Origin of the sequence: Micromonospora sp. NPDC085948 (assembly GCF_040686315.1) — a bacterium.
Taxonomy (GTDB): domain Bacteria; phylum Actinomycetota; class Actinomycetes; order Mycobacteriales; family Micromonosporaceae; genus Micromonospora.
Map to the genome: position 1 here is coordinate 837,806 of NZ_JBFBJW010000001.1, position 57,671 is coordinate 895,476.

Consider the following 57,671-nt stretch of genomic DNA (forward strand, 5'->3'; position numbering starts at 1 on the left):
CCTGCTTGCGGCGCTGGCGGCGTTGAACACGGATCTGGCCGACGCGACCGACCGGCTGACCGGCAGCAACAGCATCCGAAAGACGATCGAGGAGGTTCTCGGAGCCGGCGCGGCGCAGTTGCTGCAGATGACCGGCACCGCCCCGGCCGGCGACATCGGCTTCGCCGCCGATGACGGCTCCGTCTCGGCGATTCTGCGGGCTCTACAGCCCACGCTGGCCCTCGACGCCGCCGGCCCACTGCCGCTCACGGCGCACGGCTCCACCACAACTGGGGTGCTGGCCGCTGCCGAGGCGGTGGTGTCCGCGTCGGCACCTGGCGCGATTGTGCTCGCTGACGACTTCGGCGACGACCTCGACGCGGCGTCTGCGGAGTACCTGGCCTGCTTGCTGCGGCGCAAGGCCGGACAGGTGTGGCTGTCCACCCGCCGCCCCGACGTGGTCCGGGCGTTCACGCCTGAGGAGATGATCCGGCTAACCCGCAGCCACGGTCACCGTCAGGTCCATCAGTTGGCGCCCGGCACCGGCCGCAAGGAACGCTCGGCCCGCCGCCAACTGCACCTGCTCCTGCTGCCGGCGATGACAGCCCGAACCGTGGCGCTGCTGGAAGGCGCGCACGACTTAGACGGCTACACCGCCGTCGCCGACCGCCGGCTGCGCCGGAGTGACGTGGCACCGCCGGCCGCGTCCGGTGTGCGGATGGTCGCCCCGGCCAACGGCGACGGCGGCAAGGATGAATTGCCCAAGCTGGCCCGCCTCGCCAGTGAACTCGGCTTCCACGTGCGCGTGGTGCTCGACAACGACAAGCCCGGCGCCGACGCCGCCCTCATCGCCGAGCTCACCGGGGTGGTCGAGCAGGTGATCCAACTGCCCGAACGCACCTCGGTCGAACGGGCACTGACCCACGGCGTCGAACCGACCCGGCTGCGGACAGCGCTGCGCCAGCTCGCTGACGACCACGACTTGACCGGCATCAACGTTGACACGATCGACGACAAGGATCTCGAAGGCAAGATCATCAAGCAGTTGAAGGCGAAGGGTGGGCTGCACCAGCCGTACGTGGAGGCGCTGCCGCCAGGTCAGGCACCGCCACTAGCCAGAAAGGTCCTCAACACGCTGTGCAAGCCGGTCGGCGCGGTCGGACTGGTAGAGCTGGCGCTGCCGTGACCCATCAGCCTGACCCGACGCAGCGGCAGGTCGTCGACGCCGAAGATCCCGTCCTGCTGGTGTGCGGCGGTGCCGGCACCGGCAAGACCACAACGGCCGCGGCAGCTGTCCGAGCACACCTGCAACGCCTCGACGACCATCACGCCGCCACGGCCGTCCCGCGCCAGCGCACCCGCCGGCCGACGGCTCGGGCGCTGTTCCTGTCGTTCTCCCGCTCGTCGGTGGCACAAATACTCGACCGCACCGCTGAGGTCCTCGGCCCTTACCAGCCGCGAGTTGAGACCACCACCTTCCATGCCTTCGCCTGGCGGATGCTCGCCCGCTGGGGTGGGACGATCGGGCTAGCCGAACCGAGGATGCTCAGCGAGACCGAAGCCAAGCTGTTCCGCGTCCGCGACACGGTCCGCTACCGGGACATGCTGCCCCGCGCCCTTGAGCTGTGCGCCGTGCCGGCCGTCCGCGAACACCTTCAGGCCCGCTGGTCGATCATCGTCTGCGACGAGTTCCAGGACACCGACGACCGGCAGTTCGAACTGCTGACCACCATCCGCGGCGACGCCCGGCTGTTGCTGCTGGGCGACCCCAACCAGTGCATCTACAGCGAACTGCCCGACGCCGTCGGCGTCGGGCCGGAACGGCTCGACACTACCCTCGAGCTGCCCGGTGCCCGGCGCATCGACCTGCCCGACGTGTCCCACCGCGACCCCAGCAACATCCTGCCGGCCGCGGCAGCCGCGATCCGTCGCCGCGAGTTCGACCATGACGCCGTCACCGCCGCCCTGGACACCGGACGACTACACATCCGGGCGGGCCTGCCGACCGATCGGGAGGCGGAGGTCGTCGCCGGCGTCGTCGAGCAGCTGCGGGCCGAAGGGCACACCGTCGGGGTGTTCAGCCATCACGTCGACGCCACCACCGGCCTGTCCGACCAGCTCACCGGACTCGACATCGCCCACGAGGCCATCGGCCTGCCGGAATGCCTGAGCTCGGCCCTCGACGCGCAGCACGCGATGGTCCAGTTCGCAGGCGATGTCGCCTCCTGGACGCGGGTGCTGCAACGTCTCGCGGTCTTCGTGACCAGCTCGGTACGTGGCAAACAGGTTCCGGACCTGGCTCGGATACTCCTTGGCCAAGTCCCTGCGCCCGCGACCCTTGAGCGGCGTCTGAACAACCTCCGCCAACACCTGGACGGTGCCGGACCGTCCGCCGCTGTGGTCCTCGCCGCCGAGGCGCACGACACTCTTGGACTGCCCCGCAGCGGCCGTCACTGGCAACGCGCCGCTCAGCTGCTGCAGCCGCAAGTCGTACGTCACCTGCGTCGGCACGGCGACCCGGCCGAGGCGTTGGGAGCCCTCGACACCGCCATCGCCGCGTACCGCACCGACCTGCTCACTCACGTCACCGGTGAGCCGGCCGCACCGGTGCAGCTTATGGGGCTGTACCAGACGAAGGGACGCGAAGCCGACTCCACCGTCGTCGTCCTGCGCAGCAACGACTTCTACGGACCGGAGCGCCACGAGCCCTTCGAAACCGGCTCTCGCCTGCTGTACGTGGTGCTAACCCGCGCCCGCCACAAGACCATCGTTCTGCTCTTCGGTGACGACCCAAAGCCGCTCGTGGCACCACTGGTCAAGCTGGCCCGCTGAGCCGCGTCCGCGCCCAACCGATCGAGTGATGCCGGTCCGGGGACCAGACCGGCCCGACGAGTGGGCTGACCTCATTCGTAGCGCCCACCCGGACTGCACCGGATCAACAAGCCGGCTATGGGCCTGGCCTAGGTATCGGCTCGACCTGTCTGGCCGGTTCTTTATCCCCCGAGCGCCCTGGTATCCCTTGTCCGCGTTGGTCAGCGCGTCGATGATGCCATGGATGCGGGCGGCGGTGAGGTCGTGTGCCGAGCCGGGTAGCGCTGCTGAGGCCCACACGAGCCGACCGGCGGCGTCGGTGAGGACCTGGACGTTGACGCCATGGCGCTTGTGTTTGCCTGAGTAGTACGGCTTCTGGTCCGCCACGCGGTCGATCGGAATCAGCGTGCCGTCCAATCGCGTACGCCAGGCGGCGGATGCGCCTCATCGCGGTGGCCAGGTCCTCGGCGCCTGCGGCGAGCAGCATGATCGCCTCCCGGACGTAGCACCAGGCGGTGGCGACATCGACGGCGATCCCGGCGGCGAGCCGGGCGTAGGTGTCGCCGTTGCGCAGGTGCGCCAGGGCGAGCAGCGCCTGCCGGCCCGGGCCGAGGCGCCGCCACCGGGTTCGGTGCTGGGTGCGGTGCGCTCGGATGCGTTCGGCGAGGTGGTTCAGGGTGCGGCTGGACAGCGGGATCGTGGAGAGGTAAGACAGCGCAGGCGAGGCTCTCGGTCGGGGCATCTAATCTTGGTCGACTGCTGTCTTACCTGGCCCCTCACCCTCATCGATCTCCGAGCTCGCCGCACCCACCCTGAGCTGCAAGATCAGCTTGGAAAGGCTCCAAGGGCTGATCATTCCGACCCGGTGTGAGTCGCTGGGCGTGCGGTAGCCGCCGATCGGTGGTCGGCTTGCTCCTGTAGCGGCGACGGGGAGCTACGGATCAGATGGTTAGGGGTTCCAGCCCCTTTGGGCCGCCCCACACGATCAAAGCCGTGACGAGCGGAGACGCGGGCGGGTCACTGTCTGCACGTGGGCGATGCCACCCTGGTTCAAGCAGTCAAGCGCCAGGTCGTACACCTGCTGGTAAAAGTCTGCCGACTCCGCGTCTGCTCGTACCGTCACCTCGATGGGCGTGTACTGGGCGAGGGGAATGGTGCTGCCCGCGTACGAGAAGTTCATCCCGTCGGTGGTCCAGATCTGGAGCCGCTCGGTCTTGTTCCACTCGAACCGGACCCTGACCTCGTACTCACCGAGTCCCAGACGGTCGCTTGCCTCACGGATCAGGCCCATAAAGTCTGCGATCGCCACCTCGACGTCTCGCGACTCGACGACATGGTCATCGTTGTACTCCGTGCTCGAACGCCGGTGACCGCCGACCGCTGCCGCGAGGCTCACTGAGCCGTTGTCGTGGATGCTGATCCAGGCTTCCTTCCAGCGTTGGCTGTCGCCGTCGCTCATGGGTCTAGCCGTCCATCGGCGGAGCCCGGGGCGGGGGTTGTTCCGGTCGACGTTCTCAATCGGGTGCAGGCTGCCTCGCCCGACGTAGACGAGGGCGTTCTTGCTCGCCTCCTCGAACGCCATCCTGGCTGCCGTCTGATCTGGCCGGTTCGTGAGCGCCGACGGCAGTCGCGGGTGCGCTACTGCCACGATCCAGGCGGGGCTGTCGGGTGAGCGCATGGCGGCCGACTCGGCGTAGAGCTTGTCGAGCACCTCGGTGGATCGCCGGCGTTCGTCGAAGCGCGCTCGGTACATCGCCTCGATCTGACGCTCTTTCATCCAGACGGTGTCTGCGTCGTTGCGGATGGGTGCGCCGAAGTACTCCTTCTTGTAGATCAGATGCGGGCCGTCGACACTGGGTGGGATCACGACCACTACGCACTGGTTGCCCGGTTCGCCGAGCTGAAGTACCTCGAGCCCGAAGACCGGCGGGCTGATCGCCGTCACGGCGGCGCTGCGCAGGCCGCGCTCATAGACCTCAGTCAGCTCGCCGGTGTCCTTGCGTCCGGTGGCTGTCTTCTGTGCTTCGGTGACGCCGAAGACCAGTGTGCCGCCACCGCTGTTGGCCATGGCAGCAACGTCCTTGGGGAAGTCGGAGTTCGGGATCGCGCTGAGCGGCGGCAGCTCGGATTTCCAGTCCAGGTCGTCCGTTTCGCGGAGGCCCTGAGCGATGGCGCGGTCGATCATCTCGCCTGTGAGCGGACCGGACGGATCGCCGAGGTAGCGATGGAGCGATGTGAAGGTCATCGAGGTACACCTACCAATTGCGGCTGGTCAGGTAATCCGATTCCGGTGTGGTCACCAGCGACCTCTGCGACGTTTCGAACTTGTCGAGGATCTTCTTAAGCCTCTCGATGGTGTGCTCGGACTTGGACTGTCGGGCGTACGCGAGCACCAGCTCGCGGTCGTAGGCACCAGCTGCTGCGAGATCCTTGAGGAAGCTGAGGGTCACGAGCTCATCGGTGCCCTTGGTCCAGCCGTTGTATCCCTCGGACACGATGCCCTCCAACACCTTCGAGATCTCGGCGCTCAGACCCGCGTCCATGACCTCGCCAGTGACGACGTTGTACGCGCCACGAAGCCTCGCCCAAGCGTCAAACTCGCTAGGGATCCACTCGACGAGCACCACCACGCTCCGATCCAGGCGCTGGATCTTCTCCATAACCTTGTAGGTCGGGCACCAGGCAAGGACCACGCCGCCATCTTGTGGGTGGCCGCTCCGCTCGGTCACGATGTCGAGCTTGGCGAGTTCGGGGTGGTGAGTCGCCGAGTTCTTGTCGGGCGCTACGACCGTCAGATGGGCGCTGCGCTCGCGCGCTACAGCAAGGCCGAGCCGCTTGCCAGGCTGGATCGTGTCCGTTTCGGTGCCACGCGGCACGTAGATGTAGCGATGCCTGAGCACCTCTTCCAGCTGGCCCGACACAGCAGCTCCCTCCAGGTCGTTCTGCTCAGGGAGGCTAGACGGCACCTCCGACAGTTCCAGCACAGCCCCGAACAGGCCCGGAAACCGTCACCGACCAGCCGCCTTGGTCGTCCACCTCAACGGACTCGCCGTCAACGCCGCCCTCACTGAGCTCGTCGCCTGGCTCGCCGGTGCGCGCCCGCCCGCCGCCTGGCTCGACATCGACCTGCTCGGCACCACCAAGCGGCCCGGCATGCAGATCGGCCCGCGGCACACCGGCGATCGCGACCCTGGATGCGTCGACTGCGGCGGTTCAACCACATGAAGACCGCCGTCGCGAAGCTCAATGACACACCCACATCGTGACCCGGCACGACGCCATCATCGACGGACATCAAGGTGGCCGTCATCAGCCGCCTCACGTCGGCCAGGCAAGCGCGAAGCCGCCGGTCGAGCAAGACGGACATTGGAAGGAGGTGAGAGACATGGCGAAGAACACCGGACGCGGACACCGCGTCGGCGCGGTCAAGAAGCGTAGTGAGTTCAAGGTCGGCACGACCTGGTTCAAACACGACACCACCACCGGCCGCATCCTCAACGGCAGCGCGAAGCAGCACAAGGGCGTCTGCAACGAGAAGTGACAGGCCGCCGGCGGCGCTTCCGGGTGCCGTCGGCTGCCTATCCGCCGACGGCACCGCGCCGCCACCTGCACCGATCGACTCTCTCTACAGATCGGGGGACGGGGCGAGTCCGGCGATGAGCCCGAGCACGAGGCCCAGCACCAGTAACGAAGACCACTTCAGCTCGAGACCCGGTTATCCCAGGTGCAGCCGTTATGCCACGCCAGCGCAGCAGAACTTGTACTTGCGACCGCTGGCACATGCGCACGGCCGGTACGGTCCCTCCTGGTACGTCGAGGCGTTCCCGTCCACCGATGGCCCGCCGGGGACGAAGTCGACCAGCATCGAGCCGGAACTGACGACAACGTTCATGCCGGCCTCCGCCGGGATGCCCCAGTTCCGGTCACCCGGTTGGTCCGGCCCGGGGATGGCCGGCTGGTCACGGGCGGGCAGTTCGCGCGCTGCCCGGCGACCGTGCCGCGCCAGTGTCGTCCAAACGGTGGCGGAGGTCTGGTTCTGGCCGGCTTCGAGTTTCCGCTTGACCATTTCGATGATCGTGGTGGTGGCGACGGCAGCCGCGCCGCCGGTGGGAAACATCGTCTCCGCGACGATGCCGGCACCGAGGGCGAAGGCGTCTCCGCCGTACCGGACGCCGATGCGCGACAGCGCTCCCCGGTCGGCGTCCCGGCGGGCGGCGTCGACCAGTGGCCGCAACGTCGCATCCTCGCGGTCGCGCAGGTACGTCGTGCGTTCCCGCGGCGGGGCGGCGGGCAGCTCGCCGTACGTCTCGTAGAGCTGGCGGCGGAACTCGCCGAAGTTGTCGTCGTCGTGGACGGCGGCAACCACCTTCGCGTTCAGACCGTGGAAGATCGGGACGTCCGAGGCGATCAGCAACTGGGCCACCCGTGCTTCAGCGGGGGCGAGGCCGGCACCCACCCGATCGCACAGGAACTCCTCGAACGGGAATGGGGCACAGTACGTCGCACCGGTCTGCGACGCGAACATAAACTCCCGTGCGAAGTAACGCACGCCGTGCTTGATGGCGGCACGTAGCTGCGTCTCCCGGTCACCTCCGGCGAAGACGAACGTTCCTCGCAGGTTGTCCGCCGTCGCCACGTCAGCTGGGGTGAAGCGGCTCGTTACGGCGTAGGGATCGGTGATCTGCTCCATGATCGCGGCGATCAGATCGCGCACCTGCGCGTCCTCGCGTCGGTGCAGCGCAGCGGCCGGGACGATGCTGACGATGCCGCGCTCGACCAGCGGCTTGAGAGCGAGCAATCCCGGTACGGCATTGCCGAGGAAGGCGCGCGTCTCCGCGACGTTCGCCCGGCCGTCCTCGCTCAGGTATCCCGGCCGCCCGGCCATCGGACGCTCCAGGTAGTACTGGTCGGCCGAGAACCAGTCCGAGATCGGATCACGGACGACGACGTGCCGGGCGTAGAGCAGAGACGTCAGGATCAGATCGCTGGACTCGACGTAGAACGGGTTAGCCGACGGCCATCCGCCAAGGTAGGTGGCCTCACGCGCCGGTGCGGCGACGGCCGCGTCGCAGTAGCGGCGGACCTCCTCGCCGAACGCCATCAGCTCGGTGCCGGGTACCCGGGAGAAGTCCACGCGGCCGTCGCGGCCCGCGTAGTTCTCCACCACATCGATGATCGAGACCACGATGACGAACATACGTTTGATCACGGGGTTCAACCAATACCAGGTACGGCATCGCATACTCACGGGTGATCGCCAACCGGAACGGCGACGCGCACCGGCGACCACGAGCAGCGTCGAGAATCGGCGGCCGCGCCGACGCTGCTCTCCGGTGCCCTCGGGCGGCTCACGGCGTATGCCGCCACCATCTGGTCGGCCGTCACGGCGGGCACGGGCCGGGCGACGACGCCAGGCGAAGTCGCAGAAGGGTCGACCCGAGTAACTCGCAACGGCAGTTACCCAGCGCGATGGTGCTCCGATGGTGCTCGGATGTTCAGCACCTGACTGGTACGGAGCGAGAAGAATCAGCACGCCCCCAACCAGGCGCTCGTGCTCGGGACACGCTTCAACACGCGTCACATCCGCATGCCGCTGACCAGGCATAACTCTACGGCCCTCATCAGCACGAACAACCGCCAAACAACACCCACGACCGGACGAGTCACGGAAAGTAAGAGCATCTGATCCGTGCGGACTACGGATCAGAATGCTCGAGTCAGAGTTCCATCGCATGGTCAGGGGCAACGAGGCACTGTCCACCGTGGTCCTTCGCTCGCGGTTAGACCATGGCGAACGACGCCTTACTGATCTTTAGCAAGCGATCACAGCAAGGCCCCGCTGCGACCGGCAAACGCAGGCAGAAGACGGAAAGCCGCAGGTCATCACCCTTCGGCCACAAGCGAAGCCTCGGGTTAGGAAACCGATGCTCTATCCCCTGAGCTACGGGGGCGCGAGTGCTCAGTGTAACGACCTGCGGGTCGACCCGCGTTGGCAGGGAGTGACCCGCGTTGACCTGCGTTGACCCGGCGAACCGCCCGACCGACGACTACACGGCGACCACACCGGGCCGGTCGGCGACCATGATCATTAACTAGGGCCGACCTGGAGTGGCACGGATTGACCCGGGGTGACCTTCGGCTATGTGCGGCTGCCCATCGACGAGACCGGCCTGCGCGTCGCCCCGCTGTACACCGAGCCACGGGTGGCGGTGCTGCCCGCCGGCCATCGACTCGACAGCCGTGTTCTACTCCCACCCGGAAGTCAGCTATGTGTCCGTCACGGACCTGGCGCCCGACCAGGTGTGCCTCGCGGTGGCGGCATTCCGCACCTCACCGGTGGTCAGCGACTTCCTCGCCACGACCCTCGGCCACATCCATCGATGGTCACGATGGCGACGCCGACGCCAGCACCGCACCAAAACAGCCCACTACCAGCGAAGATGCCGACTCCACCAAATGCGGCTGGAGTACTAAGCACGGGTCGTCCTTCGGCCCGGAACGCCCGCTCATACTTGACGACTGCGCGTCCGAGTAGACACATCTCGACGGGCTGCCCGATAGCTCTGCGGCTGTGGCCAACGATGTGCCGGCGATTCAGCTACGCATCGATGCTGTGGGTGGCCCGATCCACGAGGTTGAAGACCGTGTACGGATCACGCCCGCCGAACAGCAGCGAGATCACGATTGCTGCCATGGCCTCGAGGTGGTGCGCGTGTCGGAGGTCGCCGATCGGCAGTGGTTCGCCGCCAAGGTCGGTGATGAGCTGCCGGGTCATGTCCAGTGCGGCGGAATGTTCACCGCAGTAGGGGACCACGAGACGGCGATTGTCGAATACCGGCGGTTCCATCTGCCACACGAGCGCCTGGCAGAGGTTGAACGCCTTGACGACGTGACCGCCGGTGGCCGACTCGATCTGCTGTGCCATCGACCGGCCGGGTTCGGTGACCAGTGTGAAGTGTTCGATCTCGACTGGGTTGTTGCAGTCGACGATCGGTTTGCCGCGCAACCCGTCACCGATCTCGGCCAAGGTTGCCGGCATGCCTTGGTAGAGGACCGCGATCAGCGCGATGTCGCCGAACTCGGCCACCTCCTCGAAGCTGCCGGCGCGGGCGCCCCACTTACGGGCCAACGCGTCGGCCTTGACCGCCGTCCGGCCCGCGATCATCAACTCGTGGCCGGCCGCCGCCCATCGGGTGCCGAGCGCATCGGCCATCACTCCGGCACCAAGAACACCTATCTTCATGACAGCGACGTTAGACAGCCGTGGGGCACTATCCGGTTCCCCGCCTGGTCAGCTGCCGTCGTCGACGGCAAGGTCGTCGGCATGGTCCTCGGCCCACCGAGCGAGGACCGACACCGGCCCGAGCAGGCTCTGCCCGAGGTGGGTCAATCGGTACTCCACGCCCGCAGGCGCGGTAGCCAAGACTCGTCGCTCCACGAGGTTGTTGCGCTCCAACTTGCGCAGTGTCTGAGTGAGCATCTTCTTGCTGATCCCGCCGATTCGATCGCGAAGATCGCTATAGCGGTGCGGACCACGTCCCAGCCCGAACACCACGACCACCGACCAGGTGTCAGCCACCAGTTCCAGCGTCGTACGGGCAGGGCAGTCAGCGAGAAACACGTCGTAGTCACTCACGCAACGCCCACCTTCGCTTCTCGTCATGCCCTCCGGCGGTCAGCCCAGGGCCTGCTCGAGCATGGCAGAACCGCTTGGCGCAGTCGGCCGTCGCATCCTTCGCTTCCCCACGCTCGCCGCCAAGGCGGGGCGGCGGTGTCCGTAGCCGCGATGAGCGCACCTTGGTCGATGTCCGCTCGGGCGACCCGTCGTCACTCGGCATTACCGTGATCAGTGACCCGCCTTCGGGCCGAGGGCAGTGCCATGGGAGGACGTCAGCAACAGCCGGCACGACAGCGGCTCCGTCGACTGCCTCAAAGCCCCTGTCCCAGGGTTCAACACATCAAGATCGACGTCATGCACGTGAAGGATCCCGGCTGGGGAACCAGTGACCGTGGAGCGGGACCTGGCCCGGTTCAAGAGGGGCGTGGACCAGCGCTGGGGCGAGCTGGTGTACGACGGCCTGTGGTTCTCGCCGTTGAAGGACTCACTCGACCCCGTCGCCTGCTCGAACGGGGCATACGGGCTCAACAATGCCCAGTCTCCCGGGGAATAGTGCACGGGCGCGATAACACCCTCCCACCAGTACTGCGCACGACCGGCTGACCGAGCGTCCGGCGGGGCGGCGCCTTGCCCGCGCGGGAATTGAGCTGTCCGTGTTCACTGCCGCCGACGTCCGCAGTACGCCGGGCCGCGGAAGCTGATCAACATGCTGAACTCACCTCACGGATTGCAGCTGTGATTGCGCGCTTACCACGCAGCGGCTCTGACGGTCTACGCCTGCGGTTGAGCTGGCTCGGTATCCGGACACAGCCGATGAGCGTGGACTCGCGGGCGCGCTGTGTGGGAGAACGCCTCATGCTGTGACGGAAGTTGCGTGACCGTCGCCCTACCGTCTGTTGCAGGTCGTCCGGTCCGGTCCCCCCGTGCCGAACGCGACCGGGCGGCGGCGGTTGAAGCGACCTGCGCACGCCGGTGTGTGCCAGCACCGCCGCCGCCCAACCCGCCATTGCGGGCGGGGGCGGACCTGGGGTCGCCCCCGCCCCTCCCCGGGCAGGAGGGGCCAGACGGATGTGGCCATGCAGAGGTCGACGTGAGCGCCCGGTACCGCTGTTGGACCAGACAGGCCCGGCCACCCTCTACGGTCGGCCACCCGCTGCGCCGCCGGCCCGCCCTTCCGACGCGGCAACACCGAACCCGCCGCCCGCCGGTGATGCCAACGACACCCGAACGGACTCGCCGCGGTGAACCGCCCCGTGGTCATGGCCGGCCTGAAGCCGCAGAAACCGATCGAGCACGCACCCAACAAGCCCGGGTGGGACTGCCTTCAGTACGAGCAGCCGTGGCCCTGCGCGCCAGCGAAAGTGACGCTGTCGGAGCTGTATCAGGGAGAGGCGCAGGGCCTGGCCATGAGCTTGGCCGGCTACTACTACGACGCGGCGAATGACCTCCCTGGTACGCCGCGAGAGGAGTTGTATCAGCGGATCGTCGCCTGGTCCCGCCCTACCTGTTCGAAGATTCGGTTCGCGCGCAGATGATCCGCACCGCGAAGGCGATCATTGACGATCACTGGCCGAACCCGGACCGGTGCCCCATCTGCAACGTGGCCGCGTGGCATAGCCCGCAGCAACGCGGCCTACTACCTCGAAGTCGTGGGTGAGCCGGTGTACGAGCCCGAACTGTTGACCCGGGCGGCCTGAAGCATTGGTGCGCGGGTTGCCGATCCGGCCAACCCCTGGATCTGGGGCACGATTGCGCTCGGGTGATGGTCGTTGATGGCCGGGAGGTGCCGTGCTGCTGCCCCGAGCCGCACGCACCACCCGGTGATCTGGTTGTCGCGAGCATGATCGCGGACCTGCACCGCAACGACCGTGCCTGTCACCAGTGCGCCCCCGACGGCTGCGAGCTGACCGATTGGAGCCGACCCCGGTTGGAGGCGTTCCGGCGGGAAGTCGCTGCCCGCCGTCGATGACCCTGGGACGACGAAAGGCGCCCCGCTCCACCGACCGCGATGTGCGGCTTGGCGGAGCGGGACGCCTTGGTTTTCGAGTCAGGGTTTGCGACCAACTTCAGAATCCGCCACCCGGATTACCTGTTCAAGGCGGCATGACGACGCACTAGGCACCCTTTGTGGACCGGATTAGGCGCAAGAGAAAGTAGTTCCGCCATACTCCAGATAACCCTCCCAGACCCAGCCGTACACGGTATTCCGCGTACGCAGGTAGGTCCAGTAGCCGCTATCGTCATCGCCCCAGCGCCAGCAATGGTAGTCGACCTTATTGCCGACGCTCGCAAAACCCACCACCCCACACTCCCGGCTTGGGCCGCTGCGAAGGTGGACGCTTTCGGTGAAGTGATATCCGTACGGATTGAAGTCCTGGTCCGGCCCCGTACGAGACTGGCAGGCTGCCGACACTGCTGCGGCTGACGCAGGAGTTGTGACCCCCGCCAGCAGGCGCCACTGTCGCCCTCCGCCCATCGATGAGATTCGAAGCTAGCCCGCTTCGATTGTGACCTCAAGACAACGAGGCCGCTATCTCTGTCCCGAACAGTCCCGAACACGCCTCGGGCAGCCATCAGTCCGCATGTCGCCGCCGGCAGTGGCCGTTCGTCTCGTTTGCTGTCCACCAAACCCGGAGCCCGTCAGACAAGAGCTTGGGGCGACGGTCGTGGGCAATACCAACCTTCGATTTGCCTGTCGCAGACGGTGAACGGACGGCGGAAACCCCGACAAGAGGCTGTCACTCCTCCGCCTCGACCTCTCGAACCGTCGCCGCTACCGACTGCACGGCGTTGGCATTCCAATGGTTCTAATACCCGACGTTGCCATCAGACATCACCCGGGCGATCCGGGCAGCGGTACCGCTCGGCGCAGTGCTCGACGGTGAGCTGATCGTTTTCGAGCGCGGGCGCACCAATTTCGCCCAGTTGCAGCGGCGCGTCACCGCCGGCCGCGGACTTCTCCGCCTGGCCCACGAATGCCCCGCCCACTACGTGCTCTGGCAGGGAGTGACCCGCGTTGACCTGCGTTGGCGCGACACCCTGTTCTGATCGACACCGATCGTCAGCGGCTCCAGTGCCACTCGGACGGGCGGCAGCCCGGCGCGTTCAGCCGTGATGATCGTGACGACGACGTGTGAGCGCGAGTCGCGTGGTCAGCCGTACGCCCGGATGATGCGGCCGGTGTCGTCACCTTCCACGCAGTGCAGGTAGTGGCCGACGAGTTCGTCCATCGGCACCGGACGCATGCCGGGGAAGTGTTCGGCGAAGGCGTCGAGGGAGTCGCCGATCATCGTGGGGCTGACCACGTTGATCCGCATACCCCGCGGTAGCTCGATCGCGGCCGACAGGCCGAAGCTGTGCAGGGCGCCGCTGATGACGCCGCCGCCGGTGACGTGCGGCCATGCTTGGTCGGCGAAGATACCGGAGGTCAGGGTGAACGAGGCACCGTCGGCGCAGTGGTGCTGGCCGGTGAGAACCAGATCTGCCTGCCCGAAGAACTTGGCTCGCATGTTTTCGAACAGCGCGTCGGATGTCAGCGTCGTGAACTCGTCGAGCGCGCCGTGCGCTGCGATGCTCACGACGCTGTCGACCGCCCCGACCTCGCGGTACATGGCCTCGATGGTCGAGTGCGAGGTCAGGTCGACATGGACGTCACCCGAGGTGCGTCCGGCCACGACAACGTCGTGGCCGCGCGATCGCAACGCGGGCACCAAACGTCGCCCGATGGTGCCGGCGCCGCCGACGACGACGATCCTCATCGTGCTTCCTCCTTCCGGGACAGGGTTCCTGGCGCGACGCGTCGTACGAGGCTCTGTGCCAGCAAGGTGAGCGCGTCGGCATCAGATGTGCCGGGACGCGCGTAAAACAGGCCGATCTGCTGGTCATCGTCAGGGAGGGTGACCGTCTCGTTAGCCAGAGTCACTCGCCCGACGATCGGATGGTCGAGTTCTCGTAGGTAGTACGAGCACGTTCGGACGGGGCGCCGCGCCCACATTCGCGCGAACTCCGGGCTGTCGACGGCGAGTTGGCCGACGAGCTGTTCGAGCACTGGGTCGGCCGGGTGCCGCGCAACCGCCTGATGCAGGGCCGCGACGGTGACCTGCGCCTTGGCGTGCCAGTCGCAATACAACGCGCGATGGTGCGGGTCGAGGAACAGCATTCGGGCGATGTTGGGCCGAATCCGCAGGTCCGGGGCGTCGACGTCGACATGGCCGGCCAGCAGAGCGTGTCCGAGGCGGTTCCACGCGAGGACGTCGGCGCGGTGATCGATCACGATCGCCGGTGTTGCAGGCAGGGCGGCGAGCAGTTCACGTACTGAGGGCCTGAGCTTGCTTCTACGGGCACGAGGACGAGTCGGTCGTCGCGGAGCAGCAAGGATCCGCAGATGTTCGTGCTCCGCCGGAGAGAGCTGCAACGCCGCGGCCAGCGCGTCGATGACGGCGGCAGAGGCGCTACCGCTGACCCCCTGCTCCAGTCGCGTGTAGTAGCCGATACTTACCCCGGCGAGTTCGGCCAGCTCTTCCCTGCGCAGTCCCGGGACTCGCCGACGAGTGGCGCCGGGCTCGATACCCGCAGCGTCTGGCGTCAGGCGTTCGCGCCGGCTACGTAGAAAGCCGCCGAGATCGTTCGTGCCTTTGTTGACCACCAGCTCATCGTCGCGCCGATCGCCGATCTCCGCCTGCCCCAAACAGGGACACCTTCGCGGACCTCCGCGTGTTGCCTACTCCTCCCATGAACGGCCCTTTGCACACGGGTAAGATCAAGAATGAGCTGGCGCCGCAGGGCGTGGACGAAGTTCCGGCCGCGGAGAACACCGCCGCCGACGCCGTCAGACTCACCGCCGACCAACTCAAGCGCCTCGACTCGCTCACGCCCGCCGGCGCCCGCCACGACGAGGCCAACATGGCCTCGATCGACCGCTGAGCTGAGTACGGCGGCAGACGTGGGTGTGACATTCAGGTCCAGGCGCGTTGTCCTGATGAGTACGCCCATGCCCCACGCAACCTCGGAGAATTCGTGTCAGAAGCATCAGAGCAGGGCCGAGGTGGTCGTCATCTCATCGCTCTCGGCATCGTCTTCATCGCGGTCGGATTGTCCGCCGCGATGGCCACTCCCTACCTGACTCTGTTTCTCGACGAAGCGCTGCGTGCTGACACCGCTCGCATCGCGGTGTTTCTTGCTGCCGCACCGATCAGTGCCGTGATCGTCGCCAGCCTGTTCGGCCGCCTCTCCGACCGGTTGCCCCACCGCCGTGGCATTTTGCTTATCACCGCACTGGCCGGTGTCGCATCGAGCGGGCTCTCCGCGATCGTCCGTAACTACTGGCTCTTTCTCCTCATCACCGTGACGCTGACCGCCGTCGCCAACGCGGTGATGCCCCAGATCTTTGCCTACGCCCGCGAATCACTGGGCGGCGGTAGCAACGTCGCGATGCAGATGAGCACGTTCCGCATGCTCTTCTCCGTCTCCTGGGTGGCCGGTCCACCTCTTGCCTCGCTGCTGCTGGCCGCCGGCGGCTTCGCGATGACCTACGCCTTCTCCGCACTGATGTACGTCACGGTCGCCGTCGTGGTCCTGGCGGTCCTGCGGCGGCGACAACCGGCAACAGCCGAACATGATCACCTGCCGCACGCGGTGGAAGCCGCTACCTGGCACCCCGCTATCTGGATGAGCGTGGGCGCCTTCACGCTTCTCTACGCCGCCAGCAATCTCGCCGTCCAAGCCCTACCCCTGTTCGTCCTGCGCGAGCTCGACGCGGGCATCGGCAGCGCCGGGCTGCTCCTGGGGCTCTGCGCAGGTTTGGAGATACCTCTCATGATCGGTTTCGGGTATCTCGCCACCCGCGTCCCGATACACCGGCTGCTCGTCATCGGCACTGGTTGTGGCCTCGCCTACATGGTGTCGGTTGCCTACGCCACCGATGTCTGGCAACTCATGGCCGCGCAGCTACTCAACGCGGCGACGGTCGCCGCCGTCGGTGGCCTCGGCATCACCTATGTCCAGGACCTGCTGCCCCGTGAACGGGGACGCGCCTCGACGCTGTACACCAACACCATCCCGATCGGTGCCCTCCTCGCCGGCCCCGTCCTCGGTGCGGCACAGCAAACCGGCTACCGCGTGTCATTCGTCATCGGAGCGTTTCTCTATGCCGGCGCAGTACTGCTGCTGTTCCTCACCAATTTCCTGAACAGAACTCGCCTGCCCAAGACGCCCGGCCCTGCAACTCCCGTCATCGACCAGCGAGGCGCCGGACCGGACAGCACCGACAGCGACGCCCCAACGGAGGATTGGTCTGGCACGGCCTCATCCGGCGCCAAGGAGTTCACACGGCACGTGTCCTGATCACCGGATCCACCGACGGCATCGGCCCGTGCCGCTGCTGAGCGACGACCACGAGGTCGTCGTACACCGGCGGGTGCTGGAACGCCGGACCGGCCGGACGGACGCCGGCCGGCACGATCGCGGCACGTCGGCAGCTACAGGCCAGCAGTGGTCTTCTCCAGGATGCCGGCGAGTGCACCGAAGTCGACGTCCTGCCCTTCGGTGATGTCGACGGTCTTGCGCTCCCCCTTGCCCATCGCCCGGAGGAAACCCTTTACCTCGGGTACGTCCGTCGCGTTGAAGACCATGAACGAGACCTTGGCCTTGGCCACCGCGATGACGGCCGCGTAGTGGCCGTTCTTGAGGTAGTGCGGCTTGCCGTACTGGAGTCGTTCGTCCACGCCCGGAACCGTCTGGTCGATCATCGCGCGAAGCTTCTCGCAGACCTCGACCTGCCACGGCTGCGCCTTGTTGATGTACTGGGTGACCTCGTCGTTCACTAATTTCTCCCTCATCGGTGCTCGCTGGTCTTGCACACGTGCCGTAGCCGAGGGTCGGTGACCGCCTCGCTCCCACCCTGCAGTGCCAACCGCCTCGGGCGAATCCTCCCGCGGTACCCCCCGGTCCGTCTGCCCCGTTGCGGGCTGAGCCACGTCGGCAATCTCTCCAGGCAGCGACTCAGCCACCTTGCGGTGCCGCCCGGTGATCGGGTGAGCTGCGGCGTGTGCCCTGCGCCCTCAGCCGATGGGGGTTCCGATCAGGTTGTAGGTGAAGGCCACCATCAGATAGCTGATGGCAGCGACGGTCGTGATCGTGTACGCCATTCGGCCCTGGACGGTCCACCATCGCCTGGCCCACGCCGCTCCCGTGCCGGCGATCATCACCGCCGTTGTCGCCACCGCTATTGCGTTCAGGGACAGCAGGACCGTCAGCACCACCGAGCCGAGCACGACCGATTCGGTGAGGGCGTTCATGTCTGACGCCAGCACGGCGAGCCAGCCGATGAATACCGTCGTCAGTCCGCCGGTGAGCCACGCTGCTACCCGCGCCGCTTGCGCCCAGCGCGAGTGCGCCGGCCTGCCCTTCCGCTGTCGTACCAACGCCAGGATCGGGAGCCAGAGGAACGCCACCAGCAGGACCATCACGCCGGCCCCCAGCATGATCTGGTGCAGGGTCGGCGACGAATACCAGGCCAGTTTCGTGAAGGCGACCGTCGGGTCGTCCGACATGAACAAATTGCCCTTGCCGTCGAAGGCGATCTGAGCCTGGCCGGCTTGCTCCTGGAACAGTCCCGTGCCGATCGGGTACCAGTGCTGGTCGCCCGCGTTCGGATTCAACGACAGACCGCTCGTGGTCAGCGAGCCGCCGGGGGCCACGGCGACGGTGACCGTCGAGAGCAGCGCCACCACCTTCGTCACCTGGGTGTGGCTGATGCGGTTGACCCGATAGTTTCCCGCCAGACCGGACGTGTCGATCCCGCTGACCGCCTTCGGTGCTGGACTCGTGTCCGGGACGTAGCGGTCGACGATCTGGTGGATGAGGTCCCTGCCGCTCCAGCTCGCGACGCCGTTCGTCCCGTCGCCGTTGTAGACCACGTAGATCCCGATTTTCTGGTCGGGCAGCATCGCGAGATTGGCGTGGAAGCCCGGGACGTCGCCGTTCTTGAACAGCAGCGGCTGTCCGTTGCGCGGCGCCTGCTGCAGCATCCAGCCCATCCCCGGCAGACGCGGGTCCATCGTGAAGTGCTGCTGCCGCAGCGATTGGGCGACGCCCGCGCCGAGCCGTGGGTCGTCGGCCATCTGGGCGATCATGAACGTGCCCATGTCGGTCGCGGTGGCCACCGTGCCCGCCCCGGTCGGTGACCACGCGCCGTACTGGCCCTTTTCGCGGACCTGACCGCGACCTACGGGACGGTAGCCGACCGCCACGTGCGCCTGGATCGCGGCCGGATGCGGCTGAACGAATGTCGTGCCGCTCATCCCCAGCGGTCCGAAGACGTGGTCCTGGACGTACTGTGCGAACGGCTGGCCGGAGACGACCTGCACCAGATATCCGGCCAGTGCGACGCCGTAATTGTCGTATCGCGCCAGGGTTCCCGGCGGGCGGACCCGGTGGGGCTGGTGCGCGGCGAGGTATTCCCCCAGGGCCGGCACGGCTGCGGGGTCGGCCACGGCGACCCCCCGCGGGTCGTCGTCGAAGCCCGCCGTGTGGGTCAGCAGATCCGCCACCGTGACCGGGTGCCCGGGGTAGGTGTCGCGAATCTTGAAGGCCTTGAGGTACGTGTTCACGTCGGCGCTCGGATCGAGTTTGCCCTGGTGGATCAGCTGCGCGGCCGCCGTCGCCGTGAAGATCTTGGCCACCGAGCCGGTGAAGAACACGGTCGAGGCCGCATCGACAGGCGTTCGGGCGGGGACGTTCGAGACGCCGTATCCCTTGGCGAAGACCTGCTTTCCGCCGGCTACGACGACGACCGCAGCGCCAGGGATCCGGTCCCGTGCCAACTGGGTCGAGACGACCTGGTCCACCAGCTGCCCGATACCGGTTAGCTCGGAGGCCGGTGCTCCCGCCGGCGCCACGGCAGGGTAATCCCGGGTCACGAGCGCCGCGGAGGCCGCCGAGAGAGGAACGAGCGCCAAAGCCCCAGCGCTAACCCCGGCGACCAGCATGCGCATCGGGCGGGTCAGGTGCATACCCCGAGCCTTCCGAAACGGCGGCCGGATACCGATCATGCTGGCACTCGTCTACGGGGTAGGGCTATCCCTACCGAGCCGCCGACCGAGCGTCCGATATGGACAAGGACCACCCGGGATGTGGACCAGCCGCCAACCCCACCCCACACAAGGCGGTCGGGCCGAGGTGGAGGTCGGGCGGCGATCCGGCAGGGCGCGGTTTCGCGGAGCGGCCGCCGCCGGAGGCCGGTCCGGAGTTCATGCAGGCCCTGTTGCAACGGTTCCGGATGAGCTACTACAGGTTCGTCGACGAGAGCGGCTGAGCCAGGATGTCCACCGGCACGACAGGCCGCTGACCCGCCACCCTTCGTCACTGCCTACGGGCCGGCTGTCCGGGCGGCACGGCGACGTTCGGTGAGCCGTCGTGCCTTTACCGCGTTACCGCAGTCGGCCATGCGGCACCAACGGCGGGAACCGCTGCGGCTCCGGTCGAGAAACAGCCAGCCACAACCGCCCTCGAGCACCGGGCAGCGGCGTACCCGGGTCAGGTCGGCCGTCAGCATGACATCGAGGGCTGCCGCGGCGATCCGGTCGGGCACCACCATGGCCGGCACCGTGCCGTAGGTCAGCCGCACCCGCGACGAGTCGAGCACGAATCTCGCTCGGGCGGCAGCGCCGGACCAGCGCTGATGGAGTGCGACCAACGCGGCTCCGGCCGCGACCGGGTCACCTGCCGTGCCCGCGTCCGCGTCGGTGATCGTCGCGAGCAGCACGAGATGCAGCGCCTCACGAATGTCCCGGACGGCGACCACTCCCGCGTGCGCCGCCGCGGGCTCGTCGCGCCACGCACGGCCAATCTCGTCGACCTCCGCGTCGCTGATCACGCCCACCCGGACCGACCAGCGCAGCAGAGCGGAGCTGTCGGACAGGAAGTCGTGCGGCGACGCGCCCCCTCGCTCACGTGTGTTGACCAGATCGAGCACAGGGTGCCCACCAACCAACGGTAGCTGGCACACATCGAGGGGCATGCCGAGAGGCTACCATCTAAGCCCTCCGGGGCGGTTGCGGCCGATTGGAGTAGAGCCGGGTGAGCGCGGTGAGCCCGGTGAACGACCACTCTGGAGAACGGCGTCGGCCCATGCCACGGCGAGGAATTTCCGACTGTCTATGCTACCTTCAAAACCCGTTTTGTTGGAATCACGCCCGTGCAGCAGCGATGAGTGATGCCATCGAGATGATCGAGGGCTTCCCGCGTACCGCCTGCCTGGCTGTTTCCCGCTACGCCTTGTCCAGGATCTGGGAGGTAGCCAATGGCGCACCAACGACGCGCGGCCTATGCCCTCGCCGCGCTGTCCGCCGCCACTTTCTGTTACGTCACCACCGAGGTGCTGCCGATCGGGTTGCTCACGCTGATCGCCCCAGACCTGGGCCGCTCCAGATCCGAGGCCGGTCTGCTGGTGACCGGGTACGCCGTGGTGGTCATGATTGTGGCGCTCCCGCTGACCCGGGTCACTCGGCGACTGCCCCGGCGCCCACTGCTCGCCGGCTCCCTCGGTGTGTTCGCCGCGGCGACGACGGTGTCGGCCTTCGCGACCTCCTACGAGGTGCTGCTCGCCGCGCGGCTGGTGTCCGCCACCACCAACGGGGTCTTCTGGGCGGTGGTGTTCCCCGTAGCGATCTCGATGTTCCCCGCGAACATCCGCGGCCGCATCGTGGCTCGACTGTCGATCGGCAACGCTCTCGGCCCGGTCCTCGGCGTACCGCTGAGCACCTGGTTGGGCGGGCAGGCCGGATGGCGGGCCGCCTTCCTCGCGATGGCCATCCTCGGCTTCGTCACCTGCATCGCGGTCGTCCTTCTCCTGCCGCGCGACACGGCGCAAGAGAGTGCGGGCAGTTTCGGACCCATGCCGGATCGGCCCCGCTTCGTCGTGCTCCTCGTCGCCACCATCCTCGCGGTCACCGGCGCCATGGGCGCGTTCACCTACATGACCGTCTTCCTCCTCGACGTCAGCGGGTTCGCCGCCGCATCCCTCGGCCTGCTGCTCTTCGTCCAGGGCTCGTTCGGCGTCGCCGGCACCTGGGCGGTCGGCCGGGTCCTGGACCGGTTCCCGATCGGTGTCGTGCTGGGCCTGCTCGGGCTCATCACCGCCGCGATGCTCGGCCTCTACGGGGTGGGAGCGAGCAAGGCACTGACGATCCCGTTGCTCGCCGTGGCGGGGATGTCCTTCAGCTCGCTGATCGCGGGAATCCAGCACCGCATCATGCAGGTGGCCCCGTCGACCACCGACATGGCATCGGCCAGCCTCAGTGTCGCGTTCAACGTCGGCCTCGCCGCCGGCTCGCTCATCGGTGCGGGCCTGCTGGCGACGTTCGGGGTACGCGTCATCCCGTTGTTCGGTGGCCTGCTGACGGCCGCGGCGTTCGCGCTGCTCGCCTGCCACGAGACGTCCCGGAGAGGGAGAAGCCGACACCGGGAAACCGGCAGTCGCCATCCCGACCTACCACCGGTCGGACAATCCGTAGCTGCTGCTTGAGTCCGTGCACCGGAGCAACTGAGTCGACGAGTCCTTCACGCCCATTGGGCCCGGCCGTCATTCCGGCACCGGCCGGCCCGTACCGCAGGACGCGCACGAGCCCGGCGCGGAAAGGTCCTCCGCACCGGGCTCGTGACATCGGGTGGGGTCAGCTGGCCGCACAGATGGCCGACGCGCCCGGACCAGTGCCGGTGCCCTGGAAGCCGAAGCTGGTCGACTGTCCGGCGCCGACGCTTCCGTTGTAACTCACGTGCGTGTACCTGATGGTGCCGCTGGTGCCGCTGGCCTGGGCGCTCCAGACGCCGGTGACCGCGGCGCCGCTGGGCAGCGTGATGGTCGTGGTCCAGCCGTTGATGGCCGCGGATCCGGCGGTGACCGTCACGCTCGCGGTGAAGCCGCCGGACCACTGGTTGACCGCCACCGACGCCGAACAACCGTTACCGGTCGGCGGCGGGGTGGTGGGGGGAGCCGTGGTCGGCGGAGCGGTCGTCGGCGGAGCCGTGGTCGGCGGAGCCGTGGTCGGCGGGGCGGTGGTGGGCGGATTGGGCACACCGTTGGCCAGGCTGTAGGCCAGGTCGGGCTGGAACGATCCGGCCGTGTAGCGGCAGCCGTCGGCCTCCCCCGGCGGCTTCACCCAGAGGTACGCGTCGATGTTGCTGTCGCCGGTGTTCGTCGTCGGGTACTGCCCGATGCGCCGGTCGCTGTTGTCGTCACCGCACCAGTCGCCGCTGGCACCGCCGTTGCGGCTGGTGTCGATGACCTGGCGCTTGCCCGAGAGGCCCATGCCGTTGAGGGAAGAGATGACCGCCCGGCCGAAGTTCGCCTCGTTGGCTGTGGAGTTGTAGTTGGACACGTTGCTGAAGAAGCCGTCGGCGTACTGCACGCCGGCCGCCCGGAGGCGGTTGGCCGTCTCACCCGCGCTGTTCCAGGTGGAGTGCCCGGCGTCGAGGTACACCTTGGCGTTGGGGTTGCCCGACTTGATGGTCCGGGTGGCCGTCGAGATCGCCTGGTTGCGCGCGTTGATCTCGGCGCTGCTCAGGCACGTCAGCAGGGCGAGCGAGTCGGTTTCCAGGATGATGATGACCGTCTGGTTGCCCAGTCCCCGGGCGAAGTTGGACACCCACGTCTGGTACTGGTTGAGGTCCGGCGCCCCACCCGCACTGGCCCCGCCGCAGTCCCGGTTGGTGATCTCGTACACCGCCAGCACCGGGATCTGCTGCGCCGCGTTGGCCGCGCCGATGTACCCGGACACTTCGGACTGCACCGTGGAGGGGTTGAAGTTGGCGAACCAGCGGGCCTGCGGCTGACTCGCGATCTTGTCGCGGATGACGGCGGTACGCGAGTCGCCGGGGTTGGCGGCGACCCAGCGTACGACTGCCGAACTCGGGTCGCGGTAGAGCGATCCGGACAGCGTGCCCGCGGAGGCGCTGCCGACGGTGAGGCAGACGCCGACAGCGGTGGCGCCCGCGACGGCCGCCAGGCTGGTGGCCACCGATCTGCGGCGGAGCGAGGAGAGGATAGCCACGACGTGTTGCCTCCTGGTCACATAGACGTTTCCAAGTGTGTGGGAGCGTTCCCATGGACGGTAGCGGAGGCACGCGTCGCTGCCAAGACGTGGAGACCTATCGATGCAGTACCGGGCTGCGGTCGGTCGCCCGCAACGGCGGCCACTGCCGCTCGGTCCAGGCCCGCAACACCCACTCCATCGGCCCGTACCGGAACCGCGCCATCCACGCCGCGCTGACGGCAAGCTGCACACCGTAGATCGCGACCGCGATGAGGACGACGACCGCGGGTGCGACGCTGCCGGCGAGGCCCAGACCAACTCCGGTGAACACCAGCACGCAGAGCAGCGACTGACCCAGGTAGTTCGACAGGGACATCCGTCCGGCCGGCGCGAGCACGGCGACGACCCGCCGCCCCCGGTCACTCCTGAAGAACTGGAGCACGCTGGCCGCGTACGCCGCCGCGAGCAGGGGCGCGGTGAGCACGCCCGCCGTCAGACCGGTCAGGTTGGCGGTGCCCCCGCCCGAGGCGAAGATGACGCCACCGGCCAGGCCGATCGGGTAGCCCACCTGCTGCACCCGGCGCAGGAGCTGCCGGTTCTCGCCAATGGTGGCGAGGAGCTTGCGCCGCCCGGCCACATAACCGAAGAGGAAGGCCGAGAAGGCGAGCGGCCCCTGCACGAGGAGCGCGCCGAACATCGCCGGCAGTTGGCGTACGTGCTCGGCGATCACCGAGCCGAACCCACCCTGCAGTGCCTCGGTCGACCGCTGCCCGGCCGCGAGTGCCGTCGCCGGATCGGTGACCAGCTGCACCCCGCCGGTGGCGGCGAGCGCGAGGACGAAGCCGATCCCGCCGGTCACCAGTACGGCGGTACGCAGCGCGGTCCCGACGGCGACTCGCCGCATGGCGAGCAGGATCAGACCGAGCAATGCGTACGTGGTCAGGATGTCGCCGTGGAACAGAAGCACCGCGTGCAGGATTCCGAGCACGAAGAGCCCGGCCAGTCGTCGCCGGAATCGTGGGGCGAAATCGACGTTGCGCCGTGCGGCGGAATCGAGCTGGAGCGTGAAGCTGTAACCGAACAGAAAAGAGAAGAGCAGGTACGCCTTCATCGCGAAGAGCGCCTCGACGAGCCAGCGGACCGCCTGGTCACCCCACGAGTCGTGGGCGGGATCCGGAACCAGCTGAAAGGAATAGCCGTCGGCGAAGTAGGCGATGTTGACGATCAGGATGAGGAGCAGCGCCACGGCGCGCAGAGCGTCGACGTCGACGATCCGGGAGGGCGTACCGGCTGGTGCTCGGTTCCTGGCGGGCGGGTCTTCGATGGAAGGGTTCATTGGCCACCTCCGGAGCGACAGGAGTTGTGTTGGAGGACTCTCCTGCAACGCTAGGAAATGGGCCGTCCAGGTGACAGCCAGTGAGCGGGAAGGCCGCCGGTGGGGCAGGCCCTACCCAGGCTCCCTCCAGGCCGCAACCCGCCGGACACGGCATTGACATATTTCACTGTGCGATCTAGCGTCGAGGCGAATTGATTCGATGTTTGGCCGGGCGCTCCGGCACCGTCCGGCGGTCAACCGTTGGTGTTCGGGCAACCACGGTGTCCGTCGCCGACGATTCATCGACCAACTGGTCCCGCGTGGGCGGCGGGCCAGCCGCGGGAACCTCTGGCGATGAGCCGGCCGGGCGCCATGGGCACATCGCGTCCTCCAGGGTTTCCTCCGCCAGGAGTGCGGTCGGCGGGGGCGACGGGAGTGGCGCGTCATAGCGGCGTGGGTGTCGCCGTGGACCCCTGCGCCTAAGTCAGTTCGTGTCGAGTGGCGGGAGCCTCATCATGACAAGACGTAGACCCATCCTTGGTCTTCTGGCAACGGCCGCGGCTGTCGTCGTGACCGTGAGCGCGGGGGCACTGGCCGGCGGCCTGGGCACCACCGCGTCGGCAGCGGACATCGTCCCGGCCGCGGCGACCGCCGGGTGCGGCAAGGCGCCCACGTTGACGAGCGGTCAGCGGTCCATCCAGAGCAGCGGCCAGAACCGCAGCTTCATCCTGCGGATCCCGGACAACTACGACCGGAACCACCCGTACCGGTTGATCTTCGGGTTCCACTGGAACGGCGGCACCGCCGGCGACGTCGACGGTGGCGGGTCGGACGGGGCGGCTTGGTCCTACTACGGGCTGCGGCAGCAGGCGAACAACAGCACCATTTTCGTCGCCCCCCAGGGCAACGGCAACGGCTGGGCCAACCCCAACGGCCAGGACGTCACGTTCGTCGACAACATGATCAGCCTGATCGAGGCTGACCTGTGCGTCGACACCACGCAGCTCTTCGCGCTCGGCTTCAGCTACGGCGGAGGCATGAGCTACTCGCTTGCCTGCTCCCGGGCGACCGTCTTCCGCGCCGTCGCGGTCTACTCCGGCGGGCAGCTCAGCGGGTGCAGCGGCGGCACCCAGCCGATCGCGTACATGGGTATCCACGGCCTCGGGGACTCGGTGCTCAACATCTCCGCCGGACGGTCCCTGCGGGACAGGTTCGTCCGGAACAACGGTTGCACCGCGCAGAACCCGCCCGAGCCACGAGCGGGCAGCCTGACCCACATCACCACCACCTACTCCGGCTGCCGATCCGGCTATCCGGTGGTGTGGGCCGCCTTCGACGGTGGGCACGGCCCCGGCCCGGTGGACGGCGGCGGCGAAAGCGGCGTCCGGACCTGGACCAAGGGCGAGGTGTGGAGGTTCTTCACCCAGTTCGGCAGCACCGATCCGACACCGACCCCGACCACGTCGCCGACCACGTCGCCCACCGGCAGCCCGACTACCCCGCCGCCGGGCGGCACGTCGCCCCTGCGCAACGCGGCCTCCGGACGGTGCCTGGACGTCAACGGCGCCTCGCAGGCCAACGGCGCGGCGGCGATCATCTGGGACTGCCACGGTCAGAGCAACCAGAGCTGGACCGCGACCGCCGCCGGGGAGCTGCGCGTCTTCGGCGGAAAGTGTCTCGACGTCAACGGCGCCGGCACCGCGAACGGCAGCTCGGTGATCATTTGGGACTGCAACGGCCAGTCCAACCAGCGGTGGTCGGTAAACGCCAACGGCTCGATCACGGGCGTTGGCTCGGGCCGCTGCCTGGACGTGGTCAGCAGCGGTACGGCCAACGGCACGCGCATCCAGATCTGGGACTGCAACGGCGGGGCCAACCAACGATGGAGCCGCAGCTGAACCCTGCGACCGTCGCGGGAGGGCAACGGTAGGTCCCGGGTCGCCGGCCTTCGGCACAGGGGATCCGAGGCTGACCCGTCGGCCTCCGGACGAGGACTCGTACCCGGTTCCTGGCTGCCGGCCGCTCACCTGAGCGGCCGGCAGTCGTCCGGTGGCCGTGACGGGAAGGGTCGACGGACCGTGCCGCCGGCAGACCATGTCGGCGGGTCCGGTGGTTGCCTATGCTCGACGGGTGGAGGACAACGATCAGGCCGTGCTGGCCGGGATGCTCCAGTCGGCCGAGGAGGCCGCTCCGGTCGAGGCTGTCGAGGCGGTCACCGGCGCCGTCGCCACGGCGTTGGGCGCGCTCGGCGTCTCGCTGCTCATCGCCGACCTCAGTGGCCGGGCACTGGTCCGGCTGACCCACCAGACGATCATCGGCCGCCCCGATCGGCGTCAGGGCACGGAGGCCGCCCAGGTCTTCCCCTTCGACGGCGGGCCCTACGAGCGGGCACTGCGCCAGCAGACCACCCTGGTGCTTCCCGGAGACGGCCACTGGACGGTGCTCGCACCCGTCACCGAGCGCGGCGAGGCCATCGGCCTGCTGGAGATCGACCTGCCCGACGAGCCGGACACCGCCGCGGTCGCGGAGATCGCCCGCACCGCGCACGCGCTGGCGTTCGTGGTCATCGCCAACCGTCGGCACACCGACCTGTTCGAATGGGGTCAACGCAGCACCCCGTTCTCTCTCTCCGCCGAGATCCAACGCCGCCTGCTGCCCGCCTCGTTCACCTGCGAGGCCGGCTCGTTCGCGCTCTCCGGCTGGCTGGAACCCGCCGCCAGCATCGGCGGAGACACCTTCGACTACAGCGTGGCCCGCGACGTGCTGCACGTCAGCGTCACCGACGCGATGGGCCACGGCGTGGCCAGCGCGCTCACCGCCACCCTCGGTGTGGGTAGCCTGCGCAACACCCGCCGCCGCGGGGACAGCCTGATCCAACAGGCCGAGGGGGCCAACCGGGCCGTCGCCGAGCACGCCAACGTACGCGGCGCCTACGTGACCGCCGTGCTGGGCCGCATCGACCTGGCGACCGGGCGGTGCGAGCTACTCAACGCCGGGCACGTTCCGCCGATGCTGGTCCGGGACGGCCGGGCCACGCCGCTCGAACTGCCCGCCAACTTCCCGCTGGGCATGTTTCCCGACGAGGGCTACCGCAGCGGCGCGGTGTCCCTGCTGCCCGGTGACCGGCTGGTCATCGTCACCGACGGGATGCGTGAACGCAACGCCGCCGACCTGGACCTGCCCGCCGCCCTGCTCGGCATCTCCCACCTGCACCCACGCGAGGCGGTGCGGGCGCTGTCCGACGCGGTGCTGGCAATCGCCGGACCGGTCCTGGCCGACGACGCGACACTGCTCATCATCGACTGGTACGGGGGCGAGGGATCGCGGTCGAGCACTGCCGGCGCGGACACCTCCCGCGCCAGCACCTTCCCCTAGGGAGGGCGGTCACGACACCACCCGTGCCGCCTCCTCGGCGTCGTCCACCGTGTCGAAGACGTCGATGACCCGGTCGACCGAGGTGATGGACAACACCGTACGCACCGAACGACCGACCCCGGCCAGGGCGAGCGAACCGCCCCGCTCCCGCAGGTCCTTGTAGGCGACCACGAGCGCGCCCAGGCCACTGGAGTCCAGGAAACCGACGCCGGTCAGGTCGACCACCACCACCTGGACCCCGCTCTCCGCCAGCAGGCGCAACTGGTCCCTCAGCTCGGGCGTGGTGCTCATGTCCAGGTCGCCGACGACCTCCACCACGGTGCCGATCCGCCCCTGCCGCGTCGACAGCGTGAAGTCCACGTAACCCCCTCGATACGGCCGTCACCGGCACTCGGCAACACGTCGCGCCGTACTCACGGTGCCAGAAACTGGCCGCGATCGCTCGTCGACGCATGGGCGCCACCGCGCGGGGCGGTCGGCAAGGGCGAAGGATCGGTACGGTGGAGCGCATGATCCTGCCCCCCAGTCGCACGAACGCGGAGGCGCACCTCTACATGGACCTGCGGCCCTGCTCCTGCGGGGAGACGCGGTTCCCCCGGCAGAGCGCGGTCGTGGCGCTCGAGGACGGTGACCTGGCCGCCCGCTACACCGGCGCCTGTCCCACCTGCGGCCAGCCACGCGAATTCGTCTTCCGGTTGCCGGCCGAGCCCGCCGTGGCTCCCGCAGGTGATTTCCGCTACGGCGGGGACGAGCCGTCGCACCTGCTCGATCCCGGCGAGTGGCTCCGGGTCGCCGACGGGTACGCCAGGTCGGTGCCGGCAGAGGTGGCGACCGGGGACGCGGCGCAGAGGGCCCGCGCCACGCTGATCCGGGCCGTCGCGGCCCTGGACGAGGTGCTCAAGTTCGTCCCGCCCGGCGAGGACGTGGTGCCCGCCGCCGCCTTCACCACCGAGCAGGGACGCGATCTGCACCGGCGGGAGCCGGGGCGCTTCCGGCGCGACCGGCTCGCCGCGGTCCGCGCCGCGTACGCCGGGATGCTGCCGCAGGCGGTCTGAGTCGGCGCGACCCGCGACCGGGATAGCAACCCCTCAGGCCCGCCAGGCCCTGGATGCGGCGGTCCTCACCGGCGGGCCTCGTCCAGGCAGGCGGCGTTCGCGCCGACCAGCAGGGGCAACACGGCCAGGAACTCACGCAGCAGGTGCCGAGGGTCGTGCTCGCGGGTGTCCGCCACCTCGGCCTCCGCGCCGGCGTCGGCGAAGACCTGACAGACGTCCCACAGGCTGGCGCCCACGCTGCTCCACTGCCACAGGTCGTGCGCCAGCGCCGGCAGCCGCAGCACCGGGGCGGTACCGAAGAGACCGATGCCGTAGCGCAGTGGATCCTCCGGGGTGTTGCCCAGCGACACCATCAGCGGTTGCACCCGATGAGCGCGGGCGAAGTCCTCAACGTCCGGTGCGTCCGGCGTGACCTCCACCAGCAGGCCGTCCTCCAGGAACTCCGCGACGATCCGGTCCGGGTGGGTCACGCCGAGCCGCATCGCCGCCTCGCTAACCGCAGCCCGGTCCCAGGTCGCCTCGGGCCGGTCGAGGGGGCGGTGCGCCGCGGCCCAGACCGCAAAGGCCTTCGGGTCCTCGATGGTCACCGAGAGGCGGCCGATGCTCAGCGAGTGGTACTTCACCGGGGCGCCGACGGCCGGGTGGAACTCCCCGGTGTACCACCCTACCGGCAGGATCAGCGAAGCGGTCATCGCGGGATTCCTCGTCGTATCGGTCACGGCAGCGGGTCCAGGTAGACGACGCTGGCCCTGAGCAGGGGGTGGGCGGTGTAGAGGAACGAGGTGAGCAGCCGTTCCGGGTCGACCAGTTCCGGTTCGGTACCGCCGGCCTCCCGTTCCTCGTCGGCGAGCGCCTGGCACATAGTCCACAGGCTCTCCCCGGACGGGCACCGCTCCCACAGGTCGTAGACCGTGCGGGTGACGCTCACCACCGGGCGCTCGAAGAAGCCGATCGACCAGAGCCAGGGTTGCTCGGCGCTGTTGCCCAACCCGAGCATGCGGGCGCCGACCCGGTGCCGGCGAGCGAACTCCACCGCCTCGCCGGGGGCGACCTCGACGACCAGCCCTTCGGCCAGCAGCCCGTGCAGCAACGACGCACTGTCGACGCCCGGCAGTTGGCTCGCCGCCGCTTCGGATACCGCCGGCACCGTCCAGGGCTGCTCGGCCGGTCGGTCGCCGGTGCCGTGCGCCAGCGCCCACAGGGTGAAGCGCTGGTCGTCCAGCTCCCACACCTCGTCGCCGAGGCGGACCCGGTGATAACGCTCGGCCGAGCCGGCCACCGGGTGGAAGGTGCCGAAGAACTGCCCGACCGGCAGCAGGATTGCCTGCGCGGTTTGCGTCGTCGTCATCGCTGTTGATCCTCGTGCTGGGAGTGGCCGGGCTCACCGGGCCAGATCATTTGCACTGGCGGCAGGTCGGGCAGCTCGATTGGGGTCAGCTTGCCCAGGAAATAGCCGATCGAGCGGGCAATCGGTACGAGGTGCCGTTCACGCGCCGCAGCACCCGCGGGACCCATCGGCCCGCCCAGGGCGGTGTCCGGCAGGAAGTAGATACCCTCCCGTTCCTCGTCGCGCTCCCGCAGCGTGAGCACCAGGAGACCGCCGGAGAGGTTCGCGATGACCAGCAGGTCCGGCGAGAGCCAGGGATCCCGGTGTACACGCTGCGCGTGCACCAGGTCGAACGGGGGGTACTGCGGGTGGACGCCGAGCAGGGGGCGTTCCGGGATGAGCGCGAACGGCAGGCCGGGAACGTGGTGCTCGACCTCGGGCTGCGCCCCGTTGTTCTGCCCCAGCCACCTCCGGTAGTTCGCGGGCAGCTGAGCGCCAAGCTCGGCCTCGACCGCCAGCAACTGCGCCTCGTCCAGTTGGCCGTAGGGCCGCAGCTTCACCCCCTTCCAGACATGGCCGGTTGGTGGCGTCATCACCTCGTTGTCGTCGACCCGTCGGACGATCACCTGCCACTCGTCGGCGCTCTCCATGTCGACGTCCGCGAAGCGCCAGGTCTCGTCGCCCACGGGGAAGGTCTCGCCCAGGGTGACTTCGTAGTGGGAGGACTCCCCGTCCCAGTGCGGCATCACGACGATATCCGCCCGGACCGGGGGACCCTCGTCGATCCACCAAACGCCGAGCCGAGCCGGGCCGATGTCCGACGGCGCGTTGTTTTGGATCCACATGACGTCCGTGTAGGAGCGCAACGGCTCTCCTCCCAGCTCTCTCTTCGGCAAGGTCAGCTGTCCAGCATGTCGTGCAACGTCGCCTCGTCGGGCAGCGCGAAGCCGAGCACCTCACGCGCGATCCGCTCGGCCTCGGCCCGGCCGACCGGCAGCGAGCCACCCGGACCGGGCGGCGCCCCGCCCACCGTCCAGTGGGCTGAGCGCTGCCCCTGCTCGGACGGCTCGACGACCCCCAGCCCACTCACCGTACCGTCGCTTGCGAGCAGGGCGTAGTACACGATGACGTACCTCGACTCCTCCAGATGGGTCCGTCCGAGGGTGTGCCGGCGGGGGACGTGTTCCGGTGAAGCCGGCGACGTCGGCGAATACGGCGTTGCCGGCGGAAGGTGCGGCGGAAGCGGCGGTGGAGGTGGAAGTGAAGGTGCCGGCGGAAGGTGCGGCGGAAGCGGCGGTGGAGGTGGAAGTGGAGGTGCCACGGTAGCTCCGGAAGTCGCAACTGGTGGGGCCGGCTGCGGCTCCAGGTAGGCGAATTCCGGGTCCATCAGATCGAGAAACTCCCGCACCGTCATCGGCGTCGGGTGTTCCATGTTCCACGGGTTGCGCAGCTGCACTTGGCCGTTCCTGACCGCCACCATCTCGTAGGCGTGTCCGGCGCGGAGATTGTGCGGAAGTTGCCTCCGGATCGATGCCGGGTAGTCCTTCTCCGCGAGCGTTCCGGTGATCACCGGGCTACCGGCGGCCAGTAGTGCGGCCAGCTGGGCCTCGACGGCGGCCTCCCGCCCGGGTGTGACGTCGAACATCGCGGCACGACTCGGCACTCCGGTGAGCTGGGTGAGGAGCTCCGCCTGCATCCGCGGGCGACTGCCGACGTTCAGCCGGGCGTAGCCGGTCGGCGCGGCCATGTGCGGATCCGGTGGCCTTTGCCACGAAAGCCAGTCGCGCTGCCACTGCACGTGCCGCTCGGCGCTCCACGTCCGGTCCACGGCGGCGAGCGCCTTCTCCAGCAGCGACGCCCAGGAGCTGCCGTTCGCGGACTGATCGGCGTAGGCGGTCACGCCGTTGTAGCCGGGCCGGAGCGGCACGTCCGGCTGCACGGTGATCCGCAGTCGCCGGCCCGTCGGGTTGATCGCGTTACCGAGCAGGGTGCTCTCGTGCAGCAACACGTCGACGGTGCCGTCCGGGTTGGGCTGGAAGAGCTTGGCGATCACGTCGGGCCGGTAACCGGCGACGGCGGCAGCGCTGGCCAGCATCCCGCAGTCCCCGAGCAAGCCCTGCCGCACCTGCTCGCGGCGAGGCGGTCCGTCGAAGAGCGGCGCCGGCTGCCCGGTCCGCGCGTCGTGCGCCTGGCCGTACTCGGGGACGACCTGGTTCTTCTTCGGGGCCGGCAGCGTGACGTGGTCGGCGACCACCGCGGTCTCGTGGGCCGTGACCGTCGCTTCGACCTCCACGTCCAGCGGCGGTGCGCCGGGCACCAACGAGTGCAACGCCCGGGCAAGTACGTCCGGCACCAGGGCCAGCACCCGGGCAGTCGTCAGGTAGTGGAAGTCGTGCGTGTTCAGCGCCGCCACGGCGGCGGGGTTCGCGCCGTACTCGGCTCGGTACGCGACCCGGGTGCGAACCCGATCCTCGGCCAGCAGCGACTGCCGCCCCACCTCCGTACCCAGGTCGAAGGCCGCCGTCGACTCCGCCAGTTTCATCTCCGGTGCGCCGTCGAGCACGTACGGGCGCAGGTCGAACCGGCCGGTCAGGTCGACGTACACGCCCTCGGCGGCGATCCGGTCGGCGAGCTGCGGATCCGCCTGCCGGATCAGGTCCAGCTGGGCCGGCGGCAGGCCGATGATCTGCCCGGCGCAGGCCGGCATCCGCGGCAGGCTCGACTGCGCCTGCTCGCCCTGAATGGCCAACTCTCGCAGCCGGGCATCCACCACGTCGGCCGCGGGCACCGTGAAGTCCGGCGCCAGCCGGGACCGGTAGTCGATCGCGCGGAAGCGCTCGACGAGGCTCGACGGAGCACCGCGGAGCACTCCGGCGATCGAGTCCGGGCGCACCAGCGGCACACTCAACTGCATCAGGTGCATCGCCACGTCGCCGGGGAGGACGCCCCAGCGGGCATGCGAGTCCGGGGTGCCCAGGCGCAGCCCGAGGTGCTCGGCCAGGGCGTCGATCTCGGTCCGGAGGGTGAGCCGGGCCGCCGGATCCGCGCCGGCGTACGACGCGGCGAGGACCCGCAGCTCGGCCAGCCGACCCTGGTCCTGGGCGGTCAGGCCGGCGGGGTCGATCGGCCCGTCGCGGTGGTCCACGTCCAGCTGACCGACCAGTGCCTGGCCGGTGTCGTGCAGCGCCACCAGCTCCGCCACCTCGTGCGCCAGCGCGCGGGTGACCGCGGCGTCAGTCGCCCGGTCCGACACGGTGAGTGTGAACGAGCCGTCGAGGTTCCGCACCGTCTGGGCCACCGCGCCGGCGGCGAGCGGGCCGGCCGCCACCCGCACCGACAGCGGGTCCAGGCCGCTCACCCGCACCTCGAAACGATCCGCGGTGACCGCGACGATCTGGTGGGCCCGTACGGCCGCCGTCACGGTGGGCAGCGCGGCCCGGGCCGCGTCCACCACCGCGATGGCGTCGGCCGCCGGCCGACCCAGCCCGTTGAACGACGAGCCCGGCACCGCCGGGGTCGCGGTACGGGCCAGCTCGACGTGCGCGTACCAGGGGCTCATCAGGTCGAGGAAGGCGCGCATCGGCATCGGTGTGGGGTGGCTGCTGTTCCAGGGATTACGCAGCTGCACCTCACCGTTGGCGATACTCACCACCTCGTAGGCGTGTCCGGCGTACAGGCCGTGTGGAAGCTTCCCGGTCGGGTACGTCGACGCCGATCGCGTGCCGGTGATCACCGGACTGCCGGCGGCCAACAGCTCCGCCAGCCGCGCCTCGGCGACGGCCTCCTGACCGGGCGTGGTGTCCAGCTGGTTGACCGACGTCGGCAGGCCGGTCAGTTGGCTGAGCAGCTCCGCCTGCGCCAACCGCGAGCTGCCGTTGTTGAGTCGCGCATAGCCGAGCGGGGCAGCCTGGGTGTCGTTCACGCCGGGTTGGTTGGTCCACTGCTGCTGCCACTGGTCGTGGCGGTCCTGCGTCCAGGTTCGGTCGACCGCGGCGATTGCCTTCTCCAGCAGCGACGCCCAGGCCACGCCCACCGTCGACTGGTCCGCGTACGCCGTGCGGCCGTTCGGGCCAGGTCGCTGCGGCCCGTCCGGGCCGGGGTGCAGCGGCACGTCCGGCTGGACGGTGATCCGCAGCCGCCGCCCGGTCGGCGTCACCGACGAGCCGGGCAGGCTGGTCTCGTGCAGCAGCACGTCCACCGTGCCGTCCGAGTTGACGTGGAACAGGTCGGCGAGCGCGGCGGGCACCTGGCCGGCCACCGCGCCGATCACCGCGATCATGCCGCAGTCGCCGAGCATGCCCTGCTGCACGTCCTCGCGCTTGGGCGGCCCGTCGAACAGCGGCGGCGGCTGGCCGGTCCGACTGTCGAGCGCCGGCCCGTACACCACGCCCGGTTTGCCCGCCTCCGCGGCCGGCAGGGTGACCCGGTCGGCGACCACGGCGGTCTCGGCCGGGCCTACGGCGACTGTGGTCTCCGCGGTCGTCGCCTCGGCGATCGGGCTGAACCCGCGCAACACCTGGGTCAGCGCATCCGGCACCAGACCCATCACCCGACCCGAGCCCAGGTAGTGGAAATCGTGGGTGGCGAGCAGCGAGACCGACCGGCCGCCGGTGTGACCGCGCAACGCGGCGCGTGCCCGGACCCGGTCCTCGACCAGCAGCGCCTGCCGGCCATCCGGCGTCCCCAGGTCGAACGCCGGTCGGGCGTCACCCACGTTGATCTCGGGCTGACTGTCCACCGCGTACGGTCTCAGGTCGAACTGACCGGTCAAATCGACGTACACGCCCTGGGCGGCGATCTGGTCGGCGAGTTGCGGATCCACCTGCCGGATCAGGTCCAGTTGGGCCGGCGGCATGGCGATGATCTGTCCTGCGTACGCGGGCATCCGGGGCAGGCTGGTCTGGGCCTGCTCACCCTGCACCGCCAGCTCGCGCAGCCGCGCGTCGAGCTCGCTGGCCGCCGGCACCTGGAAGTCCGGGGCAAGCCGGGCCCGGTAGTCGATCATCCGGAACCGCTCGACGTCGGTGAGCGTCGGGCTGCCCTTCAGCACCGCGGCGACCGCTTCGGGTGTCACCGACGGCACGCTCAGTCGCATCAGGTGCGCCAACGCGTCAGACGGTAGGGCAGCCCATCGCGCGCGTGCGGCCGGATCACCCACGCGCAGGCCGAGATGGTCGACGAGGGCGTCGATCTCGGCCCGCACGGCGAGGCGGGTGGCCTGGTCGCCGGTCTCGTACTCGGCGGCGAGCTGGCGGATCTCGGCCATCCGACCCCGGTCGTGCGCGGTGAGCCCGGCCGGGTCGATCAGCCCTTCGACGTTGCCCGGGTCGAGCGGCCCGACCAGGGCCTGCCCGGCCTCGTGCAGGGCCACCAGTTCCGCGACCTCGTGCGCGAGCGCCCGGGCGACCACTCCGTCCACGGCCCGGTCCGAGACGGTCACCGTGAACGAGCCGTCCGGGTTGCGCGTCGACTGGGCCACCACTCCGTCGGTCAGTGAGCCGACGGTCAGTTGCACCCGCAGCGGATTCAGGCCGGCCGCGCGCACCTCGAAGGTGTCCGGCCCGACCGCGGTGACCTCGTTCACCCCGGCGAACGTGGCTACCTGCGGCATCGCGGCGCGGGCAGTGTCCAGCACCGCCGCCGGGTCGGCCGTCGGGCGCCCCAGACCGTGGAAGCCCGAGTTCGGTACGGCCGCAGCAGTGATCCGCCCCGAGTCGGTGCCGGGGTCGCCGTTGCCGGCGGGGTCCGTGGGGTTATCCGGGTTGCCGCCGCTCTCCGGGTTGGTCGCGGCCGGGTCGGTCCGACCATTGTCGGCGGTGCCCAGGAGGCGGGACAGCAGGCCGTTGCGGCGGTGGGTCTCCGCCAGCCGCTCGGCCAACCGGTCGGTGGCCACCTCGGCGGCGGCCAGCCGGCCCTCGACCCGGTCGGCCGCCTGTTCCAGCTCGGCGACCGGCTCGTTCAGTCGATCAATGACCTGGTCGACCCGATTCGCGGCATCCCGGGCGTCGCTACGCCCGTCGAACCGGGTACGCACATCGTCGGCGGCGAGGCCCTGCCGCTTGGCGTGCCACTTCGCCAACCCGATCACCGGCGCGGCGGCTACCGCGGCGATGGGGATCACCGGTGCCAGCGGACTGGCCACCGCGAATGCGATCGCGGTCGCCGCACCAGCGGTCGCGGCGGTGGTCAGCACGCTCGACACGAGGTAGGTCCGCAGTCGGGGAATGCCCGCGGGACGAGCGTCCTCGGCGGATCGCCGCTCGCCCCGGAGCGTCCGGAGCTGCCGCGCCCGGCCCGAGCGGTCGCCACCGAACTCGGCAACCACCTGCTGGGCCTCGGGGGGTAGTTGCGCGACCCGGTCCGGCGCCCCGAGCATGCCCTCCCGCAGACCCAGCCGGTCGATCACCGCGTGCAGCTCGCGCAACGCCGGCTTCAGAGAAACCCGATCAGCGGTACGCACGTGGTGCGCGGCCGTCTGCACCTCCCAGGCGTCCGCCCTGCTCAGCGGGTCCGGACCGGCCCCTTCCTGGTTCTGGTCTGGGGCGGTGGCCGCCGAATCCGGGGCTCCGGTGGCGGCTGCCTGGTCGGCCCCCGCCGTGGGGTCGGTCGAACCGGGCCTGGTGGTGCCGATGCCGGTCTCCGGAGATGTGGTGCCGGGGGCGGTGGTTCGCCCCTGCGCCAGCCGCTCCAGGGTCGCGTTCATCTCGTCGAGGTGCCGCGACGCCGCGTCGAGCTGACCAGCGGCGTCGGTCAGGGTCGTCGTTGACGGGCCGGCGAGTCCTGCCACCCGTGCGGTCGGGTCCATCGCCGGGTTGGGGTTGGCCAGGTCCCAGGTCCGTCGAGCGTCCTTGAACCGGGCCTCGACACGCTTGAGCAGCAGGTCGCGGAGCGGCCCGAGGAGACCGCCGGCCAGCATGTTGCCCGGTCCGGCCCCGGCGGCCACCTGAAGTGCCTGGGCCACCCCGACCGTCGTACCGGCCTGAATCAGTGGTCCGGGTGTCTGCTCGACCGCGTACACACCGAGGTTCGGCACGTTGCTCGGCCGTGCGGTGCTGTCCGTCGCCTGTGCCGGCGTGCGGGTGAGCCGCTGCGTCGCCCGGTCGGTCAGGCTCGGACGACCATGCCGCTCGACCACCGGCCGCAGCTCCGCCGGCACCAGCTCACGGCGCTGGTCCACGCCCGGCGTACCCTCGCGCAGGCCGAGCTGGTCGACCAGGACCCGCAGTTGCCGGGCCACCGACGGGCGGGCCAGCGGGCCTGCGGCCGCGTGCCGTGCGGCGAGCTCGGCGAGCCGTTGCAGGGCTGGCGTGCGTGGATCGGCCGACGGAGCCGCGCTCGGACCGGTCGACGTCGCCGGGTCGGTGGACGAACGCGGCGCAGGGATGGTGGCGTTCGGCGGGGCCAGCCCGGCCCAGGCCGGATTGCCGAAGAGCAGGTTGCGGAACGAGTCGGCGACGCCGTTGCGTCGCTGCGACTCGGCGAGCCGGCGTTCCACGTCGGCGAGGCGCTGCGCCAGGTCGGCCGTGCGCTGCACGGCGGCGGCGGCGCGAGCGTCCACCGCGCCGATCGGGTCGACGAGCGCCTCGGTCGCCTGCGACAGCAGCGCCTCCGCCGGCAGCGCCGGATGTTCTGCGTCCCAGGTGTCCCGGGCGTCCTTGGCGGCGGCCTCCTTGCGGGCGACCACCGGGTCGACCGCCACGCCGGTCGCCGCTGCAGCGAGCGCGCCCACGATGCCGGACCAGCCGAGTTGCAGCTGGCCGAGGATGTCACCGACCCCCACGATGGTGGCGGCCGTCAACAGGTTCGGGGCGTTCTCCGTCACCGACATCCACCACGGCGCGACCTTGCCCGGCCGCTGACCATCGGCCGGGTGGCGGTCGACCACGGCCCGGGCCCGGTCCCGCACCGCCGCCGTCCGCGAGCCACCGAACCGGTCGACGAGCGGCCGCACGTCGGCCGGCACCAGGTCCCGGCGCTGCTGGACACCGGGCGTCCCCTGCCGCAGCCCGAGGCTGTCCAGCAGCGCCCTGACCTCCCGGCCGGCGCCGAGCCGCGCCCATGGCCGCGCCCCGTCGTGCCGGGCGACGAGACTGCGCAACTCGGCAAGTCGGCCCTGCTCGTGCGGGGTCAGCCCGACACGTGACGGACCGCCGTGGCCGGCGGGCGACGTCGTACCGTTGCCGGGGTCTTGGCCGGTGGCCGCCGATGGGTCTGCGCCGACCGCCGGGCGCTGGGGGGGCCGGCCCACCAGCCGGTACCGGCGCTCGCCCTGCTGCAACTGCTCCTGGACGGCCCTGAGCTGCTCACCGAGCCCGGTCACCGCCTCGCCCAGCTCCTGGACCGCCGGGCTCGCGTCCCCGGTCTGGGCCGCGAGCGCCTCCGCGGTGGTGGTGTCCGTCTCCGCGGCGGTACGCGCGTCCTGGCGGGTGTCGTACCGCGCCCGCCGGTCCTCGGCGGCCAGGCCGGACCGCTTCGCCAGCCACTTCGCCGGGCCGGTGGCGACGGCTCCGACGACCGCGCCGGCGCCCAGCATCAGGGCGAGCTCCGGCCGCCCTCCGGCATCCAGGGTGAGCTTCGTCGCCAGCGCGACCAGGATCGAGTTCACGGTGAAATGCGTGGCCAGGTACGTCCTCATCCGCGGCAGGCCGACCGGGCGGCCGTTCGCTTCCGGCAGGGCGGTGCGGCGCTCGGCTCGCACTCTGGAACGCTCGCTCGTCCACGTCGAACGGTGGCTTGTCGCGTCGGCCAGCGCGGCCCGCACGTCGGCCGGCAGGGCGGCCATTTTCTGCTCGGAACCGAGCATCCCGTCACGCAGACCCAACCGGTCCACGATGGCGGCCAACTCCCGCCGCACCGCCGTCCGGGACGACGCGTTGGCGATCTCGACCTGGTGCGCGGCCGTCACCAGCTCGGCCACGTCGGCGGGGCTGAGCGGCGTCACGACCGGTGCGCCGTCCGCCAGTGGCTGACCGAGGGCAGCCAGTTCGGCCACCTCGTGGGCCACCGCACGATCGATCACCGCGTCGGCCGCCCGGTCGGAGACCGTCACCACGGCCGTACCGTCGGTGTCGAACGCGCTGGCCGCGACTGCGCGGTCGGCCACCGGCCCGCTGTCCACCCGGAGGTTGAACTGGCTACCGTCAGCGCGGGTGACCTGGTACGTCCCGTCGGCCAGGGCGGTCACGGCCTGCACACCGGCGTGCGCGGCCACACCGGGTAGCGCTGCCCGCGCCCGGTCCAGGACGGCGTCGGGATCGGCCTGTGCCCGTCCCTCGCCATGGAAGGCAGTGCCGGGCACCGCGCTCGCGGTGATCGGCCCGTCGGTCGCCGCGTTGGCGTCGGTGGGCGCGTCGGTGCTGCCCGGGGTCGCCGGTTGCGCGGTGTCGGTGTCGGTGTCGGTGTCGGTGTCGACGGTAGGCGCGGTCGTGTCGGTGTCGCTGTCGACGGCAGGCGCGGTCGTGTCGGTGTCGGCAGCGGTTGGGGTCAGTCCGGCTGGGCCAGTTTCGGCCACACCTGCCGGCCGGTTACCCGACCCTCCCGGCGTGCCGCCGCGTACCGCTTCATCACCAGGGGTGGCGGCAGGCTGGAGTGGGCCGTCACCACTCCCGTCTCGTCGATGATGAAGACCCCCTGGCCCAGATGCCTGCCCTGCGCTCGTTGCTGTGGCGAGAGGGTCTCCTGAGCCGCCCAGCCGAACTCGAACGGGATCACCGCCACCGGGTTGCTGGTCCCCAGTAGGCGGGTTATCAGTTGCCTGGCTTCCTCTTTGGTCATCGCCATCGCTCGGCTCCACCTCCATCGACCATAGGTCGTACGTCCCATCAACGTAGTCTCCGGGCAGCGCCTCCGAGATGGTGTCGCCGCTCTGCGGATCCCACCAGACCGGCCCGTCCGCACCCTCCGGAAACACGATCAGGAAGGCGTGTTGCGCGGCCCCGAGCACGTTGCCGTCCTCGTCGAGCGCGGGTTCACCGGTGTTCTCGTCGAAGGCGAGCCACTCGACGACCACGACCGCCGCTGCCCCTGGGCCGGCGTCCCGAATCCGCTGGTAGAGCGCTGCGTACCGATCGGCAACTGCTGCAGCGCGTTCAGCGGGAGCCGACGGCATCGCGTCGCTGTCGCCGGTCCACTCGCCGCCGATCCAACTCTCCACCCGGCCGAAGCCGTCCAGTTCACCGGTCTCAGTGTCGAGGGAGCCATCTTCGAGCTGGTCCGGCCAGCGCGGAAGGGCTACCTGGGGATCGCCCAGGAAGCTGGCCAGCGCAGCCAACGCGCAATCGATGCAGTTGTTGCTCCGGCCAGGCTGGCCAGGGCCACCGTCGTTGATCAGCTGGCCGTATGGGTGGACGGACGGATCCCTGAGGGTGGCGTACCCGTCGGGAGTCAAGAGGCTGTCGGCGACATCGTCCTGGAATTGGGGATCCTCGAGCTGCGTCAGCTCGTCCGGCCCGAAACGCCTGGTGTCCGGCATCGGCCAGCCCCGCATGTCCGGGTAACCCTCGGCCTGGTCGTCCCCGGACAAATCTTCGACAGTCTGCTCGCCGGCCGTCTCCTCGGCCAAAGCGTCGTCAACGGTCAGGTCCCCTGGCGGCAGATCTCCGTCAACTCCGCTTCCGTCGGCAGCGGGACCGTCGTGAAGTGGGCCGTCTCCCTCTCGGCCGTGGCCCGGTCGACCGCTCTTGTCAGATGGCGTTCCGGGTTCGCGTACAGGATCGCCGTCGCCACGTCCGGCCTGAAGGTCCACGCTTTGGGTGGACGGTCCCAGATCACGGCCTTCGTCGGTCCGCTGCTCCGGAGCAGCGCGATCAGGTTGACCGGCACTTCCGGATTGTCCGGGCGGAACAACAGGTGGTATCGGAAGTTGGGTTCGGCCATCGGTGCTCCCCAGGGAGGCGGGATCGAAGCCGGGCAGGTCGGAGGCATCCAACCCGCGCTCGGCGAGGGCTTCCTGGAATGTACGGCCCTGTGCGGCCAACTCGGCGGTGTACTCCTGCAAGAGGTCCGCCTGGGTCGGCTTGGCAGCCCAGGCCGCGAAGCTCGTGTCCTTCGGCGTACCGAATCGATCCGGTCGACTGTCCGTGCCCCCGGGCATGGACGCTGCCGCACCGTTCGCCTTGTTGATCGCCAGGATGTCGAGGTACGCGTGGACCTGGTCGACGGCAGGTGATGCGGGATCCCGCATCACCTCGTACGGTATGTGGGTCTGATTGCCGATCGCGTAACTGGTCGCGGTCGGGAACTGCAGCTCGAAGGTACGGCCGTTCGGGGACACGAGCGTGCAGTTCAGTCCGAAGAACCGGTTACCGGGATGCCAGAAGTTTTTCAGGTCGGTGACCTGATAGCCGTTGGTCTCCAGGCTGCTGAGCAGTTGGTCGACAGCCGGACCGTACGCCTCGGACTCCGGACCGCGAACCGAGAAACGCACGATGTCATTGACGGTTTGCAGCGCGCTTTCCAGGTCATGACCCATGGGCTCAAGTTCGGTGCGGAACTTGCGGGCGAGCGATTCCGCAGGCTTGACCCGGTTGCCCTCGCCCAGGGTCCGCAGCGCATTCTCGCCGGTCAGTCCGAGTTGCTCGTTCACCTCGGCGGCGACGCCCTGCATGTCGACGAGGATCTGGTTGGCATCCTGCAGGGCAGCAGCGACGGCCTCGACCAACGTCGTCTGGTCGGTGTCGGACAACCCGCTCAGGTACTCGCTGTCTGTCGTTCCCGTCGAATCCGGCGCGGCCGAGGGGTCGTTGGCGCTCATCTCGGAAGCCGGATCCGTCGGCGCCGTGGAGTGCGGCGGCACCGGGTCCGGTCCGGCTGCCGGCGCGTCGGTGCCGGTCCGGTCGACTGCCGGCGTGATCGGGTCACCCTCGGCGTCGAGCGTGATCGACCACACATTGTCGACGCTGTGGATCGGGTCCGTGTCGGAGACCTCTCCCGTCTGAGCGTCGACCCAGACGATCGTGCCCTGGTGGTTCACCGCGTTCCAGGTGTGCGCTCGGCCGTTGGCGTCCGCGGGTGCGGTGATGATGAGGGCAGCCGAGCCGTGACCGGCCTCCCGCAGAGCAGCGGCGACATCGGCCAGCCCGGCCGGTCCGGTGCCACGGTGGCTGAAGGGGGTGCGCAACGCCTGTTCCTGCCGTGCGGTGCTGTTGCTCTCGACGCTCCCCGGGACCGCCACGGCCGCTGCCACCTCGGGCCGGCCGAACCAGGTGGACAAGAAGGAAAGACCAGCATCGGCGCAGTTCCGCGCCCGACCGGAGACCGTTGGGCCGCCGTCGTTGAGCAGGCGTGCCCATATGCCCTTGGTGGGATCGGGATGCACTTCCGGGCGGCCGGTCTCCGGGTCGCGGGGCACGGCATCGTCGAGTGTCTGCTGGTCGGCCGGGTCCGGCGGGACCAGGCCCTGGGGATCCCCGTACGGACGAGCGTCGCTCAGCGGTCGCCCGGTGCCCACCATCCCGGGGACCGATGGCTGGTAGTTCGCTGGCGACCGCTCCGGATCTTCGATCGCCTTGATGTCGAACTGCGGCAGGAAATGCCTACAGGATCGACACGGCGGACGATAGTGGCCCAGGTCGTACTCGACGCCTTCCTCGAGAGCAGACTTGATCTGATGGGTGACGATTCTTGCGCCTTTAAGACCATCTGACGCGTACTGCTCGAAGGTGCCCGGCTCACCGGCCTCCCGCCACTGTTGTTCGAGCCGGTAGAGCTGGTCCGAAACCAGGGCGACCTCGGCGCAGTTGCCGTGGCCAGCGCCTTTTCCGGTGCCCAAGGCCACCTTGGTCCGAGCGAGTGCGGCCTGAGCGAGCGGGTGCACCGCCGGCTGGGTGGCCGGCTTGGTGCTCTTATTGCCCTGCATGCTGGTGTGGGTGGTGATGTCGCCGTTCGGCATCATCAGCGCGCCCGCCATGCCCGGCATCTTGGTCTTGGAAATCGTCTTGGCCTTGATGGCCGTCCGGACTGTCTCTGCCAACGTCCGGGACGCCTCGATGAGCATCCGTTCAGCGTCCGGGCCGTTCGGATCACCGGGGACGGTGATCGGGTCGAGGTGCCAGCTGTGGGTGCCCTTTCCGGTCGGGCCCTCGGAGCGCTTCAGCGTCGCCGGGTCCACCGTCCCGGTGTTGGCATTTGGCCCGGTCGGAGTACCCGTGGTCGGGTCGGTGGTGCTGGTCGAACCAGGGACGACGATCACCACGCCGTCGCCGGGAGTCCGCTGGGCGGGAACCGGGTCCGTCGTCGCATCGGTGCTGGCGTCCGGGTCGGCCGTCGGGTCCGGCGTGTTCGACGGGTTGGCGTCACCGCTCGTCTCCGGAACAGCCGGCACGGCATCCGGCCGAGTCGAACCGTCCAGCACCGCATCCGGCCGAGTCGACCCATCCGGCGCGGCGGCAACGTCCGTGGGCCCGACCCCGACAACAGGGGTATGCCCGTCGGGCCGTCCCGACGGACTGGTCTCGCTGGTGCCGGGCTGGTTGGTCTCCGCTTGCTGCACCGGTGTGCCCGGCTGGTTCGTCGTGCCCTGAGTGGTGCTGCCGTCCGGCACGGTGTTTGTCGTCGGGGCACTTGTCGAAGGCGTGGTGGCGGGGGTGAGCGAGATGGAGCCGGCCGAGTTCGCCACCGTCGGGTTGACCGTCGGAGTCGGGCGGCCGGTGGCCGGCTGGGTGTTCGTGCCAGTGTTGGTCGCCTGTGTGGTCTGGGGAGCCGTCGTGGTCTGGCTGCTCGTGCCGGTGGCAGGCGCGTTCGTGGCAGGCGCGTTCGTGGCAGGCGCGTTCGTGGCAGGCGCGTTCGTGGTGGCAGCCGGTTGCGCGGTCGTCGGTGCCGGCGACCCGACTACGGCGGGGTTCGTGGCGGTGCCACCCGTGACCGGCGCCGACGACACGGTGCCCGGTGCAGGTCCGGCGGCCGCGGGGGTGCCCACCGTCGTGCCGGGTACGACCGCGGGTGCCTGGTCGCTGGAGAGCGGGTCATTCGCGGAGTCCGACCTCGTGTTACCCGGCACGGAACTGTCGGGGACCCGCGACGGCGAGCTGTCCACCGTCGAGCCCGACGAGGGTCCACCGGAACTGCTCTCGTTGGTCGTGGACGTGTCGACCTGAGGGCCGCCGGTGGTCGAGGTGTCTGACCCTGCTCTGCCACCACCGGACGTGTCGCCGTCGACGCCACCAGCCGAGTTGCCGGAATCCACGCCGGCGTTCGTGTCCGCCGCGGGAGGGACAGCGGTTTCGGTATCGGGTCCGGTGCCCGGGGCGGCGCTGGCGTCGGAGTCTGTCCCCGCACCGGAACTGACATCGGCTGCCTGGTCGGCAACCGGACCAGCGGCGGGCGCCTCGGCGGCGACCGGGGTGCCGGTGGCCGGCGAACCGGCGGTCGCGGCCGGATCGGTGCCCTGACCCGTGCCCGTGCCCGACGGGTCGGACGTGTCCGCGACCGGCGGAGCGCCGGCATCGACGGTCGGTGGGGCGAGTGAGATCGATCCGGACCCGGTGTTCGGCGCGTTGCTCGGGCCGGCATCGGTGCTGCCGTCGCCCTGGCTGCTGTCGCTCGAACCGCTGCCCGAACCCGAGCCGGACCCACTGCCCGAACCCGAGCCACTCTCCGCACCCGACCCACTGCCCGAACCCGATCCACTGCCCGAGCCCGACCCGCTGCCCGAACCCGAGCCCGAGCCACTCTCCGCACCCGACCCACTGCCCGAACCTGAACCACTGCCCGAACCCGACCCACTCCCGGAACCGCTGCCCGAGCCCGTGCCATTGCCCGTGCCGCCGAGGTTGCCGAGGTCCGCTTCGCCAACGGTCGGGTCTCCGGTGCCCGTGCCGGTCCCGTTGCCGGTTCCGGTGCCGTTGCCCGTCGCGGCGCCGGGGTCGAAGCCGGCGAGTCTGTTGTGCAAATTCGCCAGGCCGGCGCCGGCATTGCTGCCCGCCAAGGTGGCGCCGCCGCGACCGGCACCGCTGCTGAAGCCACCGAGGAACGCGTCGCCCCCGGGCATGCTCCACTGACCGGACATGGTGCCGTTGGCCAGGACGCTGGCGGCTGGTGAGATGACGGCGTTCTGCGCACCGGCCGCGAGCGAGTTACCTCCCCAGCGGACGAGCCCGGCGCCACGGAAGTTCATCGCGGGCGGGCTGAACGAGATCGGCATCCGCGGCGCCACATTGTTGCGGGCGAAGCGGGTGCCGGCGTTCAGGCCGGTGCCGAGGACCGCGCCGAAGGCGCCGCCGACACCCGCGGTGGCGGTGCGGCGGACGTCCCACTCCGTCCGCGTGCCGTTCTTCATCTGGTAGGCCTGAGCGCCGATGTCGATGATGAGTTCCTCACCGACCTCCTCGGCAAGCTCGAGGGCGAACCGTCGCCCGGCGTTGCGCAGCGTCTCGCTGGTGACGCGCCGGGTGATCTGGGTGCCTGCGGTACGCAGGGCCGCCTGCATCCCGGCGCGGGTGAGGAGTTGCCGGCCCATCTGCGCGATCAGCCGCCGGAACGCGATAGTCACCGCATGCCGCCCGGCGGCGAGGATGCCCGGGATCGCTCCGGCCGAGACCCCACCCAACCAGGCCATCAGCAGAGCCACGAAGACCGCGATCACGGTGATGATGACGGCGATGAGGACTGTCAGTTTGGCGTACTCGATCTCCATGGCCGCGTTGTCGCAACCGCTGGCGAAGGCGGACGCGGCCTCCTGCATCAGCGGCAGGCCGGAGCCCGGATCGACGCCGATCTGGTTCCAGAGCTGCCCGAAGGCGCCGCCGGCGCCGCCACCCCAGTTCTGGAGGATCTTCATGGCGGCCGGGTCCGCGTCGGCAAGGGCGTCGCCTATCGCCTTGGCCAGGCCCTCCCACGCGTCGGCGAGGTCGCGCATGCGGTCCTCGTCACCGGTCGGCCATGCCTCACCGGCACTGGCCCAGCAGACGGCGTCCCAGACCCACGTGTATTCGCCGAGCATGCCCCTGGGATTTGGTACCGCCACCCGCTCTGCCCCTCTGTCCTCACCAGACCGCTCGGAGGTCGGACGTTACTTACCGTCGCCGCCGAACCACTTGTCGACCATGTCGTCGACCTCGACCGTGCCATCGACGGCGCTGAGGACGTCCGGTCCCAGCACCTTGATCAGGTCCACGATGGCCTTGCCCCCACTCAGGACGTTGGTGGCGGGGGCTTTGTCGCCACCCTCCAGGTAGTGCTTGTTGAAGCCTTGGCCCGGCTCGTCGGTGCCCCAGGGGGCGGAGGCGTTCAACGACGAGATAGTGGCGGCGTGCTGCGCCCAACGGCTGGCCAGTGTCGCGCCGGCGACGCCGAGCCGCTGGGCACCAGCCCGGGCGGCGTCGGGCTTGAGGAAAGTCTCGTCTGCGTCGGTCATCGGTCGTCCTCCCGTGGAAGTTCGCTGTCCAGCTGACGGAAGATGCCGTCCAGGTCGTGGCCCATGTACGCCTGGAACTGGCTGTCCGGCACGAAGGGCCGCATCAGCTCTTCGACCTCGGTCATCGCCTTCTCGGTGGCCCTCCGGATCGTCTCCGTGACGGTGGCGGAGAGTTCCTTCGAGTTTGGCCGGCGGTAGATGCGCGGGTCGAACTCCACCTTGACCACCTGACCACGCGGGCCGACCGTCACCGAGACGAAGCCGTCCTCGGAGGTGACGGTGGCGTTCACTGCCTTGAGCCGCTGCTGAAGGTCACCCACGCCCGAGCGCATCCGCTCGAACTGGGCCATCAGCTCGTCGGCCCGAGCGCGCAGTCCTTGCGTGTCCATGGCGTCCTCCCCCTGCACGTCCACGTGCCGCCGCAACCCGCCAACGGCGTGACACCTCGACCATACTGAATCGACGCGACATCGGGGATCCGGTAATCGTCCGAGGATCGTTACGATGCACCGGCGCCGTAGTGACGGGAGGTGAGCGCGGAATGGGTCTCGACCGTCGTACGTCCGCCGCTGCTCTGGTGGTGGCGCTGATGGGTTCGACAATCCTCGGCGTGCCGGTTCGGGCTGTCGCGGCCCCGGCGATCTGCAAGAACCCGAGCGATCCGGGTCAGGTCATCAGCGAGACGCCATGGCACCAGCGGTGGCTCGCGCCGCAACGGGTGTGGCCCTTCAGCACCGGCGTCAACGTCAAGGTGGCCGTCATCGACTCCGGCACCGACGACACCCACCCGCAGCTGAGCGGCAGGGTGGCCACCGGCTTCGATTCCCTGCGTGGGACACCCGGTGGCAACGTCGACTGTGTCTCGCACGGCACCGCGGTCGCCAGCCTCATCGCCGCCCGCCCGCAGAACGGCGTCGGCTTCCACGGCCTGGCCCCGGACGCAACGATCATCCCGATCCGGGTCAGCGAACGCGCCGGCAACGAGGGCGAGGAGGCGCGGGGTCAGAGTGTCTCCGCGGAGGTCTTCGCGCAGGCCATCCGCGGGTCGGTCGACGACGGTGCCGCCGTGATCAACATGTCCGTGACGCTCTACCGCCCCGACCCCGCCGTCGAGAGCGCGATCAAGTACGCGCGGGAGCACGACGTCGTGCTGGTCGCCGCTGCCGGCAACCTGCACCAGAACGGTGACCGTCCGGATCCGGTGCCCTACCCCGCCGCCTACGACGGTGTGATCGGGGTCGGCGCCATCGACCAGGAGGGCGTGCGGGTGAAGCAGTCGCAGGTCGGGCCGTACGTCGACCTCGTGGCCCCTGGCGGCGCGGTGGTGGCGGCGACCCGCCTCGCCGGCCACGACGTCTGGAGCGGCACCAGCTTCGCAACCCCGCTGGTGAGCGCAACGGCCGCCCTGATCCGTGCTGCCGAACCCGGCCTGCCCGCAGAGGGGGTCAGCCGCCGTCTCCTCGCGACGGTGGACCCGGCGCGTGGTGGCCCCGGGGAGGGCTACGGGCGTGGCCTGCTGAATCCGTACCGGGCGGTGACCGAACGGCTGACCAATGACGCGCCGGTTGCCCAACCCCCGATGCCCGACCCGTCGTTCGACGCGGCGGCGCAGGAGCGTTCGGAGCGGTGGAGCGTCTTCGGCCGGGTGGCCCTCTGGGTCGGGCTGCTGGTCGCAGTGATCGCGCTCGCCATCGGCGCGATGGCCTCCTTGCTGCCGCGCGGACGCCGGTTGCGGTGGCGACCGACCCGGCCGGCGGCCCCGCCGACTCCGGTCGGCGAGATCGACGAGCCCGAAGAGTTGTTCTTCCGGGTGCCCACCTCGCTGCCCCGCGGCTGACGGCCCGCCCGAGGCCGACACGCATCGTCACGACGCCCGGCAGTCGCGGCACAGACGACAGTGCGAACGACGATGGCCCGGCACGCGGCCGGGCCATCGCTTCGTACGGTCGGGCTCAGTCGCCGAACTTCGCCCGGTTCGCGGCCTCACGGGCCTGCATCCTGGCCGCCGACTCGCGCAGCGTCTTCTCGATGCGCCCGAGCAGGTCACGAAGGTCGTTCGCCGCCGCCTCCCAGTCGCTCTGCCGACGGAAGTACGCCTCGCGGGCGTCACCGTCCCAGGTAGCGAGCAGCGGCGCGATGCCCGACTTGAGCCCTTCGAGCTCACCCGTCACATTCCGCACGGCACCGCCGCAGCTGTCCGCGGCAGCGTTCAGTGCACCGAAGTTGTAACGAATTTCCATTTCGGAACTCCTCCCCCGTCAGAGCTTGAGCGCTGCGGTGATCTGACCGGCAGAAGCGCCGGCAGAGGTCATCTCGGACCGGAGCTCGTCGTCACTGACGTCGTAGTCCTTACCGGCGGACCCGACGGCCTCGGCGATCGCCCGCAGCGCCACGTTCAACCGGGCCATGTCCTCGTCGAACTTCGTCCGAACCTCCTGGAAGGAGCCGGCAGCGGCACCCTTCCACTGGTCGTACAGCGGTGCGAGCTGGTCCATCAGCTGGTTCAGGTTACCGGTGAGCCGATCCGCGACGGCATCTACGTCGCCCTCGGTCTTCACCATCAAGCCGGTGTCGGTACCCATCGACATGGTGAGTCACCCCCGTCCTCATCGATAGCCCCCCATCGCCGGGGGCAGCCTCTATTGTGGCGCTGACGCGCCATTGCTCTACGAACGGTAACGGGTCATGTCCAGCCCGCGCTAGGCCGGCCGCATTCAGACTCGCAACTACCTCCACTGTGGCAGCACCGGTCACTCCGGGTCCAGTGCCCGCTTCGCGTTGGTTGGGTCGAGCGCCGGGCCGGCCGGAAGCCGGACGACCAGACTCGCGGGCAGTTCGACGGGTCGCGCACCGCGGTAGCCGAGCATCTCCGACACCTCCTTCGACGCCAGCGGATACCGGTAGCCCAGGTCGGTCACCAGGCTCAGGGTGCCCGTCGTGATCTCCGGTGACGCCATGGCGGCAACCAGGACGCCGTACCCCGGCTCGATGACCACCCGGTCGGCGAGCGGGATGCCGTCGCCGGTCTGCTCGGCGGTGCGTACCGGCTCCTTCACCGGCTGCACCTGCGCGTCCAACAGCAGGGTCGGCTCATCCTGCCCCGGACGGTAGGCGGCGCAGATCGCCGGTTGATCACCGGTCAGCCGGGCGATGTCGGGGCGTTCGCCGGGTGCGCGGTGCCGCCCCTCGGCCGGAGGCGGCGCCTTGGGGGCCGCCGCGGCGGCCCCGGCCCCGAGCGTCAGGGCCTGAGGAGCCGACTCGCCCTGGTAGGACTGCCGTGTCTCCGGGTCCGCGAGCAGCACGTCTGCCTGCAGCGGAGTCAGCGGACGCAGCCGGTCGCGGTTGGCGAGGTAGTACTGACGGCTGCCGTTCTGACTCTGCACGACGAAGATCTGGCCGACCCGGGCGTCCTGCAGTGCGGCCGACGACTCGCCGCGGCCAGCCACGTCCTCGGAGCCGATCGGCTCACCGGCGGGCAACGCGTTCAGCCACGCCCCGCCAACCTCGACCACCGGTTCCGCGGTCATGGTCAGTCCTTCGAGGACGACCGCCTGGTTGCGGATCTCGTACCGGTGGTCGTGCCAGACCAGGTGCAACCGCTTGGTCGTGGTGTCCTTGACCAGCAGCGCCGTGTCGCCCATCTCGCGCCCACCGTTGGGTGCTCTACCGAGGGTGAGCACCGTCGTGGCCACGGTCCCACCCGCCTGGTCCCGCGCCGGCTGGGTGCAGAGCGTCCACGGGCCGGTGAGGATCCGTTTCGGGTCGGGCAGGGCGTCCGGTGCGTTCGGGATGCCGATCCGGGGCCCGCGCGGCGTACCGACAAGTGAGTTGCGGGAGACGGAGATGGTCGGCACCGCCGACCCCATCGCGAGCAGCGCGGACGAGTAGTTGACCACCGGGTGCAGGCGGCCGTCCCGGTAGACGTACCGCGTGCCGGTCTCCTTCTCCAGGATGACCGAGTCGGCCGACTTCCACTTGGTGGCGCCACCGGGGCGGAGCAACCCGTAGACGCCCACCGCGGCGAGGCAGAGCACCGCCACCATGATGCCCGCGAGGCCGGCGCCGCCGAGCCGCCGGAACGGCGCGGCCTCCGGATCAGGCTCGCGCGCCACGAGCGCGGACGTCATCCGCTGGACGAAGAACTGGTACGACTGGACCTGGTCCCGCCGTGACGGCATGGCACCTCCCCCTGGCGTACGGTCGGCACGGACAGGTGCCGGACCGCGGTGCCTACGATAGGCACCGCGTCGACCGCTGTGGTGCCGGCATCCGGCCGGGGCCGGTGACCAGGACGACCACGACGCGAGGAGTTCCGATGATCAGTCGTGACGAGGCACTGGCCCGAGCCCGTGAGTGGGCCGCCGCCGGCCACCCCGGTCCGCCGCCCGAGGTCGACATGTACGAGTTCGACCTCGGCTTCGTCGTCTCCCGCCGCGAACCCCGGCCAGAGCCGACGAACGGGCCACCCCGACCACCGTCGGCCACCGGACAGCCCACAATCGTCATCGACCGGGAGACCGGCGAGCTGTCCGAGTGGCCTTCGCTGGCCGGTGCGTCAATTGCCAAGCGTTACGCGCAGCGCCGCGCCGCCGAGGGCCGCTTCCCGCCGGACGTCCGAGCGGTACTGGACAAGGCCGGCTGGTTCCCCGGCCGCGACATGACCGCCTCCGTCAACAACTGGCTGACCCGCTTCGCCGACAAACTCGACGGCCTGGAGTTCTCCGCCGCCGCACGGGCCGCACTCGTCGAATTCGGCGGGCTACGCCTGCCCCAGTTCGGCGGATTCGGCGAGCCAGAAGAGGGCTACTGGAGCTACATCCACCCCACCCGCGGTGGAGTGCTCGCCGAGGATGCCCGCATCTTCACCGAGGAGTTCGACAACCCCGTCTACCCGCTCGGCAACAACGCCGACGGGCCCTCCGAACTCGTCATCGACGCCCAGGGGCGGGTCTTCATGCTGCACTGGGCCGACGACTTCTTCGTTGGCCCCGACATCGACTCCGCGATCGTCAAGCTCGTCCGCGGTGGCGACATGCCGGAGGCAAGCGACCTCACCTGGGACGAGCCGGCGCCCATGCCCGAATGGTACTCAGACCGCCAGCCCTGATCGAGCAGAGTCGGGTGATCGTCGGACGGGACGCGCAGCGTGGACGACCTCTTCGTCGGCGCCGACGTTCGCGTCAGCCGTTCAGCGCTCGCATGAACGCGTACAGGCCCAGCACGCTGCACGCCACCGGCACCACGGCCAACTGCAGCAGGATGTCGAGGGTGTCCCCGAGACGGGCCAGCCGGGGCGACGGGGCACGACGGCTGTAGGCGAGCCCGGCGCTGACCGAGATCCCGGCCGCGACCACCGCCACCGGAAGCACGGCCAGTACGCGTAGCCCGGTCCCGGCGTCGGCCGCGCCGACCAGGGGCAGCAGGGCCAACCCCACCAGACCCCCGGCGAGCAGCGGCACGCGGTGCCGCACGGTCGGCACCAGCCGGGCCCGCAGCAGGTGACCGAGCGCGACCACACCGGCCAGCAGCAGGGCGGCGACCGAGCCGTGGGCGGTCAGCACGATCAGGCAGCCGACGGTGACCAGGAACGAGCCGAAGATCATGCCGGTAAGGACCTCGTCGGCCCGGGCGGTGGCCTGATAGACCAGCTCGCGCCGGGGCTGCGGCTCGTCGCGCAGCAGGTCCTCGGCGGTGCGCGGCAGCGCCGGCATCGGCATCTTGCCGAGTCGTACGGCGAGCAGCGGCATCGCCGGCAGCAGCAGGGTCACCGCGCTGACCATGATCGCCGCGCCCTGCGCCGCGTCCATCGTGCCGAGGGCGAAGAGGCCGCCGAGCATGCCCCAGAAACCTGCGAAGACCGCCGCGACGAAGACCCGGGTCGCGTCGCCCACCCCGAGGAAACCGAGCAGGCCGGTGAGGAACAGGATGGCGGAACCGAGCAGCACGTGCGGTGCGCCGAGCGCCCAGACGGACTCGCCGGTCCCGATCACCAGGACGCCGCCGACGAAGGCGTAGGGCAGGCCGGCCGCGGCGACCACGGCCCCGGCGAGGGAGTCGGCCATCGCCCGGGACAGCACGATCCCGACCAGCAGCAGCACCCCGGCGGTGCCGAGGGCGATCACGCCGCCGAGCATGCCGGGCTCGTCGGACGTGACGATGACGACCAGGCCGAGCAGCAGCAGCACACCGGCGACGATCAGGCCCGTCAGCCGGGTCGCGAGCGGGCTCCAGGCCACCCCGCGTCGGCGGGCGCCGGCCGCGACGGCCTCCATCAGATCGTCGTACGCCAGCTCCGGCCAGTCGGTGCGGCGCGGCACGAGATGCAGCGTCTCGCCGTCCCGAACGTTCTGTACGGCGAGCGTACGATTGAGGTCCACAGTGGTGCCGTCGGTGCGGCGCAGCATCCAGCCACCGTGTGCCGTCCCGTCCGACGGGTGCTCATCCGCCTGCCGTAGGACGGCGGGGAGCAGCCCGACCAGCGGCAGATGCTCGGGTAGAGCGAGATCAAGCCGCCGGTTGGGGGCGACGACGGCGATGCGCGCGAGTCCGGTTCCGGCCTGGGTGACCACTGACGACCCCTCGAACGAGGAGCGGGCCGACGTGGCCCGCGGCTGTCATGACGAGAGAAGGCTACCTACCATGTGCCATGGCGCGGGCGCCGGTTCGGTCCGGTCGGGTCCGGACCCCAGCGGGGAGGTCTGATAGGTGAGCACGGTCGTCGTGAAACGCCCGGCCCGACAGCCGGAGCCGGAGTACCCGTCCGGCGAGGTCCTGCTGGAGGCGCCACCCGAGGTGCCCGCGCCCAGCGGGCGTGCCTGGGGCCAGATGATGATGATGCTGCCGATGCTCGCTGGTTCGTTCGCGATGGCGCTGATGTTCGCCGGCCGAGGCGGCAGCACCCTCGGTTACGTCACCGGAGGCCTCTTCGGCCTCTCCGCGATCGGCATGCTCGGCTCCCAGCTCACCAACAACTCCGGCGGCCCGAGCAAGCAGGAGATGCTGCAGAAGCGACGCGAGTACATGACGCACCTGTCGCGGCAGCGCCGGCGAGTGCTCAAGACGGTCCAGAAGCAGCGCGAGGCGGCGTTCTACCGGCATCCGGACCCGGACGCGCTGTGGTCGGTCCCGCTCGGGCCACGGCTGTGGGAGCGCCGGCGCGGCGACGTGGACTTCGCCACCGTACGCATCGGTCTTGGCCCGCAGGAGCTGGCCACGCCGCTGGTTCCGCCGCCCGCGACGTCGCTGGAGAAGCTGGAGCCGATGTGCGCGCTGGCGCTGCGCCGCTTCCTCACCACGTACGGCGAGGTGCCGGATCTGCCGGTGACGATGGCGCTCAACGGGTTCGCCCGGGTCCACCTGCGCGGTGACGACGAGGCGGTCCGAGGGCTCGTCCGGGCGGTGCTCGCCCAGGCCACCGCGTTCCACGCGCCGGACGACATGCTCGTCGCGGTCTGCGTCGCCGCCGACCGGCGGGGCGCGTGGGAGTGGACGAAGTGGCTGCCGCACGCGCTGCACCCGAGCCGCACCGACGCGCTCGGTCAGCTCCGGCTGGTCGCGCCCTCGGTCACCGGGCTGGAGGCGATGCTCGACGACGTGCTGGCCAGCCGGCCCCGGTTCAACTCGTCCGGTGGGTCCCCCCAGTCGGGCGGGCCGCATCTCCTGGTCGTCATCGACGGCGGCGACACCGCCGGGTCGGACCACCTGATGACCGAGGGTGGCGTGGAGGGCGTCACCCTGCTCGACCTCTCCAACCCGGCGCCGCGGGTGCTGGACCGGGCTCGGCTCGTGCTGGAGGTGGGCACCGACGGCCAGTTGCACAGCACCACCGTGGATGGTCAGGCGGAGATCGGGCGGGCCGACGGGTGCCGGGTCGCGGAGATCGAGGCGCTGGCCATGCAGCTGGCCCCGCTGCGTCTCTCGGCCGCGTCCCGCGGCGGCGACGCCCCGCTCACCAGCGAGCTGGGCCTGGCCGAACTGCTCAACATCGGCGACCCGTACGAGTTCGACATGGAACTGGCCTGGCAGCCCCGGCCCAACCGGGACCGGCTGCGGGTGCCGATCGGGGTGGGCGTCGACGGGATCCCGGTCGAGTTGGACCTCAAGGAGTCCGCGCAGGACGGCATGGGGCCGCACGGCCTGCTCATCGGTGCCACCGGTTCCGGCAAGTCCGAGCTGCTGCGCACGCTGGTGCTGGCGCTCGCCGTCACGCACAGCTCGGAGAACCTGAACCTCGTCCTGATCGACTTCAAGGGCGGCGCGACCTTCACCCGGCTGGACGCCCTGCCGCACACCAGCGCGGTGATCACCAACCTGGCCGACGAGCTGCCGCTCGTCGACCGGATGACCGACTCGATCAACGGCGAGTTGGTGCGTCGGCAGGAGCTGCTCCGCTCGGCCGGCAACTACGCCTCGCAGCGCGACTACGAGAAGGCCCGGGCCGCGGGTGCTCCGCTGGCGCCACTGCCGAGCCTGCTCATCATCTGCGACGAGTTCTCCGAGCTGCTCACCGCCAAACCGGACTTCATCGACATGTTCGTGCAGATCGGTCGGGTCGGCCGGTCGCTCGGCGTACACCTGTTGTTGGCCTCGCAGCGGTTGGAGGAGGGCCGGCTGCGCGGCCTGGACACCCACCTGTCGTACCGGATCGGTCTGCGGACCTTCTCGGCGATGGAGAGCCGGGTGGTGCTCGGTGCCACCGACGCGTACGAGTTGCCCCGTTCACCGGGCCACGGCTACCTGCGCTTCGGCATGGAACCACTGATCCGCTTCAAGGCCGCGTACGTCTCCGGCACCTACCGCAGCAAGACGGCCGAGGCGGTCGCCGCCGGTGACGGCGAGGAGCGGGTGCGGGAATACAGCACCGCCTACGTCGCGCCGCCGGTGACCCGTAAGGCCCAGGAGACGACGCCGGAGCCGGTCGACACGGGCGGCGACAGTGTGCTGGACATCCTGGTCGGCCGACTCACCGGACGGGGCGCGCCGGCCCACCAGGTGTGGCTGCCCCCGCTGTCGGATCCGCCGACGCTGGATCAGCTGCTGCCGCCACTGACCGCCGACCCCGCCCGGGGTGTGACGGTGGCGCACGCCGGCCTGGTGGGCGAGTTGCAGGTGGCCGTCGGCATCGTCGACAAGCCGTTCGAGCAGCGGCGGGACGTGCTCTGGTTCGACCTGGCAGGTTCGGCCGGCCACGCGGTGATCGTGGGCGGTCCGCAGAGTGGCAAGAGCACCGTGCTGCGCACGATCGTGACGTCGCTGGCGCTGACCCACACACCGCGGGAGGCGCAGGTCTACTGCCTCGACCTGACCAGCAACGCGCTCTCCTCGCTACGCGACCTGCCGCAGGTCGGCGCGGTGGCGACCCGCCTCGATGCCAGTCTGGTCCGCCGGACCGTCGCCGAGCTGCAACTGCTGATGGGCGAACGGGAGCGGCGGTTCGGCGAGCGCGGGGTCGACTCGATGGCCGCGTACCGGCGTGCCCGTCGGCACGGCCAGCACAACGACGACCCGTTCGGCGACGTCTTCCTTGTCATCGACGGCTGGTCCAGCATCCGGTCCGAGTTCGAAGATCTTGAGCCGACCATCAACGACATCGCCAACCGCGGTCTCTCCTTCGGCGTCCACCTGATCGTCACCGCGGGTCGCTGGATGGACCTGCGTCCCGCCGTTCGGGACGTCTTCGGCACCCGGCTGGAGCTCTGGCTGTCTGACGCGGGCGACTCCGCCCTGGACCGTCGGGCCGCGATGAACGTGCCGGAGAAATCACCCGGCCGAGGCATCACCGCCGATGGGCACCAGTTCCTCGCCGCCCTGCCCCGCACCGACGGCGCGCAGGAGGCGGACACCCTGCCCGAGGGGTCCCGCAAGCTGGTGAACGACCTGGCCGGCGCCTGGCAGGGGCCGGGCGCGCCGCCGATCCGCCAGCTCCCGCCGGTGGTCCCGCACGGCAGTCTGCCGGCCACCGGTCGCCCCGGGGTGCCGGTCGGCATCGCCGAGGTGGACCTGCAACCGGTGCACCTGGACTTCGCCGCCGACCCGCACTTCCTGCTCTTCGGCGACAGCGAGTCCGGCAAGAGCACCTTCCTGCGGGCGCTGGCACAAACGATCGTCGACCGCCACGAGCTGACCGAGGCCCGGCTGGTCATCGTCGACTACCGGCGCAGCATGCTCGGCGACATCACCAGCCCGCACCTGATCGGGTACGGCTCGTCGGCCCAGCTCACCGAGAAGATCATCACCGAGGTCGCCGCGGTGATGCGGGACCGGATCCCTCCCAACGACGTGACGCCGGACCAGCTGCGGGCACGCAGTTGGTGGAAGGGACCGGACCTCTACGTCCTGGTCGACGACTACGACCTGGTGTCGAGCGCGGGCAGCAACCCGCTGACGCCGCTGCTCGAATTCCTGCCCCAGGCCCGGGACATCGGCCTGCACCTGGTCATCGCCCGCCGCACCGGCGGTGCGAGCCGGGCGCTGTACGAGCCGGTGCTGATGCGGATGCGGGAAATCAGCACGCCGGGCATCGTGATGTCCGGTAACCGGGACGAGGGCGTTCTGCTCGGCACCGTCCGCCCCGGGCCGCTGCCACCCGGCCGAGGTTGGCTGGTCACGCGGCGGGAGGGCACCCGCCTCGTGCAGTTGGTGAACCTTCCGCCGCGGGCTTGAGCACACTACGGGGTTGCCCGATGACGCTACCCTCGGCCAGAGTGGACTGTGAATGTCGCGGCTCGGGACACAGCCGCGGTGTCGGCATGTGGACGAAACGGGGAGACAGATGGGCGACGAGTGGCTCGTCGGCGAGGACATCGACGT

40 protein-coding genes and 2 pseudogenes (2 of these 42 running past the window's edge) are annotated in these 57,671 nt (G+C 69.8%); 17 read left to right on the top strand and 25 right to left on the bottom strand.

The annotated features are described in order from the left end of the window. Together AB0O48_RS04075 and AB0O48_RS04080 are read left to right on the top strand one after the other, a co-directional pair. Positions 1-1,165, top strand: the 3' portion of a protein-coding gene (locus AB0O48_RS04075) for a hypothetical protein (protein WP_365062820.1). Its footprint begins 419 nt before the window's first position; only the last 1,165 of its 1,584 coding nucleotides appear in the window; its start codon lies off the left edge, out of view; its stop codon occupies positions 1,163-1,165. Next, the gene (locus tag AB0O48_RS04080) at positions 1,162-2,811 is read left to right on the top strand and encodes a UvrD-helicase domain-containing protein (protein ID WP_365062822.1); all 1,650 of its coding nucleotides are present in this window, start codon (positions 1,162-1,164) and stop codon (positions 2,809-2,811) included. Before AB0O48_RS04075 ends, AB0O48_RS04080 begins: the two co-directional genes overlap by 4 nt. 165 nt (positions 2,812-2,976) lie before the next feature. Here the strand turns inward: AB0O48_RS04080 and AB0O48_RS04085 are convergent. The 3 genes and pseudogenes from AB0O48_RS04085 to AB0O48_RS04095 form a co-directional block, all read right to left on the bottom strand. Continuing rightward, positions 2,977-3,532, bottom strand: a pseudogene (locus AB0O48_RS04085) (transposase family protein); the annotation flags it as partial. A gap of 243 nt (positions 3,533-3,775) precedes the next feature. Continuing rightward, positions 3,776-5,035, bottom strand: coding sequence for an ATP-binding protein (locus AB0O48_RS04090; RefSeq protein WP_365062824.1), 1,260 nt, complete (start codon positions 5,033-5,035; stop codon positions 3,776-3,778). Between the two features lie 10 nt (positions 5,036-5,045). Continuing rightward, a complete protein-coding gene (locus AB0O48_RS04095) occupies positions 5,046-5,711 on the bottom strand; it encodes a hypothetical protein (protein WP_365062826.1) in 666 nt (221 codons plus the stop codon). Between the two features lie 103 nt (positions 5,712-5,814). Here AB0O48_RS04095 and AB0O48_RS04100 point away from each other — a divergent pair, with 103 nt between their 5' ends. After that, complete coding sequence (locus AB0O48_RS04100; protein ID WP_357195084.1) at positions 5,815-6,015, top strand: hypothetical protein; 201 nt, start codon at positions 5,815-5,817, stop codon at positions 6,013-6,015. A 37-nt stretch (positions 6,016-6,052) separates the two neighbouring features. Further along, positions 6,053-6,331, top strand: a complete 279-nt coding sequence (locus tag AB0O48_RS04105; protein ID WP_365062829.1) for a hypothetical protein — start codon at positions 6,053-6,055, stop codon at positions 6,329-6,331. Between the two features lie 192 nt (positions 6,332-6,523). Here AB0O48_RS04105 and AB0O48_RS04110 read toward each other — a convergent pair whose 3' ends face one another. The 3 genes from AB0O48_RS04110 to AB0O48_RS04120 all read right to left on the bottom strand — a co-directional run bounded on the left by AB0O48_RS04110 (position 6,524) and on the right by AB0O48_RS04120 (position 10,426). Beyond that, entirely contained in the window at positions 6,524-7,999 is a 1,476-nt protein-coding gene (locus tag AB0O48_RS04110) for a hypothetical protein (RefSeq protein ID WP_365062831.1), read from the bottom strand. 1,389 nt (positions 8,000-9,388) lie between these two features. After that, a complete protein-coding gene (locus AB0O48_RS04115) occupies positions 9,389-10,033 on the bottom strand; it encodes an NAD(P)-binding domain-containing protein (RefSeq protein ID WP_357572071.1) in 645 nt (214 codons plus the stop codon). Between the two features lie 48 nt (positions 10,034-10,081). Then, positions 10,082-10,426: a helix-turn-helix domain-containing protein gene (locus AB0O48_RS04120; RefSeq protein ID WP_357241014.1), complete on the bottom strand. Its 345-nt coding sequence runs from the start codon at positions 10,424-10,426 to the stop codon at positions 10,082-10,084. A gap of 361 nt (positions 10,427-10,787) precedes the next feature. Here AB0O48_RS04120 and AB0O48_RS04125 point away from each other — a divergent pair. Further along, positions 10,788-10,901, top strand: a pseudogene (locus AB0O48_RS04125) (hypothetical protein); the annotation flags it as partial. A gap of 748 nt (positions 10,902-11,649) precedes the next feature. Then, positions 11,650-11,943 (top strand): hypothetical protein, encoded by a 294-nt coding sequence (locus tag AB0O48_RS04130; RefSeq protein WP_365062833.1) that lies wholly within the window; start codon positions 11,650-11,652, stop codon positions 11,941-11,943. A gap of 602 nt (positions 11,944-12,545) precedes the next feature. On the opposite strand, the gene AB0O48_RS04135 is transcribed toward AB0O48_RS04130, so the two are convergent. After that, the gene (locus AB0O48_RS04135; RefSeq protein WP_365062835.1) at positions 12,546-12,884 is read right to left on the bottom strand and encodes an SH3 domain-containing protein; all 339 of its coding nucleotides are present in this window, start codon (positions 12,882-12,884) and stop codon (positions 12,546-12,548) included. Positions 12,885-13,228: 344 nt separating this feature from the next. Between AB0O48_RS04135 and AB0O48_RS04140 the strand changes: the two genes are divergently transcribed. Next, positions 13,229-13,456, top strand: a complete 228-nt coding sequence (locus AB0O48_RS04140) for a hypothetical protein (protein ID WP_365062837.1) — start codon at positions 13,229-13,231, stop codon at positions 13,454-13,456. A gap of 104 nt (positions 13,457-13,560) precedes the next feature. Here AB0O48_RS04140 and AB0O48_RS04145 read toward each other — a convergent pair whose 3' ends face one another. Further along, positions 13,561-14,166: a short chain dehydrogenase gene (locus tag AB0O48_RS04145; RefSeq protein WP_357241005.1), complete on the bottom strand. Its 606-nt coding sequence runs from the start codon at positions 14,164-14,166 to the stop codon at positions 13,561-13,563. Beyond that, positions 14,163-15,095, bottom strand: coding sequence for a helix-turn-helix transcriptional regulator (locus AB0O48_RS04150; protein ID WP_357241002.1), 933 nt, complete (start codon positions 15,093-15,095; stop codon positions 14,163-14,165). The genes AB0O48_RS04145 and AB0O48_RS04150 overlap by 4 nt, the downstream gene beginning before the upstream one ends. Before the next feature lie 44 nt (positions 15,096-15,139). On the opposite strand from AB0O48_RS04150, the gene AB0O48_RS04155 reads away from it, so the two are divergent. Together AB0O48_RS04155 and AB0O48_RS04160 are read left to right on the top strand one after the other, a co-directional pair. After that, positions 15,140-15,331, top strand: coding sequence for a hypothetical protein (locus tag AB0O48_RS04155; RefSeq protein WP_357572068.1), 192 nt, complete (start codon positions 15,140-15,142; stop codon positions 15,329-15,331). Positions 15,332-15,424: 93 nt separating this feature from the next. Beyond that, on the top strand, positions 15,425-16,750 hold the full coding sequence (locus AB0O48_RS04160) for a sugar efflux transporter (protein ID WP_357572067.1): 1,326 nt from the start codon (positions 15,425-15,427) through the stop codon (positions 16,748-16,750). 134 nt (positions 16,751-16,884) lie between these two features. On the opposite strand, the gene AB0O48_RS04165 is transcribed toward AB0O48_RS04160, so the two are convergent. The 3 genes from AB0O48_RS04165 to AB0O48_RS04175 all read right to left on the bottom strand — a co-directional run bounded on the left by AB0O48_RS04165 (position 16,885) and on the right by AB0O48_RS04175 (position 20,426). Continuing rightward, complete coding sequence (locus AB0O48_RS04165; protein ID WP_357240996.1) at positions 16,885-17,229, bottom strand: DUF1801 domain-containing protein; 345 nt, start codon at positions 17,227-17,229, stop codon at positions 16,885-16,887. Between the two features lie 237 nt (positions 17,230-17,466). Next, positions 17,467-19,419, bottom strand: a complete 1,953-nt coding sequence (locus AB0O48_RS04170) for a serine hydrolase domain-containing protein (protein ID WP_357572066.1) — start codon at positions 19,417-19,419, stop codon at positions 17,467-17,469. 356 nt (positions 19,420-19,775) lie between these two features. After that, complete coding sequence (locus tag AB0O48_RS04175) at positions 19,776-20,426, bottom strand: CGNR zinc finger domain-containing protein (protein ID WP_357572065.1); 651 nt, start codon at positions 20,424-20,426, stop codon at positions 19,776-19,778. A gap of 282 nt (positions 20,427-20,708) precedes the next feature. Here AB0O48_RS04175 and AB0O48_RS04180 point away from each other — a divergent pair, with 282 nt between their 5' ends. Beyond that, the gene (locus AB0O48_RS04180; RefSeq protein WP_357240984.1) at positions 20,709-21,932 is read left to right on the top strand and encodes an MFS transporter; all 1,224 of its coding nucleotides are present in this window, start codon (positions 20,709-20,711) and stop codon (positions 21,930-21,932) included. Positions 21,933-22,080: 148 nt separating this feature from the next. On the opposite strand, the gene AB0O48_RS04185 is transcribed toward AB0O48_RS04180, so the two are convergent. Both AB0O48_RS04185 and AB0O48_RS04190 read right to left on the bottom strand, forming a co-directional pair. Then, complete coding sequence (locus AB0O48_RS04185; protein WP_365062843.1) at positions 22,081-23,457, bottom strand: glycoside hydrolase family 6 protein; 1,377 nt, start codon at positions 23,455-23,457, stop codon at positions 22,081-22,083. A gap of 97 nt (positions 23,458-23,554) precedes the next feature. Then, on the bottom strand, positions 23,555-24,775 hold the full coding sequence (locus AB0O48_RS04190) for a DUF418 domain-containing protein (RefSeq protein WP_357240978.1): 1,221 nt from the start codon (positions 24,773-24,775) through the stop codon (positions 23,555-23,557). A 494-nt stretch (positions 24,776-25,269) separates the two neighbouring features. Here AB0O48_RS04190 and AB0O48_RS04195 point away from each other — a divergent pair, with 494 nt between their 5' ends. After that, positions 25,270-26,652: a lectin gene (locus tag AB0O48_RS04195; RefSeq protein WP_357240975.1), complete on the top strand. Its 1,383-nt coding sequence runs from the start codon at positions 25,270-25,272 to the stop codon at positions 26,650-26,652. A 232-nt stretch (positions 26,653-26,884) separates the two neighbouring features. Next, positions 26,885-28,129, top strand: coding sequence for a PP2C family protein-serine/threonine phosphatase (locus AB0O48_RS04200; protein WP_365062846.1), 1,245 nt, complete (start codon positions 26,885-26,887; stop codon positions 28,127-28,129). Positions 28,130-28,138: 9 nt separating this feature from the next. Here the strand turns inward: AB0O48_RS04200 and AB0O48_RS04205 are convergent, their stop codons facing one another. Next, complete coding sequence (locus AB0O48_RS04205) at positions 28,139-28,489, bottom strand: STAS domain-containing protein (protein WP_357240969.1); 351 nt, start codon at positions 28,487-28,489, stop codon at positions 28,139-28,141. A 149-nt stretch (positions 28,490-28,638) separates the two neighbouring features. Here AB0O48_RS04205 and AB0O48_RS04210 point away from each other — a divergent pair, with 149 nt between their 5' ends. Beyond that, positions 28,639-29,184, top strand: coding sequence for a hypothetical protein (locus AB0O48_RS04210; protein ID WP_357240965.1), 546 nt, complete (start codon positions 28,639-28,641; stop codon positions 29,182-29,184). A gap of 65 nt (positions 29,185-29,249) precedes the next feature. Here the strand turns inward: AB0O48_RS04210 and AB0O48_RS04215 are convergent, their stop codons facing one another. From AB0O48_RS04215 to AB0O48_RS04240, 6 genes are read right to left on the bottom strand one after another with little or no spacing between them, the layout of a single operon-like run. Continuing rightward, complete coding sequence (locus AB0O48_RS04215; RefSeq protein ID WP_365062848.1) at positions 29,250-29,876, bottom strand: hypothetical protein; 627 nt, start codon at positions 29,874-29,876, stop codon at positions 29,250-29,252. 23 nt (positions 29,877-29,899) lie between these two features. Then, positions 29,900-30,532 carry a hypothetical protein gene (locus AB0O48_RS04220; RefSeq protein WP_357240961.1) on the bottom strand — a complete coding sequence of 211 codons (633 nt, stop codon included), beginning with the start codon at positions 30,530-30,532 and terminating at the stop codon, positions 29,900-29,902. After that, positions 30,529-31,356: a DUF6406 domain-containing protein gene (locus AB0O48_RS04225; protein ID WP_365062850.1), complete on the bottom strand. Its 828-nt coding sequence runs from the start codon at positions 31,354-31,356 to the stop codon at positions 30,529-30,531. Before AB0O48_RS04225 ends, AB0O48_RS04220 begins: the two co-directional genes overlap by 4 nt. Positions 31,357-31,409: 53 nt before the next feature. Continuing rightward, entirely contained in the window at positions 31,410-46,472 is a 15,063-nt protein-coding gene (locus tag AB0O48_RS04230; protein WP_365062852.1) for a toxin glutamine deamidase domain-containing protein, read from the bottom strand. Between the two features lie 45 nt (positions 46,473-46,517). Then, on the bottom strand, positions 46,518-46,862 hold the full coding sequence (locus AB0O48_RS04235) for a hypothetical protein (protein WP_357572056.1): 345 nt from the start codon (positions 46,860-46,862) through the stop codon (positions 46,518-46,520). Further along, the gene (locus tag AB0O48_RS04240; RefSeq protein ID WP_357240948.1) at positions 46,859-47,251 is read right to left on the bottom strand and encodes a YbaB/EbfC family nucleoid-associated protein; all 393 of its coding nucleotides are present in this window, start codon (positions 47,249-47,251) and stop codon (positions 46,859-46,861) included. Before AB0O48_RS04240 ends, AB0O48_RS04235 begins: the two co-directional genes overlap by 4 nt. A gap of 152 nt (positions 47,252-47,403) precedes the next feature. On the opposite strand from AB0O48_RS04240, the gene mycP reads away from it, so the two are divergent. Next, entirely contained in the window at positions 47,404-48,699 is a 1,296-nt protein-coding gene (gene mycP, locus AB0O48_RS04245; RefSeq protein WP_357572055.1) for a type VII secretion-associated serine protease mycosin, read from the top strand. Between the two features lie 115 nt (positions 48,700-48,814). Here the strand turns inward: mycP and AB0O48_RS04250 are convergent, their stop codons facing one another. The 3 genes from AB0O48_RS04250 to eccB form a co-directional block, all read right to left on the bottom strand. Continuing rightward, the gene (locus AB0O48_RS04250) at positions 48,815-49,102 is read right to left on the bottom strand and encodes a WXG100 family type VII secretion target (RefSeq protein WP_357240941.1); all 288 of its coding nucleotides are present in this window, start codon (positions 49,100-49,102) and stop codon (positions 48,815-48,817) included. An 18-nt stretch (positions 49,103-49,120) separates the two neighbouring features. Beyond that, the gene (locus AB0O48_RS04255; protein ID WP_357240938.1) at positions 49,121-49,450 is read right to left on the bottom strand and encodes a WXG100 family type VII secretion target; all 330 of its coding nucleotides are present in this window, start codon (positions 49,448-49,450) and stop codon (positions 49,121-49,123) included. 162 nt (positions 49,451-49,612) lie between these two features. Continuing rightward, entirely contained in the window at positions 49,613-51,040 is a 1,428-nt protein-coding gene (gene eccB, locus AB0O48_RS04260; protein WP_357240935.1) for a type VII secretion protein EccB, read from the bottom strand. A gap of 137 nt (positions 51,041-51,177) precedes the next feature. On the opposite strand from eccB, the gene AB0O48_RS04265 reads away from it, so the two are divergent. Beyond that, positions 51,178-51,969 carry an SUKH-3 domain-containing protein gene (locus AB0O48_RS04265; RefSeq protein ID WP_357572054.1) on the top strand — a complete coding sequence of 264 codons (792 nt, stop codon included), beginning with the start codon at positions 51,178-51,180 and terminating at the stop codon, positions 51,967-51,969. A gap of 73 nt (positions 51,970-52,042) precedes the next feature. Here AB0O48_RS04265 and eccD read toward each other — a convergent pair whose 3' ends face one another. Continuing rightward, on the bottom strand, positions 52,043-53,431 hold the full coding sequence (gene eccD, locus AB0O48_RS04270; protein WP_357572053.1) for a type VII secretion integral membrane protein EccD: 1,389 nt from the start codon (positions 53,429-53,431) through the stop codon (positions 52,043-52,045). Between the two features lie 136 nt (positions 53,432-53,567). On the opposite strand from eccD, the gene eccCa reads away from it, so the two are divergent. Together eccCa and AB0O48_RS04280 are read left to right on the top strand one after the other, a co-directional pair. Continuing rightward, positions 53,568-57,524 carry a type VII secretion protein EccCa gene (gene eccCa, locus AB0O48_RS04275; protein ID WP_365062857.1) on the top strand — a complete coding sequence of 1,319 codons (3,957 nt, stop codon included), beginning with the start codon at positions 53,568-53,570 and terminating at the stop codon, positions 57,522-57,524. A 109-nt stretch (positions 57,525-57,633) separates the two neighbouring features. Beyond that, positions 57,634-57,671, top strand: the beginning of a protein-coding gene (locus AB0O48_RS04280; RefSeq protein WP_357240923.1) for a hypothetical protein. It continues 580 nt past the right edge of the window; only the first 38 of its 618 coding nucleotides appear in the window; the start codon lies at positions 57,634-57,636; its stop codon lies beyond the right edge, outside the window.

What these genes read in the sequence shown, in the direction of transcription:
- AB0O48_RS04210 (WP_357240965.1), top strand. Translation starts at nt 28,639, where the DNA reads ATGATCCTGCCCCCCAGTCGCACGAACGCGGAGGCGCACCTCTACATG.
- AB0O48_RS04135 (WP_365062835.1), bottom strand. Translation starts at nt 12,884, where the DNA reads ATGGGCGGAGGGCGACAGTGGCGCCTGCTGGCGGGGGTCACAACTCCT.
- AB0O48_RS04215 (WP_365062848.1), bottom strand. Translation starts at nt 29,876, where the DNA reads ATGACCGCTTCGCTGATCCTGCCGGTAGGGTGGTACACCGGGGAGTTC.
- AB0O48_RS04090 (WP_365062824.1), bottom strand. Translation starts at nt 5,035, where the DNA reads ATGACCTTCACATCGCTCCATCGCTACCTCGGCGATCCGTCCGGTCCG.
- AB0O48_RS04265 (WP_357572054.1), top strand. Translation starts at nt 51,178, where the DNA reads ATGATCAGTCGTGACGAGGCACTGGCCCGAGCCCGTGAGTGGGCCGCC.
- AB0O48_RS04115 (WP_357572071.1), bottom strand. Translation starts at nt 10,033, where the DNA reads ATGAAGATAGGTGTTCTTGGTGCCGGAGTGATGGCCGATGCGCTCGGC.
- mycP (WP_357572055.1), top strand. Translation starts at nt 47,404, where the DNA reads ATGGGTCTCGACCGTCGTACGTCCGCCGCTGCTCTGGTGGTGGCGCTG.
- AB0O48_RS04190 (WP_357240978.1), bottom strand. Translation starts at nt 24,775, where the DNA reads ATGAACCCTTCCATCGAAGACCCGCCCGCCAGGAACCGAGCACCAGCC.
- AB0O48_RS04250 (WP_357240941.1), bottom strand. Translation starts at nt 49,102, where the DNA reads ATGGAAATTCGTTACAACTTCGGTGCACTGAACGCTGCCGCGGACAGC.
- AB0O48_RS04175 (WP_357572065.1), bottom strand. Translation starts at nt 20,426, where the DNA reads ATGCCCCTCGATGTGTGCCAGCTACCGTTGGTTGGTGGGCACCCTGTG.
- eccB (WP_357240935.1), bottom strand. Translation starts at nt 51,040, where the DNA reads ATGCCGTCACGGCGGGACCAGGTCCAGTCGTACCAGTTCTTCGTCCAG.
- AB0O48_RS04170 (WP_357572066.1), bottom strand. Translation starts at nt 19,419, where the DNA reads ATGCACCTGACCCGCCCGATGCGCATGCTGGTCGCCGGGGTTAGCGCT.
- AB0O48_RS04225 (WP_365062850.1), bottom strand. Translation starts at nt 31,356, where the DNA reads ATGTGGATCCAAAACAACGCGCCGTCGGACATCGGCCCGGCTCGGCTC.
- AB0O48_RS04255 (WP_357240938.1), bottom strand. Translation starts at nt 49,450, where the DNA reads ATGTCGATGGGTACCGACACCGGCTTGATGGTGAAGACCGAGGGCGAC.
- AB0O48_RS04145 (WP_357241005.1), bottom strand. Translation starts at nt 14,166, where the DNA reads ATGAGGATCGTCGTCGTCGGCGGCGCCGGCACCATCGGGCGACGTTTG.
- AB0O48_RS04180 (WP_357240984.1), top strand. Translation starts at nt 20,709, where the DNA reads ATGGCGCACCAACGACGCGCGGCCTATGCCCTCGCCGCGCTGTCCGCC.
- AB0O48_RS04235 (WP_357572056.1), bottom strand. Translation starts at nt 46,862, where the DNA reads ATGACCGACGCAGACGAGACTTTCCTCAAGCCCGACGCCGCCCGGGCT.
- AB0O48_RS04240 (WP_357240948.1), bottom strand. Translation starts at nt 47,251, where the DNA reads ATGGACACGCAAGGACTGCGCGCTCGGGCCGACGAGCTGATGGCCCAG.
- AB0O48_RS04195 (WP_357240975.1), top strand. Translation starts at nt 25,270, where the DNA reads ATGACAAGACGTAGACCCATCCTTGGTCTTCTGGCAACGGCCGCGGCT.
- AB0O48_RS04155 (WP_357572068.1), top strand. Translation starts at nt 15,140, where the DNA reads ATGAACGGCCCTTTGCACACGGGTAAGATCAAGAATGAGCTGGCGCCG.
- AB0O48_RS04220 (WP_357240961.1), bottom strand. Translation starts at nt 30,532, where the DNA reads ATGACGACGACGCAAACCGCGCAGGCAATCCTGCTGCCGGTCGGGCAG.